The following is a 57,176-nucleotide window of genomic DNA, read 5'->3' as shown; positions in this document are numbered from 1 at the left end:
GCATGAACGCGAAGTCCTCGCCGCCGAGCGTGGCGGGCATGTCGCGCGTGACACGATCAGCGCCTGAGACGGCTTCGGCGGCGAGGGCTGCGAGTTCGGTTTCGTGTTCGTGATTAATGGTTACGGGATAGTTGCGCTGATAGTCGAGCGTTGCCTTGGCTCCGAAAGCATCGGCAATGCCCTGCACCGCACGGGTCAGCTTTTCCTCAATGTGATTACGCACTTCTTCGCGAAGCGTGCGAACCGTGCCGGTCAACCGGATTTTCTGCGGAATGACGTTGAACGCATCGCCGCCCTGAATAGTCGTGATCGAGATCACAGCGGAATCGAGCGGATCGATGGTGCGGGCAGTCAGCGTCTGGATTGCCTGAATGAGCGCTGCCGTTACCGGGATGGGGTCAATGGTCTGATGCGGCGAAGCTGCATGTCCGCCAACGCCTTCTATGGTGATGTCGAGCACATCAACCGAACCCATAATCGGACCGGAATTGATGGTGAAATGTCCCACCTCTAGGTTTGGACGGTTGTGCATGCCATAGACTTCGTTGACCGGCCAGCGCTTGAACAGGCCGTCGTCGATCATCGCCTTGGCGCCAGCGCCGCCTTCTTCGGCAGGCTGGAAGATGACGATGACCGTACCGTCGAAAGCGCGGCTTTGCGCCAATTCGCGGGCCGCCCCGAGAAGCATCGTGGTATGGCCGTCATGACCGCAGGCATGCATCTTGCCCGGCACTTTGGATGACCATGCCGCGCCGGTTTCTTCCAGGATCGGCAGCGCATCCATATCCGCGCGCAAAGCAATGGCACGGCCAGACTTGTTGGTCTGGCCGTGAATAACACCGACAACACCGGTGCGCCCGATGCCGGTTGCAACTTCATCGACACCAGCCGCACGCAGTGCATCGGCAACCTTTTCCGCTGTCCGGTTCACATCGTAAAGCAACTCTGGATTTTCATGCAGATCGCGACGGAATGCGACGAGTTCATCCAGCTGGTTCGCCGTCCAGTTTTCAACCGGCATTTCAGGCTTCCTTTGTCGTTTCTTCAGTGACGTCAAGGCGATAGCGGAAATCGCAGTGGCTTGCGCCCTTCATGATGGTCTGCGTGCGCTCCAGCTTCATTGCGGGATTGTAGCCGATGCAGAAATCGCCATCGCGATTACAGGAAAGCAGGTGCCCGATATGGCCAAGGCCCATTTCGCGATACATTTCCGAATAGCGGCACCGCGTGACATTGAAATCGAAATGGTTTTCGTCTCGCGAAATCACGTCGATTTCGAGTGCGTTTTCCTTTGTCCACAGCGGCTGGATATCGGCAAAGTCTTGCAGAGTGGGCGTGCGGCCCAGTTCTTCGGCAAAGCTCTTGCCTTGTTCGATAGCGGAGCGGCTGACAGCTTCGCCGACGACTGCCTGCGCTTCTTCTTCGCCGGATCGTTCGCGCAACACATCATAGATATTCTTGAGAACCATCGCCTCGATGCGGCGGCGTTCGAGAATGGGCAATTGATTCATGGACCTGACCTTTCACATGAATGAGCTGGTTTAGAGATTGGGTTCGGTGAGATCCTTGCGCCTAAGCCAAGCGAGATAGAATGGGGCGATCTTCCGCGCGACTTTATGAAAAGGCAGCGGTGCGGGTTCTGAGACGGGCAAGGCGAGTTCCTGCAACGGCTCTCCGTCAAGCGCGCGTGCGAATTCGCGGCCAAGCGATGTGCCAAGTGCTACGCCGCGTCCGTTGCAGCCGATCCATGCCCAACCATTGGCGCCAAGCTGATGGACGCGCGGGAAACGGTCCCACGTCATGCCGATATACCCGCTCCAGACATGGGTGATTTCCGGCTCGCCAAGCGCCGGAAAAGCCTCAGCCATATTGCGTGCCGTCTTGCGCTTTACGCGCTCAGCGATGTTGAAATCGCCCATCACCACACCGCCGGTGATAAGCCGGTTGCGGGCATCGTAGCGGAAGAAACGGAGGTCGCCGCGCGTATCGGAAACGGCCTGCCTTCCCGGCAGAATGGTTGTGCGTAGATTGTCACTGACCGGAGCAGTCGCCATCTGCCATGACAAGACCGGCACGATGGTGCGGGCAAGGCGTGGGGCGAGCCTTTCGCGCAGCTCGCCGGTATAGGCATTGGTTGCGAGCAAAAAACCCTTGGCGCGAACGGTGGCGTTGTCGGTGCGCACTTCCCAGTGATCGCCGACGTGCTGATAGAATGTGACCGGGCTTTGCTCGTGAATGATCGCGCCATGGCGCTCTGCTGCAGCGGCCAGGCCGCGCGCGAAGGCCAGTGGATTGATATGGCCGCCGGTCGGGTTGAACATGCCGCCATACCAGAAATCACTGCCGAGCAGCTGCGAAGTCGCTGCACGGTCAAGGAATTCTGCCGGGAAACCGAAGCGTTTCCATGCCTCTACGCGGGTTTGTGATAGCTTCACCCGGCCCGGCGAGTGGGCAGGCTGGAACCAGCCGTTCTGCTCGGCCTCGGCTTCGATATTCTCATCGCGCACGATGGAGAAAAGAATGTCGGCGCTGTTACCAATCAGTTTTGCAAAGCGTTCGCCCGCCGCGCCATAGCGCTTGGCAATGGCGTCCGGCTCGGCAGACGTCATGGTCGGGATGACCTGTCCGTTGTTGCGGCCTGAGGCGCCCCAGCCGACCGCATTGCCTTCTAGCAGGATGACGCGCTTGCCGCGTTTTGCCAGATGAAGTGCTGCCGACAGGCCCGTGAAACCGCCGCCGACGATAACGGCATCGGCTTCTGCATCGCTATTAAGCGGCTTGGCTGGTGTGCGGGGAGGCGCAGTGGCGGCCCAGATGGAGGGTGGAAATTCTACTTTTTGCATGGCTTCACGCGGTTTCAAAACGAGGTGGCGTCCAGTTTTTGCCGGGGATGGAGGCAAGCAGGCGCTGTGTGTATTCGTGGCGAGGATTGGCGAAAACTTCAGCCGTTGGGCCAGTTTCAGCGATCTCGCCCTTGGACATGACGATGATGCGGTCGCAAAGCTGGGCTGCGACGCGCAGATCATGCGTGACGAACAGTAGCGACAGGTTCAGCCGTTCGCGCAAGTCTGCCAGAAGCCGCAGAACCTGCGCCTGTACTGAAACATCGAGTGCTGAGACAGGTTCGTCCGCGACGATGATGCGCGGTTCTAAAGCGAGTGCACGCGCAATGCCGATGCGCTGACGCTGCCCGCCCGAAAACTCATGCGGAAAACGGTCGGCGGCGGCAGGCGAAAGCTCGACCAGTTCCAGCAGTTCCCGTGCCTTCGCGTGCGCCTCAGCCTTCGGTACACCGTGGACGATAGGGCCCTGTGCGATGAGGTCCACGACACGGCGGCGCGGGTTGAGTGAGGCCATCGGGTCCTGAAAGACCATCTGGATATCTTTCCGCATGGCGCGTAATTCACGCGGGCTTGCACTCAGAAAATCTTTGCCGTTCACATCAACCTTGCCACTATCTGCTTCCAGCAGGCGCGTAACGATGCGCGAAACTGTCGTCTTGCCCGAGCCGCTTTCCCCAACGACGCCAAGTGTTTCGCCCTGACGCAGTTCGAATGAAAGATCCTTTACGGCGGATACGGCGCTGCGTTTGCCTGTGAGCAATCCGCCCCGCGCCTTGAATGTCTTGCGTAAAGCGCTTGCCTTGAGAATGATCGGCTGTGCTTCAACTAATGTCTTCGTTTCGGGCGGTGTGAGCGCTGGAACTGAAGCAATCAGCGCCTTCGTGTAAGGATGCTGGGGATGGTTCAACACCTCATTAGCCGGGCCTTGCTCGACCAGTTCGCCGAGGCGCAACACCGCGACGCGATCGGCGATTTCCGCCACCACGCCAAAATCATGCGTGATGAAAAGAATACCCGTGTCATGCTCGCGTTGCAGATCGCGGATCAGTTTCAGGATTTGCGCCTGCGTGGTCACGTCGAGCGCTGTAGTCGGTTCGTCGGCGATGATGAGACGCGGTTTCAGGATCAGCGCCATGGCGATCATCACGCGCTGGCGCTGTCCACCGGAAATCTGATGCGGATAGGCGTTGTAGGCGGATTCCGGATCGGGAATTTTCACTTCTGCCAGCATGTCCAGCACGGCGGCACGGCGTTCCTTGCGGCCAAGTTTGGTATGCAGGCGCAGCACTTCGTCGATCTGCCAGCCAACTGTTTTCTGCGGGTTGAGCGCAGTCATCGGCTCCTGAAAGATCATGCCGATGCGATCACCGCGCAGCTTTTTCATCTCCGCTTCGGAAAGCGAATAAAGATCGGTGCCTTCAAGCCTGATCGTGCCATGGGTCACGCGCACATGCGGTTCCGGTAAAAGGCGCATGATCGCGCCTGCGGAAAGCGACTTGCCGGAGCCGCTTTCACCGACGAGGCAGACGATTTCGCCGGGATTAATGGTCAGTGTCAGGTCCTGCAGGGCATAAGGACGGTCGGCGCCCTTCGGAAGCGCGATTTGGAGATTGCTGATTTCGAGAACAGGTGCGGCGGTCATTATTTCTTCTGCCTCGGATTGAGCGCGTCGTTCAGTCCTTCACCGAGCAGGCTAAAGGAAAGAACGGTGAGCAGAATGGCGATGCCTGGAATGACCGAGCAGAACCAGTCGGTGCGCAGCACAGCGCGGCCTTGGCCGATCATATTGCCCCAGCTTGCATAGTTCGGATCACCGAGGCCGAGAAAGGCGAGCGCGCTTTCCATCAGGATAGAGGTAGCCATCACCACAGATGCGAATACGATCACCGGCGGCAGCGCGTTCGGCAGGATTTCGCGGAAGATGATCGACATATTGCCGACACCCAGATTGCGCGCCGCGTCGATGAATTCGCGCTTGCGCAGCGCTAGAAATTCGGCACGCACCATGCGCGCAGGCGCGGTCCATGACACGATACCGATGCAGATAATGATATTCTCGATGGAAGAGCCGAAGATTGCCACCAGCGTCAGAAGCAGCACGAAGCTTGGCACAGTTTGAAAGGCTTCGGTGACGCGCATAAGAACGTCATCCACCCAGCCGCCATAATAGCCAGCGAGCGCACCAATGACGATGCCGATGATGATAGAGATCAGGGTCGCGACCACGCCAATCAGCAAGGAAATGCGCGCGCCATGGACTATGCCGGCCATGATGTCACGCCCGAGCTGATCCGTCCCGAGTGGCATTGCAGCATTGATGAAGGGCCATACAAGCGGATCGCCAGCGCGGCGCAACGGGTCGCCGGGTGCAATGACATCGGCCAATAGGGCAATTAGAACCACGGCGACGAAAAGGACGAGGCCGAGCACGGCGGCGCGGTTGCGACTGAAACGCTGCCACAGAACTTTTGTGCGGGAGACCTGTGGGCGGATGAAGGAAAGGTCCTGGGACGTCATGACAGTTCGATCCTGGAATCAAGCCGCGCATAGATGAGATCGGTGATGAAATTCACGATCACCACCAGCACCGAGCACAGAAAGATGATGCCCATCAGCGTGTTGAGGTCGCGCTTGATCACCGATGTATAGGCAAGCTGGCCAAGGCCGGGCAGCGAGAAGATTGTCTCGATCACAACCGAGCCGCCGAGCACGGTGGAAAACTGGAGGCCCAGTAGCGTCACGACGGGCAAGAATGCGTTGCGCATGATGTGATGGAACATCAGCCTTGCGCCGCTGGCTCCCTTGGCGCGGGCCGTGCGGACATAATCAAGATCGGCCACTTCGAGCACGCTTGTGCGCATCAGTCGCATGTAGAAGGCGAGATAGATCAGCGAAAGCGCCGTCGTCGGCATGACGAGATGTACCGCAATATCCCAGACATTCTTCCAGCCGGTGTAAAAACCGCCAAGCGTCTTGTAACCGCCCACGGGCAGCCAGCCCAGCTTGACGGAAAAGATGAACATCAGGATGAGGCTGAGGAAGAAGCTTGGCATTGCATAGAAGACAAGGCCGAGCGTGGAGATGACATTGTCGGTCAGCGAATAGGCCTTGCGCGCTGCGAAAGCGCCAAGCGCGATGCCGAAAATGAAGGCGACCGACAGGGAAGAAAGCATAAGCAGAAGCGTCGGCACGAGACGCGCCATCAGCACGTCCAGCACGGGCAGTTCATAGACGTAGGACCAGCCGAAATCAAACCGTGCCAGCTTGGTCATATAAATCCACAGCTGCACCCAGACCGGTTGGTCGAGGCCATATTCGGTGCGCAGATTGGCCACGAATTGCGGGTCAGCACCGCCCATGTCGCCAACGAGCGCGTCAACCGTGTCGCCCGGCGCAAGCTTGATCAGCAGAAACGCCCCGATCATGATGAGAAGGATGACCGGGATTGCCTGCAAAATGCGACGCAACGCAAAGGTCAGGATTGGGGGCAGGGACATTGCGGATTATCCTGCATGATATTCATAGTCATCATTCTAAAACTCGTGAACCGCTGCCGGGTGACCGGCAGCGGTTGGTATCGCTTATTGGTCGATCCAGAGATCGTACCAGCTGGATGAATCCCACCGCGGTGTGTTGTGGTGGTTCTTGAGAACCTTATTCGTCACGCCGACGAACGGATGTTCGATGGCGAAGATGACTGGCAGGTCCTTCATCTCAAGCTGCTGAATCTGATGATAGAGATCGGCGCGCTTAGCCGGGTCGAGCTCGCTCGCAGCCTTGTCAATTAGGCTGTCCATTTCGTCAGACTTATAGTCGAACTGGTTGGACCATGCCGTGCCGACCGGAGCGCCGGAGCGCAGCCAGACGGTGGTGGAAACAGCCGGATCGGAACGGAACTGGTGCCAGCCGCTTGCCGTGTCGAAGTCGTGATCGCGATAGACGCCATTCAGGAAGCCCGGTGCGTCATTGGTCAGGATTTCGACGTCAATGCCGACTTCCTTCATGGCCTGTGCATAATATTCAGCCCAGAGCTGCGTATATTCGCCCCATGGCGCCGGACGATGACGCAGCTTGAAGCGTATGCCGTTTTCTTTGACGGGATACCCAGCTTCGTCGAGCAGCTTCTTGGCCTTTTCGACATCATAAGGATAGGTCTGCACTTGATCGGTGTAATTTGCACCGCCAGCGCTCGGGATCGGGCCACGGCCCGGCTTGGCGTAGCCGCGCATGATCGTCTTGATCGCAAAGTCGATGTCGAGAGCGTGATAGATCGCCTGACGGACCTTCAGATTGGCAAGGATCGGATTGCGCAGGTTGAACTCGATGGTCGAGTGGGCGACGTTGTTTTCGAAACCCTTGGTGCCGGTGTCGAAACGGCCATCCTTTTGGAGGCGCTCGGTATCCGACATGGAAATACCGTTGAAGGCGGTTTCCATCATTTCGCCAGCTTCAAGTGCTGCCGCTGCCGCTGCCTTGTCCGGCATGAAACGCCAGATGATGCGGTCGAGGTAAGGATATTCCTTGCCGCGCCAATAATCATCATTGCGTTCGGCTATGATGTGCTGGCCGCGCTCATATTCGACGAACTTGAACGGGCCCGTGCCGACCGGCGCGGAATTGTACTTGTTCTTCAGAATATCGGTGCCTTCATAGAGATGCTTCGGTACCGGATGACCGAGATCCGGCATCGCAGCGACCAGCAATTCCAGCGGCATCGGCTTGGAATAGCGGAACACGGCGGTATGCGGATCGGTGCAGTCGACTGCTTCAAGATTAGCCTGAAGCGTCGTCGAATAGTTGAGCAGCTTCTTCCAGAGATTCATCGCGCTGAACGAAACGTCATCGCAGGTGAATGGCTGGCCGTCGTGCCAGCGCACGTTTTCGCGCAGCTTAAAGGTAATGGCCTTGCCGTCTTCCGAGGAAGACCAACTTGTTGCCAGAACCGGCACGTAGCCCTCGTAAGTGCGGTCGATCAGCGGCTCCATGATGCGACCGGTGATCTGGTAAACGCCGGTGGAGGCGCGAAGCGCAGGGTTGAGTACGCCCTGCTCGGTATTCATATGGACGATGACTGTGCCGCCGCGCTTTACTTCTTCGGCGTGGGATGACGCCGTAGCAAGCGAAAACGCTGCGAGAAACAGGCCAAGGCCAGCTTTTCTGATATGCATTCTGTGTTCCCCTAAAGGACGTTGAGGGAGGGCTTTCAGGCCTCTTTTCCCGCACGACCCGATATTGTTCAAGCCCCTGAAAACGCTCTTTAAAGCTTCGCCTCAGGGGCATTATTGCACGCAAGCACTGGTATGCTAGAATCCGCAGATTAATTGTCAAGATAAACTAATTTAGGCGGTAAAATTAGTATAATTTCCCGCACTCTATGCGCTAATAAATGTCGATTTTCTACGATGGAGCTTGTTGATGAACCAGATTTCTCCCGACTCGAGCGAAAATGCGGGCAAAATCAAGCCTGGTGCAGTCTGGATTACAGGTGCCGGATCGGGGATTGGCGCTGCGATGGCGCGACGGTTTGGAAGCGAAGGCTGGCCGGTGGCCTTGACGGGCCGGAAGGCGGAAGCGCTGGCCATCATCGCGGATGAAATAACATCCGCCGGTGGTGAAGCCCGGATATTTCCGGCGGATGTGCTCGACCGCAAGGCGATGACGGATACTGCCGAAGCGATTGTCGAATGGGCCGGGAGTCTCGATGTGGTCTGCAACAATGCAGGGCTTAATATTCCGCGCCGCAGCTGGTCGGATATCGATTTCGATTCATGGGACGATGTCATCGACATCAATATCAAGGGCGCGATCAATGTGATCGCAGCCGCGCTGGCGCCGATGCGCGCACAGGGCGGCGGTCTGATGATCCATACATCGTCATGGGCGGGTCGTTTTTCGTCACCGGCTGGCGGCGTGCCCTATGGCGCCTCCAAACACGCGCTCAACGATCTGAGTGCGAGCCTGAACGCGCAAGAAGGACAAAACGGTATTCGGTCCACGGTGCTTTGTCCCGGTGAGGTGGCGACTCCGCTTCTGGCCCGCCGTCCGGGTTTTGATCCGGCACGTATGGATGACGTCATTCAGCCGGAGGATATGGCCGAAACTGCACTCTATGTCGCCAATATGAATCCGAAGGTCACAATTCATGAGATTGTGCTGGCGCCCACAAAGAAATAAGCCTCCATTCCAAGCATCTGATTTTATGAAAAAAGGAAACTCCACATGTCTCACCCGGTAAAAGGCGTCGACCACGTTTTTCTGCTGGTTAACGATCTGGAGAAAAGTGCCGAGCAATACCGTCGCTTCGGATTCACGCTGAGTCCGCGCGGGCTTCACAGCAAGGAAAAAGGCACCGGCAATTACACGATCATGTTTCCGGAAGATTATTTCGAGCTTCTGGGGATCGTTGCCGAAACGCCGGGTAATCTGCACCAGCGCGAGAAACTGGCCGCGCAAGGCGAAGGCCTGCATGCAATTGCCTGCCGGATCGACAATGCCCGTGAGGCAAAGGCGGCGCTTGCAGAACTCGATATAGCGACGGGCGAAGTTGGCGCATTCCAGCGCCCGGTGCAACTGCCGGGTGGCGGCGCGGGCGTCGCAGCGTTCGAAACAGTCTCTTTTGCCGATAGCGAAGTTCCGCAGGGCATGGTTTTCATGTGTCAGCATAAGACCCGCGAAACGGTCTGGCTGCGGGAGCTGATCGAACATGAAAATGGTGCTATCGGTCTCTCGGCTATCGTTATCATCGCGACCGACCCTGAAACATCTGCGAAAGGTTTTGCTCCTCTTTTCAAGGCCGGGAAAGCGGTTGAGCACGATGGCGTATGGAAGGTTCTGACCGGGCCGAACTCCGCCGATCTGCTGGTTCTGGATCGCGAGAAAGCGTTGTCGCTTTACCCGGATGTCGATTTGGACAAAACACCTGCCAGTGCTTTCGCAGCCTTGCGCATTCGGGTGAGTTCACTGGATAAAGCGCGTGCTGCACTGACCGCACATGGCGTTTCCTTTGTGCCGACATCAGCAGGTGTGGCTGTTTTGCCGGAGAAGGCGAGCGGCACAGTATTGGAATTTTCGGAACGATAGGCGTTTTCTGGCCGTAAAGAATTCAAGGCGCGGTTACCATAAACCGCGCCCACACGACTGTTACCGAAGCCATAAAGTCGCGCACTTGAAATGATTACTGTTGTAACTTTAAGCTGACTATTTTTTACTCAATTGCCCGATAATATTGCTTCTTATGATGCTGGATCTTTTTGTGTGGCGTAATTTCAGGCGCATGGTGGTTGGAAAGAGGGTGTCCTCGCTTATTGCGCACAAATAGTGCTTAATGCTTATTCAAATTGATCAAAAATTATTCTAGAGAGTGATCATTGTGAGATTGCATACCGACTCTGGAGATGAAATTTTGGTCAACGTCCATGAAAAGCTCGAGCCCATTCTCGAAGATGTCCTCCATCGCAACGCGGGTGAAATAGAATTTCACCAGGCTGTCCGAGAGGTGCTTGAAAGTGTTGGGCGCGTCATTGCGAAACGACCATATTATGCCGACAATGCCCTGATCGAACGCATTTGCGAGCCGGAACGGCAGATCATTTTCCGTGTGCCGTGGGTCGATGATCAAGGCCGCGTCCAGATCAATCGCGGTTTCCGCGTGCAGTTCAATTCGGCGCTCGGACCATATAAGGGCGGTATTCGCTTCCACCCTTCGGTCAATGTCGGCATCATTAAGTTCCTCGGCTTCGAGCAGACGTTCAAAAACGCACTGACCGGCATGCCGATTGGTGGCGGCAAGGGCGGTTCGGATTTCAACCCGCGCGGCCGTTCCGACGCTGAAATCATGCGCTTCTGCCAGTCCTTCATGACTGAACTTCACCGCCATATCGGTGAATATGTTGACGTTCCGGCCGGCGATATCGGCGTTGGCGGACGCGAGATCGGCTATATGTTCGGCCAATACAAGCGACTGACCAATCGCTATGAAGCGGGCGTGCTGACGGGTAAGGCATTATTCTACGGCGGTTCGCGGGCGCGCAAGGAAGCAACCGGTTATGGTGCAACCTATTTCGTGCAGCGTATGCTTCAGGCCCGTAAGCAGGATTTTGACGGCAAGCGCGTTGTTGTTTCCGGTTCGGGCAACGTTGCCATCTACACGATGGAAAAGGTGATCGAGTTCGGCGGCAAAGTGGTCGCCTGCTCGGATTCCAATGGTTATATCGTTGACGAGAACGGTATAGATCTTGATCTCGTCAAGGAAATCAAGGAAGTGCGTCGCGAACGTATTTCCGAATATGCACGCCAGAAGGGGCAGTCCGTTCATTATATCGAGGGCGGCTCGATCTGGGATGTTCCGTGCGATGTGGCCATGCCTTCGGCAACGCAGAACGAGTTGACCGGCAAGGATGCCAAGACGCTTGTGAAGAATGGCGTTATTGCTGTCGGTGAAGGCGCGAATATGCCATCCACACCGGAAGCAGTGAAGATATTCCAGGATGCGAAAGTACTCTTCGCTCCCGGCAAGGCTGCCAATGCGGGCGGTGTGGCGACCTCGGCACTCGAAATGCAGCAGAACGCATCGCGCGACAGTTGGACCTTCGAACAGACTGAAGCGCGTCTGGCTGAAATCATGCGCAATATCCACGATCTTTGCGCGGAAACCGCTGAGGAATACGGCACCCCGGGCGACTATGTCCTTGGAGCCAATGTCGCCGGTTTCGTTCGAGTGGCAGAAGCCATGGATGCTCTGGGCATCATCTGATCAAACAAGAGGGCGGAGCCAAAAGGCTCCGCCTTCAACTTTTCAGCGCTGCTCATAACGGACGATTTCTTATGTCCGAGTGCGCCCGCCTCCTCCCCCGCGAAAATATCGGTGATCATCAGCCAGCTTCCTTTGCCGGAGGGTGAAGTGTCAGGCACGTCAGCGGTTTCGGCGAACCGTCGGTGAATTCGTCAATTTGCTCAAGTTGCTCCCACATAATTTGCAAAATCCACGGCTTGAACGGTTGATCCATCAATGGAACTCTGCTCATTAGTTCTATGAAAGCGGTGACTTAGGGAGGGGATCGCTGAATGTCTGTAATGCCCGAATTGCGTGCCGATACTATACTTTATAACGGCACGATCTGGTGTGGATATGAAGAGGGCACAGTTGAAGCCCTGGCAATCTGGCAAGGCAAGGTACTGGCCACCGGCACGAAAGATGAGGTCTGGGGCCTCAAGGGCAACAAGACACGGCTGATCGATCTGAAAGGGCGTTTCGCCACACCGGGACTGAACGATGCTCATCTTCATCTGATATCGGTCGGGCTGACGCTCAAATGGCTTGATGCAACAGCCCATGCCGCGCCTACGCTGGAAAGTCTGCTGAATGCAATCCGCGAAAAGGCGGCTTCTGTTCCTCCGGGCACCTGGATCAAGGCGCGCGGCTACGATCAGACCAAGCTGGATATTGGTCGCCATCCCCATAAATCGGAACTCGATGCAGTTGCACCAGACCATCCTGTGATGCTCGTGCGCGCCTGCGGCCACGTTTCGATCTTCAACTCGAAGGCTTTCGAGCTTGCAGGGATTGATGAAAACTCGCCTGTTCCCGATGGCGGTCTGATCGAACAGCAAAATGGTGTGCTGACCGGCATGGTTGCCGAAAATGCGCAAGGCGCAGTTCGCAATGCGATCCCGACTGCGACCACGGAAGAAATGATCGAAGCCATTGAGGCCGCAGGCAATCTGCTGCTTTCCTATGGCATTACCAGCGTCATGGATGCAGCGGTCGGGCAGGTTGCAGGTTTCGACGAAATTCGCGCCTACAACATTGCCAAGCTGCAAAAGCGTTTGCCGGTGCGCACATGGCTGGTTTTGCTGGGCGACCCGGGCCCTTCAATCGTCGAAAAATGCTACGAGGCCGGACTGGTCTCCGGCGTTGGCGATGACATGCTGACGGTTGGCGCGGTCAAGATATTCCTCGATGGTTCCGCAGGTGGCCGCACAGCCTGGATGAGCAAACCATATCTGGGCGACGACAATAATATCGGCGTCCAGATCTTGCCGGATGCGGAGCTGGAAGCACTGGTGCTGGATGCCCATAAGAAGGGATATCAGCTGGCCTGCCATGCCATTGGCGATGCGGCCATCGGCCAGCTCATCACCGCTTATGAGAAGGCACTGGCTGCTTATCCGGACCCGAACCGCCGTCATCGCATTGAGCATTGCGGGTTTTCAACGCCGGAACAGCATGAACGCATGAAGAAGGCGGGCATTTATCCATGTCCGCAGCAAGTCTTCATCTATGATTTCGGGGATGCCTATATTTCAGTTTTGGGCGAGGAGAGGGCGCTTTCGAGCTACCCGCTCAAGACTTGGAAGGATCTTGGCTTCAAGCCAGCGACTGGAAGCGACGCCCCGGTCTGCCACCCAAATCCTTATCCGAACATCTATTCGATGCTGACGCGGGAAACGGCCAAGGGCACGGTCATGGATGCGCGCGAACGCGTGACCATCGAGGAGGCCCTACAGGTCTATACCGAATATGGCGCCTTCTCGCAGAAGCTTGAAAAGGTCAAGGGCAAGCTGGTGCCGGGGCAGGTGGCTGATATTGCGGTTTTCTCGCGCAATATGCTCACGGCAAAACCGGAGGAAATTCTCAACGATACGCATTGCATGCTCACCATTCGTGAAGGCGAACTGGTGTTCGAACGTTCGTAGGGAGAACAGGCAGCGAAGCTTCGGCAGCGCTGCCTGAATACGTTCATTCATCCGATCTACAAAAATCAAAAGGGGAAGATCATGAGGAAATTTGCGTTGCTTGCGGCGGTGTCCGTCGCATTGATGGCTGGAACTGCGGCCTTTGCTTCCGATACGCTGCGCTCGGGGGGCGTCGTCAACTTCGTTGCGCCTTATGGTGACAGTTTTTCGACATTGGATATTCAGGCATCGCCTGCAACGCAGGACGAATTCTACGCCAAGGCCATCCATCGCACGCTCTATGACTGGGATGCGGATCTGAACAAGCCGGTTCTGGCGCTGGCGACAGATGTAAGTGTTTCGGACGACAAGCTCGTCTATACCTATAAGTTGCGTCAGGATGCATTTTTTCACGACGGTAAGCCGCTCACGGCAGACGATATCATCTGGAGCTATACCCGGATGATGGACCCGAAAAAGGCCATGCCTCCAGCGCGTTACATTGCGGAAATCAAGGGCGCAGAAGACTATGCGCAGGGCAAGGCCAAGGAGATTTCCGGGCTGAAGAAGATCGATGATCACACACTGGAGATTACGCTCAAGCAGCCGATCGATCCAGGCTTCCAGTTCATGCGCAACAATACCGCAATCTATCCTGCGGGACAGGGTGACAGCGAAGAATTTCAGCGTCACCCAATCGGGCTTGGGCCTTACAAGTTTGTCGAATATGTGCCTGGCTCGCGCTTGACGGTTGAAAAATGGGATAAGTACTATGACAAGGGCAAGCCCTATGCCGACAAGATCAACATCATGATCATGGGCGATGCCGCTGCACGTGATGTTGCTTTCCGCAACAAGGAAATCGATGTGGCGGTGCTCGGACCAGCCCAGTACAGCACCTATCGCGAAGATCCAGAACTCGGCAAGAATATGCTGGAGGTTGCCGAAGCCTATACGCGTGCAGTCGGCTTCAATCCTGATTTCAAACCGTTTCAGGACAAGCGTGTTCGCCAGGCCATCAATTACGCCATTGATAGCGATCTCATCATCAAGCGTCTCGTCAAGGACAAGGCTTATCGTGCGGTAAGCTGGCTTCCCAGTTCGTCACCTGCATTCGACAAGGATGCCAAGCCATATCCGTATGACCCTGAAAAAGCCAAGGCCCTGCTCGCGGAGGCCGGCTATCCCGATGGTTTTGAGTTCGAGCTGACTGCAACGCAGAATGAAAGCTGGGGGTTAACCATCGTTCAGGCGATCATTCCGATGCTGGCAAAAGTCGGCATCAAAGTGAAGGCAAAGCCAGTTGAGGCATCGGTTCTGGCCGATGTGGTTCCTGCCGGTAACTTCCAGGCCTATATGTGGTCACTGGAAAGTGGCCCGGATGCGCTAACGGCAATGCAGTGCTTCTATTCCACGACACCACAGTCGGCGTGTAATTATCAGAAGTTCTCCAATGCAGAATTCGACAAGATTGTCGATGCCGCCAAAGCTGCCAAAACCGAAGAAGAGAAGAATGAGCTTCTGAAGAAGGCCAACAATCTGTTGCAGGATGAAGCGCCGGTCTGGTTCTTCAACTATAACAAGGCTGTCATGGCGCATCAGCCGTGGCTGCATGGCTTGCAGCCAAATGCGGCAGAGATCGCAATTCAGTCCTATGAAAAACTGTGGGTGGACGACACGGTTCCGTCGGGTCGCTAACCCCGGTTAAGATGGATTGGTCCGCTCGTTCGCGAGCGGACCACATATCCCCTTTGCTCCAGCGCTTCGCCGCTGATCCGAAAGGAGGACTGCGTGCTCTATTTCATTGTCCGGCGCGTCCTGCAGATGATACCGACAGTTCTGGCGGTGTCGTTGCTGGTCTTCGTCATATTCAGCGTTGTTCCAGGCAGTATCGCTTCCGGCCTCGTCGCCAGTGGCAAAGGCATGAGCGATCCGAAACTGGTCGAAAAGATCACGCAGGAATTCGGTCTCGACAAACCAGTTCACGTGCGTTTTGGCAATTATCTCGTGCAATTGGCGCAGTTCGATCTCGGCACGTCCTATCGCTCGCGGCAGCCCGTTGTTTCGCTTATTCAGGAGCGTATGTGGCCGACATTGAAGCTCGCTTTCGCCGCGATGGGGTTTGCGATTTTGATCGGTGTGCCGCTGGGGTTTCTCGCCGCACTCAAGCCCGGAAGCATCCTTGATAGCACGACAATGATTGGCGCGGTGTCGGGCCTTTCCATGCCGCAATTCTGGCTCGGCCTGCTGGCGATGTATCTGTTTGCGCTGACACTCGGCTGGTTGCCCAGTTTTGGTTATGGCGACGGCGGCATACGCAATATCATCCTGCCCGCTCTGACTTTGGGCGTCGCGCCTTTGGCTTTGCTGGCGCGAACCACGCGTGCCGCCGTGCTGGAAGTGATGGGGGCTGATTTTATCCGCACGGCGCGTTCAAAGGGCATGAACAGTTTCAGGCTGGTGAAATGGCACGTCATGCGCAACGCGTTAGTGCTCATCATAACGACGATTGGCTTGCAATTCGGCTCGATGATGGGGCAGGCTGTGGTAGTTGAAAAGCTCTTTTCCTGGCCGGGGCTTGGTTCCTTGCTCATCGACAGCGTTTCGCTGCGCGATATTCCGGTGGTGCAGGGTGCAATTCTCGTGATCGTTTTGTGGTTTCTCGTTATCAATACGATCGTCGACATTCTTTACGCGGTCATCGACCCGCGCATCAGCCACGAGTAAGCCCATGAAGCTGCGTTTCAATCTCATATTCGGCGGGCTGGTATGCATCATCATTTTGACAGCAGCAGTCTTCGCGCCGTTGCTGGCGCACTACAATCCGGTTCTCGATGCCGACTTGATGAATGCGGAACTGCCGCCCGACGCACAGTTTTGGTTTGGCACAGACGCGCAAGGACGTGATGTTTATTCGCGTATCCTCTATGGCGCGCAGGTGTCTTTGACGGTCGGTGTCGTCTCACAATGCATCAACACTGTGATCGGTCTTGGCTTTGGTATATCTGCCGGTTATTTTGGCGGCTGGTGGGATGATTTCGTCAACGGGCTGACCAACCTGATGCTGGCAATCCCGTCACTGATCTTTGCGCTGGCTATCATGGCGGTTCTCGGTCCCGGTCTGCCCAGTCTCTTACTGGCGCTTGGCCTGACGAACTGGTCCTGGACGTGCCGTATTGCCCGCAGCTCAACGCTTTCGCTCAAGAAGCAGGGCTATGTGCAGGCCGCAAAAATGCTTGGCTACAGCGATGTACGCATCATGATCACGCAGATCGTGCCGAATATGATCGGGCCGATCCTCGTTATCGGCACGCTTGGAATGGGCGACGCCATCCTTGCAGAGGCTGCACTGTCCTATCTTGGGCTCGGTATCAGCCCGCCTGATCCAAGCTGGGGCAATATGCTGACCGACGCGCGCGAACTCATTGTCAACGCGCCATGGGCGGCGATCTTTCCGGGTCTGGCGATTTTCTTCACCGTGCTCGGCCTCAATCTGTTTGGCGACGGGCTGCGCGACTGGCTCGACCCGCATATGAGGACACGCAAGGTATGACCGAAGAAGCACTTTTGGAGGTGGAAAACCTTCGCATCGATATTGTTTCCGGCTCTTCCCGGCACAATGTCGTGGAAGACGTATCTTTCACCATAGGTGCTGGAGAAACCTTCGGTCTTGTGGGCGAATCCGGTTGCGGTAAAAGCATAACAGCATTGTCGATGATCGGCTTGCTGCGCAAACCTCTCGCGATTACCGGCGGTGCCATACGCTTTAAGGGGCAGAATCTGGCCACCCTGTCCTCGCGTGAAATGCGCAAGCTGCGTGGCAATCGCATAGCCATGATTTTCCAGGAACCGATGACGGCGCTCAATCCCTTGTCACCTGTTGGACGGCAGATAGCGGAAATGTTTGTGCTGCATCAGGGTGCGACATGGCATGAGGCCGAACGCAAGGCTGTTGAAGCGCTTGCAAACGTGCAGGTTCCGGCTCCCGATCGACGGGTTAGGAATTATCCCCATCAGATGTCAGGCGGTATGCGCCAGCGCGTGATGATTGCGATTGCGCTGGCTTGCGATCCCGATCTTTTGATTGCCGACGAACCGACCACAGCGCTCGACGTGACCGTGCAAGCGGAAATTCTTCGTCTGATGCAGGAGCTTTGCGCTGAGCGGGGCACGTCCGTGTTGATGATCAGCCATGATCTGGGCGTCATTGCCAAAATGTGCCGCAGTGTCGGCGTCATGTATGCGGGGCATCTGGTCGAGGAGCGACTAACGGCGGGGGTATTTCGACATCCGTCGCATCCCTATGCGCACGGTCTTCTGGCGTCTCTGCCACAACTCGGCTCGCGTCAGAAGGAAGGACAACGGCGATTACAGGAAAACGAAGGCGTCGTTCCATCCATCTCCGCCTTTCCGAAAGGCTGCCGGTTTGAGCCGCGTTGCACGCGCGCAACCGAGATATGCCGCGCGGAAAAGCCCGCATGGACGCCGCTTCAGGATACGGGCGTGGTGAGGTGTTTTCATCATGAATGATATGCGTTCAACGAAAACGACCGATGCTCTCGTCACCATTGACGATCTATGCGTCTATTTTCCCGTCAGCGGTGGAATATTCAGCCGTTCCAGACAATTGCTTCGTGCGGTGAATAACCTCAGCCTGACACTGAACAAGGGCGAGTGCCTGTCGATTGTGGGGGAGTCCGGCTGTGGTAAATCAACCCTCGCGCTTTCCATTGTGGGATTACAGAAACCGACAAGCGGTGAGATCTACTTTGAAGGCCGCCCGATCACCGGCAGGAATGAACCATCACGGCTTGAACGTGCGCAGATGGCGCAAATGGTGTTTCAGGATCCTTTCGCTTCGCTCAATCCGCGCCAGACGGTGTATACGTCCCTTGCTGCACCTTTGCGGCTGCATGGGGTGGCATCGCGCAGCGAGGTGGACGCACGGGTAGAAGAGATTTTGCGTCTTGTGGGTCTGAAGCCTGAGCATGCGAAACGTTTTCCGCATGAGTTTTCTGGCGGGCAGCGCCAGCGCATTGGTATTGCGCGGGCGCTCTTGCTCAACCCAAAGGTGATTGTCCTCGACGAACCTGTTTCGGCGCTCGATGTCTCCATTCGCGCGCAGATTATCAACCTGCTGCTGGAGCTGAAGGAAAGGCTCGGCCTATCCTATATCATGATCAGTCATGATCTGAGCGTTGTAGAACATATGAGCGATCGCGTGGCGGTGATGTATTTCGGCCAGATCGTCGAAAGCGGGCCATGGGACCGGATTTTCTCCAACCCGACACACCCCTACACGAGGCGATTGATCTCTGCTATTCCCGATCCGATGATCGAACTCACCGGTGGGCGTCTGCTCGACGACAGGGCAGCGCCGCCGGCGCCGGAAGGCTATGCTTTCTATCCGCAGGGGTTTGGTGGGCATGATGTGCACCAGATACCGCCGCCCACGCAGTTCATCGATATTGGCGGGGGGCAGCGCATTCGCGTTATTGAGACAGCATAAGAAGGCTGCGAATTGATATAATGACTGTCGTAAATTTGCCAGAATGACCGAGCTAAGAGTATACATTCTTTACGGTTGAAGGTTAAATTATTGCGCGTCTTACTTGTTGAAGATGATATTATTTTAGGGCGTTCTCTCTCTCAGGCGCTTGAGAAGCACGCTTATGGCGTTGATTGGGTTCAGGATGGCGAGGCTGCAGTCGAAGCGCTAGCGACGCTCTCCTATAGTATTGTGGTGCTGGATGTAAATTTGCCGAAACTGAGCGGGATCGAGGTGTTGCGCCGAGCCCGGCAATCCGGCAATAGTATACCGATCCTGCTGCTGACGGCACGGGATCTGCCGCAGCAGCGGGTTGAGGGACTGGATAGCGGTGCCGATGATTATCTCACCAAACCTTTTGATCTGGAAGAATTGCTGGCGCGCCTGCGTGCTGTATTGCGGCGGCGTGAGGGGCGTGCCGAAAGTATCTTGAGAAGTGGTCCGATTGAGGTCGATCCGGCAGCCATGGTTGTTCGCGGAAGCGATGGACCAATTCCCGTCACGGCGAAAGAATTTCAGCTGTTGAAGCTGTTGATGGAACGCGCTGGCAAATACGTCACAAAGCGCGATATCGAATATGCACTGTACAGCCCAGAAAGCGCCATTGAAAGCAACACCACCGAGGTGATCATCTACAATCTTCGCAAGAAACTGGGGGCGGATTTCATCACCTCCATGCGCGGGGTCGGTTATATGGTCGAACGATGAAACAGCCCACGCTGACGTGGAGCCTTTTCATTCGTGTTGCTCCAACCATTCTTATCGCATTGGTTATCATCGGCGTTTTCGCGTTTCAAAGCGCGCTGCGTGAAATCAATCATATCTATGATGCCCAGCTCATCAACGACGCCAATGTGCTCTGGAACTTGCTGCAAAAGCCCGTTGAAAAACGCAGTTTTAGTGAAGCGCGACAGTTCAAGGATCTCGACTTTGCCATGGGGAACCAGCTGGCATTGAACGAAGATGTCGACGATTATGCCGATGCTCATATGTTCCGTGTCTGGAAAAACGGCGCGGTGGCTGTCTATTCGACAACTGCCTTTCGTCCCGAACAGCCTATTTCGGAAAATGGGCTGTCCGATGTGATCTATGACGGGGAACGCTGGCGAACCTATACGCTTCAGATACCGGGCAACCGGTTCGCCGTTGAAGTCGGTGAAAAAACCGAACTGCGCAATACGCTGGTTTCCAACATTCTGCTCAATCTGGTCATTCCGCTGCTTATTCTTATTCCCCTGATTGGACTTCTGCTATGGCTTGGGATAGGCCGGGGTCTGCGCACAATTCATGGACTTATCAATCAGATACGCAGTCGTTCATCGGATGATCTTTCGTTTATTCCGACGGATGGTTTGCCGCGAGACCTTGCACCCCTCGGGCGCTCCGTCAATCAGCTGATGAGTAAACTCGACCGTTCGTTGACTGCTGAACGACGATTCGCCGATCATGCCGCACATCAGCTGCGCACACCCCATGCAGGTTTGAAACTCCTGCTGCAAATTTTGCAGCAATCGGACAGCGAAGCTGAGCGCAAGGCGATTGTTGGCAGTCTTGTGCAAAGCAATGAGAAGGCATTGCGGTTGATCGAACAGCTCTTGCAGGCTGGTCGTGTCAGTCATCAAGAAGTCCAGTTCAGTCGGTTCAATCTCTATGATATGGCGGCGTCTGTATTGGCCGAACTGGCTCCGGTCATCCGACGGAAACGGCTGGATATCACTTTGGACGGCGTTGAAGGCGCGTGGGTCGATACCGACGAACCTCTGTTGCGCGTGCTGATTGAAAATCTCATCGAAAATGCGATCAAGTACACGCCGGAAGAAGGCGCTATCCATGTTTCGCTTCACGATGCAGGCAACACGGAATGGCTGTTGATGGTCTGCGATACAGGGCCGGGCATTCCGTCCGAGCAACGCGAGGCTGTCTTCCAGCGGTTCTATCGTGTCGGCTCGCCGCAGGAGGATGGAACGGGGCTGGGCCTTGCCATTGTGGCAGATGTTGCCACACGGCTCTCGGTGAAAGTCTCGCTGGATGTGCCAGAAAATGGCAAGGGTTTGCGCGTCAATGTGGGAGTCCGCAAGGCTGCGGCAATATCAATACGCCGCTAAGATTATTACAAAAAAGACAGAAACCTTATTAAAACGGGCGCGATTTCAGTTTCGCTTCATTTTCCCATCAGCATCGCCTCAGTTACGGCTGCTAGAAACCCGGCCAATGAGCAAGGGCTGATGTGATGCAAATATATTGTGACTTTGACGGAACGATCTCGGTGCAGGACACAACCGATTATGTTTTGTCACGGCTTGCCGATCCATTATGGGAAGACATTGAGGCGCAATGGGTCGCGGGCGATATCGACGCCCGTACCTGCATGCGTCAACAGATTGCCTTGCTCCAAGCGCGCTTCGACGAACTCGATAAGGTGCTGGACGAAATCGAAATCGATCCCGGTTTCGCTTCATTCGTTGCTTTCTGCCGGTCGGAAGGGCTGCCGGTCACTATTGTCAGCGATGGTGTGGATTATTTTATCAGGCGCGTTCTCGCACGGTTTGGCCTCGATACCCTGCCGGTGGTCGCCAATCGCCTGCTCATGACAGAAAATGCCCGGCACGTAACTTACGCGCTCATCTCGCCTTACGCCGACAATGGATGTCGGGTAGCATCAGGCGTCTGCAAATGCAGAGTTCTCGATGTTGCCGTCCCTCGCGTCTATGTTGGCGATGGCCGGTCGGACTTCTGCGTGTCCGATCGGCCAGAACTCATCTTTGCCAAAAAAGCGCTGGCGGAACATTGCCATAACCGGAATATCCCCTTCATGGCCTATGGCAACTTCCACGATGTGACGCGAAACCTGCATGCCCTGCTGCCTGCGTTACGAAACGAGGCGCGTTCTAAGGCCTACGCCGCTGCATGAGTAATCTTCAGTTCCGCTGAACTCCCAAAAAATTCAATTTTCCTGAAATTACGTCTGCTGGTCCGTTGCACCTGCAGGTCATTCCCAGAAGGCATATCCATGAACAAGACTGTGACTTCCAATCCGTCTCAACCCATTTCCGGCATTGCTGAGAGCGAAAGTGATCTGCGTCTGCTAGAAGAGCTTTATTGCTCGTATGGCGACACGGTGCATTATTCAAACCAGCCCGCAATCTTCTCCGGTTGTGAAGGTTCGTTCCTGTTCAATGAACAGGAGACGCCCTTTCTTGATTTGCAGATGTGGTATTCGGCCGTCAATTTCGGCTATCGCAATCCGCGCTTGAATGCAGCAGCTCACCGTCAGCTCGATACGCTGCCACAGGTTGCCTCTCAATATCTACACCGCGAAAAGGTGGAACTTGCAGCCTTGATCGCCCAGGATGCGCAGCGCAAATTCGGCACAAAAGGACGTGTACATTTCAATGTTGGCGGCTCGCAGGCCATCGAGGATTCACTAAAACTGGTACGCAACTTTACCGGGGGCAAGAGCCTGATGTTTGCCTTCGAAGGTGGCTATCACGGTCGAACGCTTGGCGCTTCATCGATTACCTCGAGCTATCGGTATCGCCGCCGCTATGGACATTTTTCCGACCGGGCACAATTCATTGAATTTCCTTATCATTTCCGTGGTCCCAAGGGTATGAGCAAGGAAGAATATGGCCACTATTGCGTGCAGAAATTCGCTCGTTTGTTCGAAAGCGAATATAATGGGGTTTGGGACCCAAAGGCCGGAAAGTCGGAGTTTGCTGCCTTCTATGTGGAGCCAATCCAGGGTACAGGCGGCTATGTCATTCCGCCGATGAATTTCTTCAAGGAACTCAAGAAAGTTCTGGATGAACATGGCATCCTTCTGGTGGTTGATGAAATCCAGATGGGAGTCTATCGCACCGGCAAGCTTTGGTCGATTGAACATTTTGGTGTCAATCCAGACGTGCTGGTGTTCGGCAAGGCGATTACCAATGGGCTCAACCCGTTATCCGGTGTCTGGGCGCGAGAAGACATGATCCATCCAGGCGTCTTTCCTCCCGGATCGACCCATTCCACTTTTGCCAGCAACCCCATGGGTACATCTGTCGCTCTTGAAACATTGAGGATGCTGGAAGAAGACAAGGACTATGGCGCTACCATTATGGATAAAGGTGCTTATTTCCTTGACGGGTTGAGACAGCTACAGGCAAAACACAAGACAATCGGCGAAGTCGATGGTCTCGGACTGGCGCTTCGGATGGAAGTCTGTCAGGAAGATAGTTACACGCCGGACAAGGCAACGCTTGACTGGATGTGCGATGAGGGCATGAAGGGGGATCTTGCTGTCAACGGCAAGAACTATGGCCTCGTGCTCGACGTGGGCGGTTACCACAAGAACGTCATCACCCTTGCCCCCAATCTGCTTATTTCGCGTGAGGAGATCGATCTGGCATTGACGTTGCTCGATCAGCTTTTTGTACGCGCAGCAAAGCGCTGAAGCAATGCAGCTCCATCTTCTCCAGTTCAGCGAGGTGTTGGGGCTGCATTCTCATCTGGTGAAGACGCTTCATGGCATAGGGGCGGTAAAGAGTGATGTGGCACAATGACTGGGACCCTTTCGCTGTCGGTGCTGGCATTGGTGGCGTTCTGTATCCTCACGGAGATGGGACGCGAGGTTTGTTTCAAATTCGCCGCAGATCGCGCCCCCGATATTCTGCGAACCCTGTTGTTGCCGGTTACGTGGTTGGGCGTGGCGTTCTGGGTAGTGGACTTGTTCTGCTGGATGCAGGTGCTGGAACGGGTACCGCTGTCAATCGCGTTTCCTTTGACGGCATTGAGCTACGCAGCGATGGTCTTTGCTGGCGCGATATTCTTTTCTGAAAAGGTCAATCAACGCCACGCATTCGGGGTTTTTCTGATCACGCTTGGCGTTGCTTGTGTGGGACTGACAGGGCTTTGAGAAAGCTTAATCGATGAACCTATCCGATCCATTTTCATTTTTTATGCCGGGCACGAACGGGCAGGCGGTGCTGCTGGTGCATGGCATGACAGGGGCACCCGCAGAGATGCGTCTGGTCGGGCGTCTTCTCAATCGGCGTGGCTTTACGGTTTATGCGCCACTTCTGGCTGGGCACGGTCAAAGCGAGGCGGCATTTCGTGCAAGCCACTGGCGTGATTGGCTGGAAAGTGTCGATGAGGCGGCTGAAAGGCTGAAAGCCTATGCGGATACCACCTATGCAGCGGGTATTTGCGTCGGCGGAAAGCTGGCGCTTTTGTCGGCCCATCGTAGTCGCGGTTCTATTAAGGCTGTCGCGCTCTATTCGCCATGCTTTCATTATGACGGTTGGGGCGTGCCGTTCTTCTATCCGTTCCTATCCCGGCAGATTGGCTGGCTCGCTTATGTGCCGTATCTCAATCGTCTCAACTTTTCCGAAACTTCGGCAATGGGGATCAAGGACGACCGTTTGCGTCGGCTCATGACCGGCATGTCGGCGGAAGGCGTGCTGGAGCATTTTCCGGGCACTGGCATTATCGAAATGTATCGTCTGGGGCGGGCATTTCGAAAAGAGCTTCCAGCTATTAAAACGCCAACGCTTATATTGCACGCGCGCGAAGACGACCTGAGCAATCCGCGTCAGGCAAAATACATCACCCAACATTTGGGCGCGCCCAACCGCCTGCATTGGATTGAGGATAGCTATCACATGATCCATGTGGACCGCCAGCATCGCTGGGTGGCAGACCTCACCGCCAGCTATTTCGAGGAACAGAATGCTTGCGAGCTTGTTTGATGGATTGCCTACAAGCACGCCAGTTCTGATCGGCAAGTCTGCGTTGGCCGAAACGCGGGTCGTTGCTTCCATTGCCCATATCGGCCGCGATGCCTGGAACAGCTGTTTTCCAAATGAAATCGAGGATTACGACTATTTGCTTGCCGTTGAACAGGCGGGAATAGAGGGTTTCAGCTGGCGCTACATGACGATTGTGCAGAACGAGCGTGTGATTGCGGCGATGCCAGTCTTTCTGACCGCGTATCAACTCGATACTACCTTGGATGAAGGGTATATGCGCAGTCTGGTGCGCGGTATCCGGCGGCACTGGCCGGGTTTCCTCACATTGCGTCTTGCCTGCCTCGGTTCGCCTTGCACCGAAAACGGCGTTCCAGGGTTTCATGCCTGTGTAACGCCGGACATGCGGTCGGTTTTGCTCAAGCAGCTACTTGAAGGTTTCAAGCGCATCGCGGATGCGGAAGGTTGCGCTCTGCGCGGTGTCAAGGATCTGCCCGATACGCTTTCCGCTGATTTGCACAGCGTTTTTGCCGCTGGCGGATATGCCGCGATCCCCGGCCTCGCCACAGCCTGGCTGGACCTTGATTTTGCGTCCGTCGACGACTATCTGGCACGGCTTTCATCGGGGACGCGCAAGGATATGCGCCGAAAATTACGCAGTCGCAACGCGGTAACTATCGAGTATCGTTCCGAAATTGCCGATATTCTCCCGCGCGTCATGGAACTTTATGATGACACGCGCGGGCGAAGCGATTTGCAGTTTGAGGCGCTCACAGGTGCTTATTTCGCAGGCGTGCTGCGGCAGATGCAGGGCCGGGCTTTTTGCACGGTCTATAAGGTGGAAGACCGCATTCTTGCCATCAACCTGCTCGTTCACGATGAATGTACACTCATCGACAAGTTCTTCTGTATGGATGCGGAATCAGGGCGAAAATACAATCTTTATTATCTGAGCTGGTTCAACAATCTCGAATACTGTCTGAAGCATGGAATGCGCCGCTATCAAAGCGGACAGGCTAGTTACGAGAGTAAAGTGAAGCTCGGTAGCCGCCTCACGCGCAACACCATGTTCTTCAGGCACCGTAATCCGATAATACAAACCCTGCTGAAATTCGTTTCACCAATGTTTGCCATTGATGAAAAGGCGGAAACGAAGCCGTGATAAGCCGCATGTCTCTCTGGATCGGTATTCCAGTTTTCAACACGCTGGCGCAGATTTTCGTCAAGTTTGCTGCGGAACATGTCGATCAGATCACGACGACGGGGTGGGGCAAGCTGGTTGTTGCAGCAACTTCGCCATGGATGCTGGCCACAATCACGGCTGAAATTACTTGCTTCTTCCTTTGGATGAATGTGCTTACCGATTTCGATCTCAGCAAAGCCTTTCCGATTTCCGCTATCAGCTACGTGGCCGTGCTGGCCGCCAGTTGGCTCTGGTTTCAGGAGCCGACCAATCTTCTGCAGATCGGAGGAAGCATTCTCATCCTGTCGGGTGTCTGGATGATATCTACGGCGGGGCAGGTCGAAGACGAGATATCAGAACCCGAAATGAAATGATCGGCTCAATATGATACCGACAGAATTCTGGTTGGGTGAACCGCCTTCCGTGACAATTGGACTGTCGGCGGCATCGCCGATCAGACGATCAAACTTGTCATAGACCTGAACGCTCATCGTATCGGTCAGCTGATAGGTGGCACTCGCCACGAGTCCGACAGATTTCATGCCTCCACCGGCGTCATAGGCGGGCAATAAAGCACCATTCTCAACGTCAGCGATACCGACGCCGAAATTGTTCTGCATATAGGTGGAGTTGGCGAAGGAGAGGCGAGGTCCAATCGAAAAGATCAGATCCTTGCCTGCGCGCTGAAACCAGTCGGCGCCAAGATCGGCTACAAAGCCATCCCCATGCTGCAATCCTTGCCGAGCCTCGATACGAAAGCGCAGCTTGTCCTGAATTGGCCAATATTGGGCGAAAGCGCCTGCATCGACAGTCCAGTCAATTTCACCTAGCCCTTGCAAACTTGGATCGTCGGAAGATTTTCGGTCCCCGCGAAGGCTGGCGACAGGACCGATTTCAACACCACCGAGTTCAAAAAGCGTGAAATCGATGTTGTCATCAGGGGCACTGAGAGCTGCTTCTTCACCAAAACGGCGGATATCGAACGAGGGCACGAAGCCGAAAGACTTGTCATTTGCGCCCACGTAAGATGGACCGTATTCGGTGCCTACACCGAGCGTAATGATCCAGCCGCGGGGTTCAGGCGGGGCACTGAGTTGATCAGCAGCCATCACATCGGATGTTGCAAAAAGGCAGGCAAGAGCCACCCCTCCACCCACGCAATGACTGATCTGCACCATCGGCCTGAAACTCCTTATGCCAAGTCGTCACAATTTGCATCGGACGTCTGTCGCCCACCCTACCATAAACGGATGAGTATTCCACAAAGAGTGTTTACCGATGAGAACACCTTTCCACACTTGCGGTGAACGCGGTTTCTGATAAGTGCAAATTACCCGCTTCTCCTGCGAGGCGAAGCGGGTAAATCTGGCTCCAATTACTTGGGAGGAGCCACCGCGACATAGACGACGCTATGCCCGTTATATTTTGGCTCAAACCAGTTTCCGCTGCAGTCCTTATAGCTTATTCCATTGACCACAACGTTTGTGCAATCCGGTGGAAGATTAGCAATGACCGAACCGATGGCCACGGCTGCGGCAGTACCGACAATGGCCGCTGCTGCAGGGTCCCATCCGCCATTCCAATAGCCCGGCCAATATGGACCCGGCGGAGGTGGCGGTGGCGGCGGTGGTGGTGGTACAGGATGCGGTCCTGGTCCCGGATGAGGCGCGGGACCCGGTCCGGGATGCGGGGCAGGCCCAGGCCCTGGATGTGGCTTCGGTGCAGGATGTGGAGCCGGGTGCGGCGCAGGGGGATGCGCTGGATGCGGGGTTGGGCCCGTTCTTGTATGCGGAAGATTGCCACCGCGCGCGCGCGGCACGGATGGATTAAAACGTGGTTCGAAATGCGCTGGGCCGTTAAAGCCGCCCATGCGGGGGCCGTAAAAGCCACCCCCGCCACCAAACCCATGCATTCCGCCCCCGCCCAAATTCATGCGCGGCATGCGCCCGCCAAAGCCGCCACGCGCCTCGGCAATTTGCGGTGCGATCATCGCTGTGGCAAACAGAATTCCTATTGTGACACGAAAGAGTTTCATTGCGGGTTCCCCTCTTCAAGGAAGCGGAGCTTTTGCGCATCAGCCGGAGGCGTGAATTCGAATGCACTCGCCTGAATATCGGGCGCTTCATTCCAATTGAGAACGGCGGTCATGCGCGGACGGGTTTGATCGTCACGATCCACAAGTGAAACTTTCAGAGGCAAGGGTGGACCATCCGATGCGATCCAGACTTCAAAGTCCTGATCCCCGGTACGATAAGCCCAATGATCTGTCGGCTTTCCGTTCACCACTGCATTTCCGGCGTGAAACCCTTCCACGATTTCGCCTATGGGCGCGTCTGGCGTGCCCCAGGCGAACAAATCCGCAAGCGGGAAAGTCAGATGATATTTTTGGGCTGCCTCTTCCAGCGTTTCCTTGATTGTCGCGGGGGCGGGAGCCTGAGCATATGTATTGTTGCTGGGAGAGACGTAGGTGAAGGTTGTTCCGTTATAAATGAACTCGCCCTGCACGACATCTGTTTTCAGATCGATGCGGACCTTGTTTGGTCTTTCCACCTCATAGGAAACCTCGCCGCCGATCTCCAGTTTCTGGTCGGTATCCAGAACAGCATCCACGCTGGTTTGTGAGTTTAGAGAGAACTTCTGTAGTGACTGCAGATGTTTACCCATATTCTCTAAGGCTTGAATTGAAGCAGGTTCGATCCTGTCGGATGCGGCCTTGCCATCTTGGGCGGCTGACATGGTAATCATGCCTAGCAAAAATAGCCCGCTTGCTGTACATCGGAGAATGCGCCTGTTGAGCGGCATTGGAGTCCTCCTCGAATGACTATGGATTGCGGATGGTGACATGTGAAACGAGAAACCTATTCGAAAGCATAAACCTTCTTCCAATCATTCTTCATGTCGACGATTACCCAATTTCTCTCCGGAGCTTCGGTCAAAGCTTTGTCCAGTTTTCCGAATGAAGATTGCCGGTCATAGGCATATTCCCGGTCTTTATCGGTATGATGGATGATGATGCCAAGGCTGTTGGGGAAGGCCGTGCCCCACCGCAACATTTCGTAATCACCATCCGAATTACCCGCGACGAAAATCGGTCGTTTGCCGATCACCCGATTGATGCCAACCGGTTTACCGGGACCATCGTCGATAAAATCGATCTCCGGCAGACGTTTCAGCACAGGCTGATCGTTCTCGATTGCGTATTGCGTCTTGATACTGCTGCCGATAACCTGTTGCGAAGGTATGCCGTAAGCCTTCTCCGTCATGGGGCGCATGAATTCCACGCCACCGCCGGATACGATGAATGTCTGGAAGTCATGAGCGCGAAGATAGTCCAGCAGCTCGCGCATAGGCAAAAACGTCATTTCGGCAAAGGGCTTGCCGGTTTTTGGGTGTTTTGCGGTATCATACCAATCCGTGACGATTTTATCGAATTCGTCTGTCGTCATGCCGGCATGGGTAACCATGCCAAGCTCAACAACACCCTTCTCGCCGCTTCTTGCGATACCGGCCAGATCACCGGCCAGGATGGATTTGAACGGTTCCGTTGTCTTCCATTCCGGATGGTCGGGAGCCAGCGCCTTGACGCGGTCAAGCATGAAGGCCAACTGGAAATAATAGGGCTGCTCGGTCCAGAGGGTGCCGTCATTGTCGAAAACCGCGATCCGGTCCGCAGGCGCGACGTAATTCTTGCTGCCTTCCTTCGTTACCTTCTCGACAAAATCGACGATCTGCTGTCTGGATTTGACATCGTTCCAGGATGCAAGGTCATCAGCCCAGGCGGATGTTGAAACTTGAAGCGTGACGATCAGCAAAATCTGCGCAAGCAAACGCATGAACTCTCCCTCAGTTTATTGGTCTTTTCACGCACCGGAATCCGACATGACTGGTGGATGTGTCCTCCGGCTCTGCATGCCGCGCCGCCGGGCGATAGCGGCGGCAGTAGTCCGGTGTGCACAGATGTGACCCACCTTTGAGAACGCGTCTTGCTATACGAATATTGGGTTGCTGCGGGTCAAAACTGGCGAGAGCTTCGCCACCGCGCGGATTGCGCGGGATGCAGCATGGACTTGGAGCAGGTTCGGGATGTCGGGTTGTCCAATAATCATTCGTCCATTCCCAGACATTGCCGATCATGTCATAGACGCCATAACCGTTAGCAGGGAACGACCCCACGGGCGACGTTCTTTCACGGCCTTTTGGCTTTGTGCTTTTTATGGGAAACACACCTTGCCAGGTATTGGCCATGGCAACGCCGCCGGGCATGAGTTCATCACCCCATGCATATTCAAGATCCTCAAGTCCGCCTTTGGCAGCGAACTCGAATTCTGCTTCGGTCGGCAAATCGAGACCGGCCCATTGCGCATAGGCTAACGCATCACAATAGGCCACATGTACGACTGGATGGTCGAGCTTGCCGCGTAAATCGCTGATCCCGCCCAATGGCTTACGCCAGTTTGCTCCGAATTTGAATTTCCACCACTGACCGATATCTCTGCCTTCAACCCGCTTTGGCGGCGTGAACACAAGCGACCCTGCGCGCAGCATTTCTGGGAGGGCGCCTGGATAATCCTTTGGGTCCGGGGCTTTCTCGGCCATCGTGATATAGCCCGTTTCTTCAACGAAGCGGGAAAACTGCCGGTTGGTAACGGGCGTTGTGCTGATCCAGAACCCGTCTACTTTCACCGGATGTCGTGGCGCTTCTTCGGGATAATGGTTGTCGGACCCCATCAGAAATGTGCCACCTGGTATCCAGGCCATTTCGTCTGAAACCTGCTCGGAACAACGTTTGCTCGAAGCGTTCATACCCATCGTCATCCTCCGCGAAATTGTAGAAAGCTTGCCTTTGTGTCAGTCCAGCGGGAAGTACGTTACGGTAAATCGGTGGATAGGTCAGGGGTTCAGCTCTAAAAGCGCGGGCGGTTTTAGAGCGCGTTGATGCGAAAGGCGGTTCTCCACACCGTGGACGAGAACGCGCCGGTCGATTTCTGCGGTGTTACCTCTTCCGTAAAGCTGCCGCTGGAGAATTTCGACTTGTGCGGAAAGTGACCCGTCGTTCGCGGCTGCGGCCCAATCATGAAGGGAAGAATATCCAAGGCGGCGCGACCAGACTTCCAGCGCGGTGTTGATTTGGGCGTAATCGCCTGTCTTGATAATGCGGAGGGTCTGCCGTTTCAAATGATGAAGCGAATTCCGGCGTCGCTCCTTCCATTCGTGCAGCGCTTCGGTAAACCGAACTCTATATCGGATTGCGATGGCTATAACACTTGCGATCAAAAGCGCGGCTATTGCCAACAGCCAAAGTAACTTACGGCCCGGCCAGTTCTTGCTGGCTGGTGCGGCAGGCGATGTAGATTTCGTTGCGCTTGCGACCACCGTTACGGTTGTTTGCGATAAAGTTGCAATCTGAACCTGCTGCGATTGCACGTCAAACCAGCGATAGGAGATCGCTGGCAGGGAAAAAGTGCCGGGTTTGGAGGCGGTATAGACAATGGTTTCAATACGGCGGCTTGCAGTTTGCCGTCCGATGGCGACGTTGTCTGCTACGCTGGCGGGTTTTACATATTGGTCCAAGCCCTGTGATGTTCCAACATTGACGGGCGGAATGGTGATCGCCACCGTATCTGTCGCCGTAATGGTGAGTGTTCTGACCAGCGCATCACCCGTCTGCAACTTATCCGCTGGCCTGTCGAAGCTTTGCGATAGCTCTAAAGATCCAGCGGCAAATTCCGGTTGTCCGTCTTGTTGAGCAGCGCCGACCATGAAAGACAGGGGCGGGCTTGTTACTGTGCCTTGTTTGGGGTTTCCGTCTTCAAGATAGTCAAACGAAATCTGGATTGTCGGGATGTTATAACTTCCACTGACTTGCGGTATGATGGAATAACGTTTTTCAATGCCGCTGAACTGAACGCCATTTATCGTGTCATTGGTGTTTTGAGACCTTTCATCAGGCAGAGTTACCAAGGCGTGGGGAAGTGCGAATAAAGGAAATTGCGGGGGCGAGGTAAAAAAGCCTGGAGCAAGCACGGTCAGCACAAGATGGACTTGCTGCCCCGGCACGATGGTGCCTGTTTCCTCGATTTCTGCGCGTATGATGGGGTCCTGCGCCGCCGCATCGTTGATGAACAGCCTTGTTGAAAAAAAGAGGCTAAAAAAGACAAGCCGAAACAAAATTTTCATTTGGCGCCGCCTCCCGCTTCAATTGAAAAACGACGCGCCAACATGGCCGCGGGGCTTACGGCGATGTTTTTGATCCACATCTGCGATGTCTGTTCAGACATGGCTATTTCGACATCTTTGCCTTGTTTGCCTTTGTCATCAAACTGGATGCTGTCAGGCTTCAGATCTGGGTCTTCCGCCTGATCCTGTTCTTCTTTCTGCTGTGCTTGCAGAAGTCGTTTTGCCGTCGCTAGATTGGCCTGAATATCTTCCGACTTTGGGTCTGCCTGAAGTGCCTTCTCGTAAGCTGAAACGGCCTCGGCAAACTTTCTCAGATGCAGCAGCGCATTGCCTTGATTATACCAGCTTTCGGGGCTGTCCACGATCGCAAACGCATTGATGGCGTCCTGATATTTCCCGGCACGATATTCGGCGACACCGCGCCACATGGGATCGCGAAAAAGCTTAGCGGCTTTCTCAAAGTCGTTGTTTTGAAATGCGATCCGTCCCTGTTGATCGGGAGTAAGCCACATATCTTCGAAGGAACTTGCGCTTGCCGGATCATTCCCAACCAAATGAAAAGCAATGACAACGCTCCCCAATCGCACCACCCAGCCGCGCCTGAATGTAAATGCGAATAGCAGTACGGCGGGAATGAGAAACCACCATCCGTTGTCGCGCCATCGACTTTCCTTATCCGATTGTTGTTGCGCAAAGTTGCCCTGTATCTGTGCGGTAATCCAGCGAACATCGGCATCGTCGTCAGTGACCGTTGTGACCGCGACTTTATTCGATGAGCGCAGTTGTGCCAGGCTTTCAGTATCGAGTTTGGTAACGAGGCGCGCACCGCTGTCTGATGAGAGAAAGCCCCCATTGCCGGACTTGATCGGACCACCGTTTTCGGTCCCTATGACCAGTACCACAACGCCGTTATCCCGCTCGTCACTCAGTGTTTTAACAGCTGAGGCTTCAACGCCATCCGTCAGGAACAGTATCGTGCCGGACGAACCGTCTTCTTTCAGGAGATCGGAGGCGCGGGCAAGTGCCGCCCCCGTATCTTTGCCCGGACGCGGCATGATACCGGTTGAAAGGGCATCGGTATAAGATTCAATCAGGTCAGCGTCATCGGTAAGCGGCAGAACAAGATGTGCCGTGCCTGCGTAAGCGATTACCGCAGTTCTTGCGCCAGCCCTACTCGCCAGAATATCGTGAATTTTGAGCTTGGCTCGTTCAATGCGGCTGGGGCTGATGTCAATCGCATCCATAGTCTGCGAAAGATCGACTGCGATCACCAGTGACGCCGTGTCGTGCACGAAAGGTGGGGTTTCCTTATCCCAACTTGGGCCAGCGATTGCGAGGATCATGACTGTCATGATGAGCGCGAGAAGCGTTGCCGGTTGAAAGCGCCGTTTGCCATCGCCTTCGATGACCAGCCGTTCGAGCAGATGCGGGGCGATCATGTTCTTCCACTTTTGCCTCACGTTAGAAGACCGTGCGGCAAGCCAAACCAGTATGAGCGGCAGTATCAGTAAAATCAGCCAGGCGGGGCGCAGGAAGTGGAAGTCGGAGATCATGCTGCAGCTCTCCGCGCGATGTGTGCCTGTGCGACACTAAGACAAAGGGAGAAGGCGAGGATTATCAGTGATAGCGCAGCCGGATATTGGAACAGTTCGCGGCGTGGTCGCCATGAAAGCTCTTTCTGTTCCTGTGGTGTTATGCGATCCAGCATATCATAGATAGCGGACAGACTTGCCTGATCCTGCCCGAAGGAATAGCGCCCATCAGTCTGCGTAGCGATTGCCTGTAATGTTTGCGTATCGACCTTGTCTTCTCCTGTGGCTTTGGGATCGCCAATGGCGACTGTGTGAATGACGATATGGTCGTCTTTGGCAATTTCAGCCGCTTTCAAAGGCGGCATCTTGCTGGCCGTGTCGTTGCCGTCGGAAAGCAGAATGAGCACCTTTTGCGGCACGTTCGATTTTTCGAACATGCGAATGGCGAGGCCTATGGAATCGCCCATTGCCGTTCGGGGACCGGCCTCGCCCGGCACGAGCGAGCCAATCATTGTCCGGATCAAATCGTGGTCCATGGTGAAGGGCGCCAGCGGATAGGGAGCGTCGCCGAAGGCAATCAAACCCAGCCTGTCGCTTGCGCGTTTCGAAACGAAGTCGCTAACCACCGTTTTGACGGCATCGATGCGCGTAACCATCGTTCCGCCCGGAGTCGCGAAATCGCGTGTATCCATCGATTGTGAGAGATCAAGCGCCAGAAGGATATCGCGCTGCGGTATGGATTTGACGATCGGCGGCTCGATCAGTTGCGGTCTCGCCAACGCCAGCACAAGCAGACACCAGGCGAGCATGTCGAGAACAATCTGCCACCAGCTCCGCTGCGGAATGACCGAGCCTTCCGTCGGTTCCACGCCAGCCGCCCGCGCGACATCCTTGAAGAAAGGGAGCCGGATTGAAGCGGTTGAGACGCGATGAGTCGGCAAGAGCCACCACAAAAGCATGGGTAGAGGCATCAAAAGCAGAAGCCACGGATGATCGAGTTCATACATGATGCCTCTCGATCCACAACCGAGCCTGGGTGACGATGACGGGCATGTCGTTGACTTGCTGGTCGGGTTCATATTCCCGGTTCGTCAGAAGGGCTTTCAGGTCGGTTCCGAGCGGTTCCGGACTGTGGCGTTCGAGAAAAGCGACCCATTGCCGGCCAGATAATGCTGCAACGTCGGTGCGTGGCCAGGCAGATAGAGCGGTACGCTTCAACAGTTCGGCAACTTCTGCCGCCTGTGCGTTGTTCGAAATGGTTCCGAGGATTTGCAGTGCTTCACGCCGATAGGCATTGCGCCGGTAACGGATCAACTGTCGGACGACGAGGACCGCAATACCAAGCAGCAACAAGCCGGCCAGCAATCCCCATCCCCAAGTTTGCGGCAGCCATGATATCGGCGCAGGAACGGCAATGTCGTGGAGTGTTCGCAGCGCAATGTCTGTTGCTTGATCCACTACCGCCTCCTTTGACGCCACATGGACTTTTCAAGGAGATTGCGCAGTTGCGGGGCGGTTTCTTCTGCCGCAGAGATCGGCAACATCGGGAGGCCGAGTTCGCGTTGCCAGGAGCGGAATTCGCGCCCACGATTGCGCGCAAAACTGTCGATAGAATTGCGCATCGACCCTTTGCCAAAGGTCAACTCTGCCTGAGTGGTGCCGCCGCTAATGACCAGTTCACCGCTCTTTGGCAGATCGAGCAGAAAAGGATCGTAAACCAGCAGGCAGATCACGTCGTTGCGGCTTGATATCTGTAGCAGGTAGTCGCGTGTTTTATCGTCGTGGCCGTCGAAGTCGCTGACGACGATCACGAGATAGTCGTGATAGGCAATGGCGCTGACGTGATGCAGAATATCATTCAACATCGATGGTGCTGGGACATGGGCATAGCTTGCATTCAGCGCGGCATTTTTCTCCGCAATCTGGCTGGCCAGTCCGATGACTGCGTTGCGGCTGCGCTGCGGTTTGATCTGTGCCGTATCGGTGTCCCCGAACACAATGCCGCCCACACGATCACCCGAACCCAGAATACGCCACGCACAGAGCATCGCGCATTCTGCTGCCGTGACGGATTTCATCGAGCGCCTGCTACCGAAGAACATATTGATGCGTTGATCAACAATCACGAGCGCAGGGCGCTCTTTCTCCTCGCTATAAACCCGCACCACGGGCTTCATCGTGCGCGCGGTAACCCGCCAGTCGATGGAACGGATATCGTCGCCAGGGAGATATTCCCGCAATTCTTCGAAGGAGAGACCGCGGCCACGGACTGCCGAGCGCATTCGTCCGGCAAGCTGGCGATGGCTGGGAGATTTTTGAACGAAGCTGAGATCACGCGCTTGAGCTTCAAGTGCCACGAGCGCAGAAGTATCTATGTAAACGCCGGTCTCAACGCTTGCGCCAGCCTTCATGACACGGCCACCAATTCGGTGATGCGGTCGATAATCTGGTCGGGAGTGGTGTTGGATGCATGTGCTTCGTAGGACAATAGCAGCCGATGCCGGAATACGTCGTGCACAATCGCTTTCACATCATCCGGAGTGACAAAATCCCGCCCTTTCAGCCAGGCATAAGCGCGCGACATACGATCAAGGCCGATCACACCGCGCGGACTGACGCCAACCTGTAAAAGCTTGGCCAGATCGGCATTGTAGCGATCTGGATATCGTGTCGCGAACACCAGTGCGACCATATATTTCTCGACCGGCTCCGAAACTGTGACCGTGCCGATCTCCTTGCGCGCCTCAAAAATGCTCTGTGCAGATAGGCGCGTTGCCTTTTCTTTTGAGGCCGCCTTGCCATGGGCCTGCTGTTCCTCGTCCCGATTGAGCCGCATGATTGCGGCTTCGGATGTTTCGTCTGGATAATCGACGCGAATATGAAGCAGAAAACGATCCAGCTGTGCTTCGGGCAGAGGATAGGTGCCTTCCTGCTCAATCGGGTTTTGCGTGGCCATGACCATGAATAGGTCCGGCAAAGGATAGCTCTTTCCGCCGACCGTTACCTGCCGTTCCTCCATCGCTTCCAGCAAGGCGGATTGCACCTTGGCCGGCGCACGGTTGATTTCATCGGCGAGAATGAGGTTGGCGAAGATAGGTCCTTGCTGAAACTGGAAGGCGCTCTTTGCGCCGTCTGAAATATAGATTTCTGAGCCGGTGACATCCGCTGGCAGCAGATCAGGCGTGAACTGTATGCGGGAAAGTTCGGATTCAAGGTTTTTTGCGAGGCTTTTGATTGCGCGGGTCTTGGCGAGACCCGGAAGCCCTTCAACCAAAATATGGCCGTTGGAAATGACGCCCAGCAAAAGGCGTTCGACCATTTGCTCTTGCCCGATGACGGATTGCCCAACCCGTTCGCCGAGTTTCAGAATATCATCGCGTGCAGCCATATTGGGTATCCTGAAATGGTGGGAAAAGGCGCGCTCTTTTGGAGCGCGCCCAACTGTTACTTTTCTATACCGCGTTCCTTGAACGACTGATCAATTGCTTTGTCGACCTGCGCCCGTACACCTTCGAGGTTAAAGCTGGCGTTGCGTTGGCTTGGCGGATACTGGACAAAAGTCTCCAACAAAGCCGCGGCCTTCAGCTGGGCCTTCACAAGAAGGAAGTCGTTTCGTACCAGCCAGTCATTGTACTGGTCGGAGACGACGTCAGCGCGTTCATACGGGTCCATACGAAGGTTAAACAGCTTCGGTACACGCCAGGTTACCAGCGGTGTTTGCCACACAGCAAATCCTCCGGGCGCTGGCTGTTCATGGAATACCACTTTCCATTCGTCGAATCGTGTCGCAACCAAGTTGCCGTCGTCATCGAAGTAAAAGAATTCACTCCGTGAACTTTTATCTGCCTTTCCAGTCAGATAATCGAGCTGGTTGTAACCGTCGAGATGATTGCGGAAGGTTGTGGTGCTGCCCTCTGGCTTCCAGCCCTTCAACAATCTGTCCTTTATGTCCGGATCCCCGGCTGCGGCCAACAGTGTTGGAAACCAGTCCAGCCCGGAGAACATCTCATTCGAAACCTGATCAGGCTTGATATGTCCTGGCCAGCGGACCATAGCTGGAACGCGGAAAGCACCTTCCCAATTGGTGTCTTTTTCCGAACGGAAGGGCGTGGTGGCTGCGTCCGGCCATGACCATTGGTTCGGTCCGTTGTCGGTGGTGTAAACGACAATTGTGTTGTCTGTGATGCCAAGATCGTCAAGCTTCTTGAGAAGTTTGCCGACATCGCCGTCATGCTCGATCATACCATCCGCATATTCGTTATAAGCCATGCCGCTTTGGCCGCGCATGGACTCACGAACATGCGTGAAGGCATGCATGCGGGTGGTGTTCATCCAGGTGAAGAACGGTTTGCCGGCCTTGGTCTGGCGGTCAATGAAATCAATCGCGGCGGCTGTGGTTTCGTCATCAATAGTCTCCATCCGCTTCTTGGTAAGCGGACCCGTATCTTCGACTTTGCCGTCAGCAGAGGATTTTACTACGCCTCTTGGAGAATATGCCTTAAGAAATTCCTTGTCGTTCTTCGGCCAAGTGGGCTGCTCCGGCTCCTCTTCGGCATTCAGATGGTAAAGGTTTCCGAAGAACTCGTCAAAACCGTGTTGGGTCGGCAGAAATTCATCCTTGTCACCAAGGTGGTTCTTGCCAAACTGCCCAGTTGCGTATCCGAGTGGCTTCAGAGCCTGGGCGATAGTGATATCGTTTGCCTGAAGACCAACCGGCGCTCCGGGCGCGCCCACTTTGCACAGACCCGTTCGTAAGCAAACCTGACCAGTGATGAAGGTTGAACGCCCGGCTGTGCAAGAGTTTTCCGCATAATAGTCAGTGAACCGCATGCCTTCCTTGGCAATCCGGTCGATATTAGGCGTTCTGTACCCGACGAGCCCATCGCTATAGGCGCTGATGTTGGTTTGACCGACATCGTCGCCGAAAATAACGAGAATATTCGGTTTCGCCGCGGGTTGGGCGGGCGCGGCTTGCTGTGCATATACGGGCGTAACGACCGTCGCAGAAGTCACTGTCATGACCAAGGCAGCAGTCGCTGAAAGTAGTCTACGGATGACAGGCGTCTTCATAGCGGCCTCCTCAAGATGGATTTATTCAACATTCCGCGCTCCTGTTTACGAGGCAAATTGGGATGTCGTCGATGCTCTATCGATGGCAACCCGAGGAGGCTCGAACAAATCCGGGGCCAGTGTAAGTACGTTACAGTAAACATGCCCGGTGATCGTTATTTACGCTAAATCGGGCTGATAGTTTATCGGTCGCAAGTATCGCCTAGTCGGCATGGTGCCGACGATATTTACCGTAACGTACTGCCGTCGCCACAAATTGGTGCCATTCTTTGCAATCAAAATCCGTAGAGGGGAGAACCGTGGCACGTGACCCAGGATGATGCAGTCCGCCGCAGCTTCAGTTCTGCATCGAGAAGCGGACTGAGTAAACTCATGTTAAAGCTGCCATCTGTGCGTTCGGAGCTCAAGCAGCTTTCCGGCGAGCCGTTGATCGGTCTTTTCGAGGCATATGATGAAGCCAGCAATATGCTGGAGAAACTGCGCCGCGCTGAAATCGAAGTCACACCCCTTTCCTTGGAATATGAGATCATATGTAAGGAGATCGAAGAGGACGTATTGCAGTATTGCTTACTTCACAAATAGAGATGTGCCCCAAAATGAAACAAGTTATTTACGGTGGGCGTTATTATTGACAACGGATTTGCGGGGACTATCTTAATCGCAAACAGCTAATTTATTCTCATGTCGGTTCCCGAGGGGTGGTATGACACGGAATAGTAATGCGTTTGATGACCGGGAAGCGTCAGATCAAGAAGTCAAATCCGCACTGGCCGACCTAATTGCGGACAAGCGATTTCGGGCGACTGAACGGGGCAGGGCAATCCTGAGCTACATCGCGGATCTCCATTTTTCCGGCAGCTCCGAAGGGGTGAAGGGCTATTCGATAGCGATCGACGTTCTGGGGCGGCCAGATAGCTTCGACCCTTCCACTGACCCGATTGTACGGATAGAAATCAGCCGGTTGCGCGCCGCTCTGGTGCAGTATTACGAGGCTTTTGGTAAGGAAAAGCCGATTGAGATCGAGCTTCCAAAAGGCAAATATACTCTCGCTTTTAATCGTCGTGCAGCTACTGATATACCGGTTTCTGAAGAGCCTTTTGTGGGCGAGCCTATTCCGCCGCCATTGAAACCTCCGTTAAAGTTAAGGCTACGTCTCAAATATATGGATCTGGCTGTCGCCGGTTTTGTATTGTTTATTTCCTTTACACTGGTCTATTTTATGACAAATCGGTCGGTCGACACCGTAAAGCCAACTGTTGCCATTGATTTTCGCGCCGAGGATCCGGCCTTTGAAGTAGAAGCTGAGAATGTTCGGGATTCGCTACTGATCGCGCTCGGTAATTTCCATACGCTGGCACTTCGTTCCGACGATAGCGGGTCTGTCGATCCCCAAATGCGGTTTCCAGCCTATACAGTTCGAATGCGTTATCGCGTTGAAGGCGACATAAGAAGCATCTGGTGGCAGGTGAATGACGAGGTAAAAAACGTTATCGTCAGCTCTGGCGTCGAAGAGGCTTCGGGGATAGGGCAATCGTCGGTACACGTGCGATCAGCGCTGTCGTCCGCCCTTTCACAAAAGCTGGCCGCCTCAACCGGGGTGATCAATACGCGTCTGGCTGCAGATGTGAAAGGCTCATTCATCGGCAATGTTTGTGTTCTTAAAGCAGAGATATCGTTGGCGAAAGGGCAGGCGCTATCGGACAATGAAACATGTCTTGAGCAGACGTTAAAGAGCGACCCCAGACAAAGCGACGCCATGGCCGCTCTTTCTCGTGTCCTTGTGAATGCCAATGCGGCCTTAGTCAGCAAGGACGTGCTCGACCGCAGCCTGGAGCTTGCGCAAAATGCCGCCTCGATAGCGCCGGGGTCGGATCGTGCCGAATTTGCTTTGATGGAAGCAAATTTTCGTAAAGGCAGGATCGATGAAGCGCTTGAGGCGGGGAAGCGCGCCGTCTCTCTCAATCCCAATAATCTGGAAGCGAAGGCTATGCTGGCCTCGGTCCTCTTCGCCAACGAAAATTGGGATCAGGCCGTCGCTCTCATTGACGAAAACAGCCAAACAGACCGCACTCTCGCTTTGAAAGCGCGAACGGTACTTGCGCTTGACGCCGCCCGGCGCGGTGATTGGCACAACGTGCTGCTGCGCGCAAATCAGCTGCCGCCGCAAAACGTCTTTGCAACCGGTTTCAGACTGGCGGCACTTGTTCAGTTGCGACCAAGTGAAGCCCAAAACGAGCTTCGGGATGCGACGCGATCTAATCCCAATTTACGTGAGATCGTCGGTGAAAAACTGGCAGCCATGAGTGTCCCAAACATTGTCACAAACGTTATTATCGATCAAATCCAGGTTGGGCAGACAAAGACGCAGCCGGATAAACTGACAGTAAAAAACTGACACGGAAGCTGTCTATCCGGTCGTGTTGAGCTGTGGAAGACAATTGGGTATCTACGGCTTACCCGTCATAAAAAATGTGTCGCCCGGCATAGATGCCAAAAGCAAATTTGTTACGGTAACGTACTCCACTTCCGATCTCGCTTGACGTTACTTTGCAGCGTCTCAATCTCGCCAGCAATCGTGGGGTCGTCATGGTGCTCGACTATATAGCCCTCGCGCTGATCGTTTTCATAGTGTTGGTCTTTGTTTATGGAATAATCGCCATTCATGATATTCCTTATGAGATTGCAAAACGCCGGGACCATCCCCATCAGGACGCTATCATGGCAGCTGGATGGGTCAGCCTGTTTACTCTCCACGCAATCTGGCCGTTTCTCTGGATTTGGGCCATGGCCTATCGGCCAGACCGGGGGTGGGGAAGCCAGAATCCAAACCTTGAAAGACGGTTGTCGGCACTGGAAAGCAAGCTTGAGGAGCGGAAGGCATGACGACGCTTCTGTGTCTTCTTTATGCCAGCATTTGTATTGTCGCCTTTCGCTTTCTTCATGTTTCAGCGACGAAGTGGACAATTACGACAGCGGCCGTGGGCGGTATCTTTCTGGTGGGGGCTATCATCATTGTCATGAACTATAATCACCCTTTCTCGACGGACGGGCGAATATACTTCTATGCGACGCCGATCAGTCCTGCCGTTAACGGGCAAGTGGTGGAAGTCCCTGTTCAAGCGAATACAAGTGTGAAGAAGGGCGATATACTTTTTCGTCTCGATCCTCGTCCGTTTGAATATGCGGTTGCCCGACGTAAGGCAGCGTTAGCGGCAGCGGAACAGGCCGTTGCGGAGCAAAAAGCAGCATTACGCTCTGCCGAAGCCTCTGTTCAGTCCGCTCGCGCCAATCGTGATCAGGCCAAGGACGATTATGAACGACACCAGGCTGCGAACAGCAAAAACGTCAAACCGTTCTCCGACGAGGAAGTTGCAGATCTCAGAAATACATTCCGTGCTGCGGAAGCTGCGCTGACCTCCGCCGAGGCTCAGGCCGATCAGGCGCGACTAACTGCCAACAGCCTCATTGATGGGGTCGATACCAATGTCGCGCAGTTGCAAGCAGAGCTCTCGCGTGCGGAGTTCGAACTTGAACAAAGCGTATACCGCGCGCCAACAGACGGATATGCCACACAGGTCTTTTTGCATCCGGGGATGATGGCTGTTTCGCTTCCTTTGAAACCCGTTATGACATTCGTGCATACCGACCGGCGCATTCTGGCAGCGGCCTTCAACCAGATCGGTTTACAGCGGGTGCGCGAAGGCGATGAGGCGGAAGTTTCCTTCGCTGGCGTGCCGGGCCAAGTGTTTCGCGGTAAAGTGAGCAAGGTTTTGCCATTTATGGCTGAAGGCCAGCTGGAACCTGCCGGAACCCTTCAATCCGCAACTCCAGGTGCCGGGGAGGGTCGTGTCTATGTGATTGTCGACATTACAGATGATCTTTCTGATTTTCAGTTGCCGGGAGGTGTTGCCGCTGAGGTCGCTATTTATACACCGCACTGGACCGAATTTGCGCTGATCCGGAAGATTTTGCTGCGCATGCGCGCATGGGAAAACTATCTCGTGTTCGACCGATGAATATCGCAACTAAGGTGTCTATGTTCGGCCCCGGTTCTGAAAGCGTCAGGCAGCCGTGGATTTACAGTAACGTACTAATTAGACATTGCGCGAGGAAAAAAAAGAAACGAATATTATTAAAAATTAATTATTGGTAGATTCGCAGGAATGATGAGCAGCCACGCTCATAGCCGAGGGGATAACATGGGTCGATTTTCGCTTCATACGCTGGCATTGGGGTCATTGACGGGATTGTTGCTTATTCCGTCTGTCGCTATGGGCGCTGAAGGAGGGGCGGGGTTCTACCTATTGGGATCTAAAGGGCCGGCCGCGGCTATAACGCCGCCTTCGGGCCTCTACTTTCAAAACGATTTCTATTATTATCGCGGTGATCTGGGCGGAAACAAGAGCCTCCCAACGGGGGGTAAGCTGGCGGTCGGTGTGGTGGGCACAGCGGCCATCGAAGTTCCGACCGTGATATGGATATTGCCGGAAAGTGTAGCAGGGGGCTCTCTCGGTCTGAGTGCATCGCTGCCGGTCGGCTGGAAAAAGACCGAAGCGGATGTCGTTCTGAACGGTCCCCGTGTCGGGGATATTTCAACAGGTGTCCGCGATACAGTTTTTACCATCGGTGATCCGATCGTCAGTGGTTTTCTTGGTTGGCAGACAGGTAATTTTCATTACCAGGTCGGTACAATGGTCAATGTGCCTATTGGCGATTATCAGGACGGCGAGATATCCAACATCGCTTTTCACCATTGGGGCGCGGATGTATTTGCCGCCGGAACCTGGTTTGACCCCGCCATCGGCTGGGATATTTCCGGCGCGGTTGGGGTAACTTTTAACGCGGAAAATCCGGCGACCGACTATAGAACGGGTAACGAATTCCATTTCGAATGGGCAGCCGTAAAGCACATTAACGCGAAAGTCGATGCCGGGTTAGTTGGCTATTATTATCAGCAGCTTTCCGGTGATAGTGGAGACGGTGCCGCAGCCCCATTCAAGGGACGTGTGGCTGCCGTTGGTGCCACTGTCGGCTGGAATTTTGAGCTCGGTGAAAAGCCACTTTCCGCCCGTGTTAAATATTTCCACGAATTTGCGGCTGAAAATCGCGCTGAAGGTGACGCGGTTTATCTGACATTATCTATGCCTCTGTCTTCGATTACCAAACCGGCCGCGGCAGCAGATTAATTCGAGAGGTGGGATATTACCCCTCTGTGTAAACATTGACTATCTAACAGTCCAGCGTGACACGATGAGGGAGAAGGATATGCATATCAGATCATTCAATACCGCCGGAATGGTCGGCGTGGCAGGAATGATTTTTGCGGTCCTGTCCTATTCATCAGCGCATGCTCAGAATGATAAACTAAGCGGGTTTCCGGCCATGGTTCTTGGTGGTCAGACCGCCAAAGCAACCACTGTTCAATTCAGCGTTCCCTTCGACAACCTTATACGGTTGGCTGATAAAGATGTATCGCTGGGAAAAACGACGCTTGACGAAATTCAAGCTGTAGCCGGAGGGACCGTTCAGGGTCACACCGCGTCATCCGTTAAAACGGCTTGGCTTTGCTACGAGATTACCGGCGATAATTTGCCTCGTCGAATCTGGTTCATATCGGATGGCATGAATAAGAACAAAGGCCAAGGCGCGGTTCTCAATTTGATATCGGCGGAGATTATAACAGATAAGTCTGCCAAATGCGCGCAGCCTCGCATCGATCTGACGAACCTCAAATTGCCCATCCCGGCTTTGAAAGATAACAAACAAGCGCTGGAAGAACGACTTGGCAAGGTAAGTGCCAAGCAATTTGCGCGTTATTCGAACGAACATAAAGTTTCAGGCGCGACGGTAGAGCAGTCGCTCGTTTATCGGTTGGACGGGGAGCGGATTACCGGCGTGGCCTTCTCTCAGGCTACCGCGAAATAGGATTTATTCATCAACGCCTCGCTTCCAAGCAAGCATAGTGAAGAAAGTTGCATAGATGGGATTTCGCTTCGCCTCAGCCATGTTTGTTGCCACGCGAAATGCCATGGGCTTAGTAATTGGCATTGCGGTGCTTTCCATGCCTTCCTTTGCGCAGTCCGCGAATGACGACATCGATGAACTCGCGCGAAAGGTCTCCAACCCCGCTTCGTTCATGATCAGCGTGCCGGTTCACTCGGACCTGGATTTTGGCAGTGGAAGTGGAAAGGTACGCGGCTTCTCTCTCGATATCGAGCCAGTTATCCCAATGCGATTGAATGATCGCTGGAATGTCATTTCCCATACCGATATTCCGTTGGTCTATAGCAACCCCCTTGGCGAGGTTGGTAGCAGCTTCGGGCTTGGGGACATAACGCAGACTTTCTCCTTTACCCCGTCCGCCCATGGTCCCATTATATGGGCGATCGGACCGCAGTTATCGTTTCCAACTGCGACAGACGATTTGCTGGGTTCGGGCAAGTTCTCTCTCGGACCATCGGGTCTGCTACTCTATCAATCGAGTGCAATCACGACGGGTCTGTCGGCGAACCATATCTGGTCTGTCCTTGGGTCTGACAGCAGACCTGATGTGAATCAGACGGAACTCCAGCCCTTCATTGCCTGGCATATCGGCAAGGGAAGAACGATTTCGGCAAATCTCGATGCTGACTATGACTGGACAGCCGATCAGTGGACAGTGCCAGTCTCGGGGTCATTCTCGAAGATTGTAAAGCTTGACGATCAAACGATGAGTCTGTCGCTCGGCGCGAAATATTGGCTGGAAGGGCCTGACGAAGGCCCCAAATGGGGTATCAAGGCGGGTGTTACCTTCCTCTTCCCCCAAACGGTTAAATAGCGCGGTCGCCACACTGGAACGACAGTGTCAAAGGCCAGCGACCTTTTTCAAGTCATCGACAGCTCCGGGGGCCGCTGCAAACACAGGATGGCCTTTTAGGATGTTTTCACCATTCACAGAGAACGGATGGGTATATCCGCCAGCTTCGCGTACGAGGCAAAAGCCAGCCATGCAATCCCAAGCGTGCATATAGGGCTCGTAGTAGCCGACAAGTCTACCAGCCGCTACATAGGCAATCATCAAGGCGCCCGATCCATTGCGTATGAAGGTGCCGCCTGCTTCCAGTAAGTTCTCAACGATTTTTGCTACGGTTTGCGGGGTGACGTAGTTATTTGCACCGATGCCAGTGACCGCATTTTGAATAGTCTTCGTTGGATCGAGCGCGAGTTTTTTGCCATTCAGCGTCGCGCCAAATCCTTTTGCAGAAGCATAGAGCTCATCGAAGCACGGGGCCTTGATAACGCCGATTACAGGCTCGTCGTCTTTCAAAACGGCAATCGACACGCACCAGTTCGGCATACCGTTTACGAAGGGGCTCGTTCCATCGATGGGGTCTACAACCCAGGTATACCCGGATGATCCGTCGTTCAGTCCATATTCCTCGCCGAGAAAGCCGTCTTCTGGAAACTTTTGAGAAACAAGCGTGCGAATGAGCTGTTCGACTTCCCGGTCGGCAATGGAAACCACGTCTTGTGGGTCGCGTTTGATTTCTATGGTCAGCGCTTCGCGATTGTTGAAGTAGTCCAGCGCCTTGGCACCGGCTGCCTGCGCAATGTCTTTGGCAAGTGACAGCCGCGTTTCCAGGTCTTGTTGGAGATGGTTGGTCATTCTGTGCTTTCGGCGAGAATAAAGGGCGATGCCTTGTTGGCAGCCTATTGATTGATAAGGGCAAGCCCGCGAGACTTGAAGTGTATCGAGACATCTGTGAGCGGCGGCAAAGCCTGTTCCGCTTCGGGGTCGACTATGAAGAGCTTGCCATATTCGGTTTCGATCTCATATTCAATGTGATCTCCAAGATAGGCGGCATGGGTTACGCGACCGGGAAAGTCGCCGCCCGCCAGCGGCTTCAGGTTTACAGCGTTCGGTCGGATCGCGAGTTGTGCAGGCCCCGTTCTGGCATTATGCGCAGCAATGCGGTGATTAAGCCCGCCAATGCGTATGACGGCCTCGTTATTCTCGGCGGTGATGACTTCACAAGGCACGACATTGGCCTCGCCCATGAAATCCGCGATAAAAGCTGAGGCCGGGGACTCATAGAGATCACGCGGACTCCCTTTTTGGGCAATATTACCATCTTTCATTACAATGATCGTATCGGATACGGCAAGTGCTTCGTCCTGATCATGGGTTACATAGACCGCCGTAAAGCCGAGGCGTTGCTGCAATTCGCGGATTTCCGTTCGCACGCGTCGACGAAGCCGCGCGTCAAGATTGGAAAGCGGCTCATCGAGAAGCAGAACTTGTGGTTCCAGCACTAGGGCACGTGCTACGGCGACACGCTGCTGTTGTCCCCCAGAAAGTTCGGCGGGAAGACGGTGGCCCATGCCGGCAAGGCCAACCAGCTTCAGTCCTTCTTCTGCGCGGTCCCGGGCTTCACTTTTCTTGGTGCCGGAAGATTCAAGACCATAGGCAACATTGTCGAGCGAGTTCATATGTGGAAACAGCGCGTAGGACTGGAACACCATCGAAACGTCGCGTTCATTGGCGGGAAGATTGGTAACATCTTTTCCGCCGATCAGAATACGACCCGAGTTTGGGTGTTCCAGCCCCGCCAGCAGGCGCAAAGTGGTGGTCTTTCCGCAGCCCGAGGGGCCGAGCAAAGTGACCAGTGTTCCCGGTTCGACAATTAGGGATAGATCGGGCAGGGCTGTGAAGTTTCCAAATTTTTTGGAGACATTCTGGAACGTCACGGATCCGGCGCGGATCATCGTCATGCTGCTTTCTCCTGATTGATGGATTTGATGGGCGTGACTGTAGCGACACGGTTTTCTCGCCTGAGTTTTCTTTCTCCAACAAGCAACTGGAAGCCGGTGATGATGACGATCATCACCACAATCAGCATTGAAGAGTAGGCGATGGCGACACCGAATTGCCCATTCTCGACCAGTCCGACGATGTAGGATGTCGCCATGTTATACTGCGCGGAAACGAGAAAGATGACGGCGCTGATCGACGTGATTGCGCGCACAAAGGAGTACACCAACGCCGCAGTGATGGCGGGCCGGAGGAGTGGCAGAATGACCTTGCGGATGGTACGAAAGCTGTTTGCCCGCAAAGTCAGGGAAGCTTCATCAAGGCTTTTGTCGAGCTGGCTCATGGCGGCAACGCCACCCCGAACGCCAACCGGCATGTTGCGGAAAACAAAGCAGGCGATGAGGATTGCTGCAGTTCCCGTCATTTCTAGCGGCGGCAGATTGAAAGCCATGATGTAGCTGACGCCAATTACCGTACCCGGAATTGCAAAGCTCAGCATCAATGCGAATTCGAACAGATTGCGGCCGACAAAGCGTTGCCGGACAATCAGATAGGCGGTGAGCAAGCCAACAGCAGCTGTGAGTGGCGCTGAGATCAGCGAGATTTCCATTGTGGTCCAGAAGGAGTTCCAAGCGACGCCGGTCCATGCAATGCCAGTCCCGGTCCAGCCGATGGAGAAGGCACGAGTGTAATGCTCCAGCGTCAAGGTATTATCGAGCCCCCACTGGCGTACAAAACCGCCGATAAGGATCATCAGATAAACGATGACGGTGAAGATCATCCACGGAATAACCAGCGCATAGACGCTGACTTTCAATCCGTGCGGCAAGGCGGCGTGCATGCCTGAATCGCCCTTGCCGGTCACGGTCGCGAAGTTTTTTCCAGATAGCCAAAGGCGCTGGATAAGGAAGGCGCTAAGCGTGAAACAAAGCAACACCATGGCCAGAACCGCCGCTCGTGATGGGTCGTTTTGTGCGCCCACCACTGCAAAGAAGATTTCTGTCGACAGCACGCCGTTACTGCCACCCAGCACCATTGGATTGCCAAAATCGGCCATGCTTTCGATGAAAGCGATAAGGAAGGCATTGGCAAGGCCCGGCGCCATCAAGGGCAGCGAGACCCTGCGGAAAGTGCGCCAGCGGTCTGCGCGCAAGGTTTGCGAGGCCTCTTCCATTGAAGGCGACACACCTTCGACAACGCCGATAAGAACCAGAAATGAAATCGGCGTGAAGGAAAGAACCTGCGCTATCCAGATTCCGGTCAGACCGTAGAGCCAACGCCCCGGCTCGACACCGAATATGTTGGAAATCTGCTCTGTGACCACACCGGCGCGTCCGAACAATAATGTCAGGGCGAGACCGACAACGAAAGGCGGCGTGATGATCGGCAGAATGGTTAGAAGCCGAAGTCCCTTCTTGAAAGGGAAGTTTGTGCGCGTGGCGACCAATGCAAAGGCTAGGCCCATCATGGTCGAGCCGGAAGCTGTCATCAGCGCAAGCCACAAGGTGCGCCATGCCACACCACAACGACCTTCACCCACGATGCAGGCAAGGCTCCAGATCGAAGGGTCCTGTATGTTTCCGATGAAGCCTTCCGGCTTGAACGAACCGTCGAAGTCTTGAACGGACCCGACAAACATGCTGAGCACCGGGTAGAAGACAAATACACCCACCAGTGCTACCAGCAAGGTGATGGAGGAGACGACAAAGGCGTCGCCTTTCATCACGCCACGTTCGGCGAGGCCAAATGCGAAAATCAGCAAGAAGCACAGGCAGGTCAGGATTGCGCCTGCACCAAAGGCTGGTTGTCCATCGGTGAGCGTGCCAAAAAGATTCTCACTGATTGTCCAATTCCAGCCGGAAATGCCAATAGCCAGTCCTTGAAGGATGAGGAACAGCAGACCAAGAAGGCTCGCCCAGATCAAAACAATGCTGCGGGTGCCGACTGGCAGGGCGAAGCGGGCAAGCGTGCAAACCATCATAAGGGCCGCTGCCACGCCGAGCCAGGGACGAGAGTAAGGAACAAGTTGCCAAATGCCGGGTGCAGTAGAGCTTTCGCTGAACATATCGCCAAGCCAGCCAAAACCCAGAAAGCCGTCTTCTATGCGATACCATGGTAGTAAGACGAAGGCGACCAGCGCAATTGCGAAAACGATATCCAGTCTGCGATTTTGCTGTACCATAAGTGCGTCCGCTTCACTTCGTGTCTCGGAGTTGTTGCTATGAATGGTTTAGGCGTCGACTGCAAAGCCATTCAGGGCAGACGCGTTGCCGGAAGCGGCAACGCGCTCAAACGATCGAAGGTTCAAAACCTTATCAATTGGCGTGTGCGCCAATTTCCTTGTCCCACCGCTCCAAAAGCTCTTTGCGCTTGGCGGGGTCGCCATAGGTTTTGAAGTCATAATCGATGAGTTTGATGTCTTCGAAACGCGGCGATTCCTTCGGGACTTCGGCGGACTTGTTCGATGGTAGCTGGAAGGACTTGGCATCCTTCATATGAGACTGTACTTCCGCAGTGAGTGCCCAGTCATACCATTTCTTGGCGTTTTCCAGATTCTTTGCGCCTTTGACGATCGACATGGAACCGATTTCGTAACCAGTTCCTTCACACGGCGCAACGGATTTGACCGGGAAACCTTCGGCAGTCATCGACACCGCGTCATGCATGAAAACGATGCCAATGCCGGTTTCGCCACGCGCGGCGGATTTGACCGGCGCAGAGCCTGATTTGGTGTATTGAGAGACGTTTTCATTGAGTTTTTTCAGATACTCATAGGCCTTCTCTTCGCCCATGATCTGCACCAGCGTTGCAAGCGCTGTATAGGCCGTGCCGGAAGAATTGGGGTTGGCCATCTGAATCTCGCCCTTGTAGGCCGCATCCAGCAAGTCAGCCCAGCATTTTGGTTCTTTGAGCTGCTTCTTGGCAAGAATATCGGTATTGTAGCCCCAGCCGAGCGCGCCCGCATAGACACCAACGGTGCGATAGTTCGCGCTTTCGGCCTGCTTCTTGGCCCAATCCTGCAATTGATCCAACATCGGAGATTTATATTCGAGCGTCAGCCCTTCCGAGGCCGCCTGCAAATGTGGATCGCCAGTACCGGCCCACCAGATATCCGTTTTCGGATTGCGCGCCTCTGCACGAACCTTGGCATATGTTTCGCCTGAAGAAAGCCGCACCATATTTACGCTGATGCCGGTATCTTTTTCGAACATGTTTTTCATTTGCTCGCAGATGACGACATCTGCCGAACAAATCAGATTGAGATTGCCAGCGGCATGTGCCGCAAAAGTCATTGACGAAATGCCAGCGGCAAGCGCCGCAATTAAAAATGTCGAACGCATTCTTTCCCTCCCATTTTACGACGCCTCCACGTCGACGTTCTTGCAAACGTGTGCATAGTCTTTGCCTTTTATCGATAGCTGTCAACGGTTTTGCAAAATTCATTCTGAATTTTCCAAAAATAGTTCAATTGTTCTGTTTGATTAGAAATTGTGCACAGCCGTGCAGAATGCGCGCAAACTGCCGTGGCGTTTATATACGAATCATATATGATACGTATATATGATGTAAGTTAGGAGTCATCGATGGGTATCGTGAAGATCACCGACGATCTACATGAAGAGTTGCGCAAGGCGAGCGACGTCATGTGTCGTTCGATCAACGCGCAGGCAGAATATTGGATGAAAATCGGGATGCTGGCGCAATCCAATCCGGATATGTCGTTCAACGAAATTGTGCAGATGCAGCTACGCGGGGCGCAGGTGAAAATCCCGGTCATGGCTGTAAGGCCGTCATGACCAAGACGCCTACCGAAGTGGAGCAGATGGCAATTTCAGGAGCTCTGTTGGCTTCGGTTTTTACACTGCTCGATCGTACGCCACTTGCTGGCATGACAACGATGCAGGTCAATGATCTGGTCGAGGATTACATTACGGGTGAGTTACAGGCGCGACCCGCCAGCAAAGGACAATATGATTATCCCTTTGTGCTAAACTGTTCGAAAGACGATGTGGTTTGCCACGGAATGCCGTCCCACGATGATACTATCGCCAATGGCGAGATCATCAATTTCGACATTACCCTTGAGAAGGGTGGCTATATTGCAGATTCCAGCAAGACGTACATGATCGGGGAGGTTGCTCCGTTCGCGTCCCGTCTCGTGCGCGTGACTTATGAGGCTTTGTGGAAAGGCATTGCAGCGGTTCGACCCGGCGCTACGTTGGGCGACATTGGTTATGCCATCGAACGCCACGCCAAGCGCAACGATTACAGCATTGTGCGCGAATATTGCGGCCACGGCATCGGACGGGAGATGCACGAGGAACCGCAGGTTCTGCATTTCGGCAAACCGGGCACGGGGGTTCGTTTGCGCGAAGGCATGGTTTTTACCATCGAACCCATGCTCAATCAGGGTACGGCCAAGGTGAAAACCGAAAAGGATGGCTGGACCGTCGTTACACGCGACGGTAAATTATCGGCGCAATTTGAGCACACGATCGCTGTCACCAGCAATGGCGTGCGTGTGCTGACCTTGCGTCCGGACGAAAAGAAGATGCTGGCAGCCATAAAGCACGCAATCTGACTGCCGGCTTGGCTATCGATTGTTCTCACGCCGCCATGTCTGGAATTTCTGCTCGAATTCCTCCTTGGTGCAGGGATAAAGCCCTATTATCGCTTCGCCATTCTTGACCTCTTCAAGCACGAAATCTTCGTAAGTTTCCATGCCGATACATTCGTCAGCGATCTCCTCGCAAAGATGCGCCGGAATGACCATAACGCCATCGGCATCGCCGACCAGCACATCGCCGGGGAACACTGCCGCGTCACCGCAGGAAATCGGCACATTGATGTCGATGGCTTCATGCAAGGTCAGATTTGTTGGCGCTGAGGGTTTTGCGCAGTAAGCGGGCATAGGGAGTTCGCCAATTCCGGTCACGTCGCGAAAGCCACCGTCCGAGACAATGCCTGCTGCACCGCGTAATGCGAGCCGGGTCACCAGTATCGACCCTGCTGTTGCCGCACGTCCATCTTTGCGCGCATCCATAACCAGCACCCAGCCTGGTGGGCAGGTTTCGATCGCAACGCGCTGCTTGTGATCTGGATTGCGAAAAACCGTGATGGGATTTCGGTCTTCACGCGCGGGGATATAGCGCAAAGTGAAGGCCTGCCCGACCATGTTTTCTGGCTTACGCGCCACCTGCAGCGCTCCTTGAATGAACTGATTGCGCAGGCCGCGTTTGTAAAGCGCCGTAGCAACTGAGGCCGTGGAGACTTTCTTCAGCTTAGCACGGGTTTCGTCGGAGAGAACATATTCGCTCATCGTCTGCCTCTTAATAGATCACCGGTTCATCAACCGGACGGCCAAAGTCGGTTTTGAGAAAATCGAAGTCGCAACCCTTGTCGGCCTGTTCCACATGTTTAGAAAAGACAAAGCCGTAGCCGCGTTCATATTTGGGCTCGGGTGCTTTCCAGGCGGCGCGGCGCTCAGCCAGTTCATCGTCCGAAACAAGCATGTTCAGGCTGCGGGCGGGGATATCGAGTTCGACCATGTCACCAGTCTTTAGCAAGGCTAACGGTCCCCCAATGAAGCATTCTGGAGCAACATGGAGAACGCAGGCGCCAAAACTTGTCCCCGACATGCGGGCATCGGAAATGCGCACCATATCGCGAAGGCCGAGCTTCAAAAGCGCTTTCGGCATCGGGATCATGCCCCATTCCGGCATGCCCGGACCGCCCTGAGGACCGGCGTTCCGCAGTACAAGCACCGTGTCCGGCGTCAGCGGATAATCGGGATCATCGATGATCTTCTTGAGCTCGGGGTAACTGTCCGCGACCAATGCCGGGCCTTTATGACGATGGAATTTCGGATCACAGGCTGCAGGCTTGATGACCGCTCCGTCCGGGCAGAGGTTTCCCTTCAAGACGGCGAGTGAACCCTCGTGATAGACAGGATTGGATAGCGGACGAATGACATCATCATTCCAGACCTGTACCTTATCTAATCCTTCTACCAGTGCTTCACCCGTAACGGTTATCGCTGTCGGGTCAAGCTTATCGGCGAGTTGCTTCATCAAGGCGCGGATGCCGCCTGCATAATAAAAATCTTCCATCAGATATGTGGTTCCCGATGGTCGAATATTGGCGATCACTGGCGTTGCGCGCCCGATGCGGTCGAGGTCGTCCAGCTCCAATGGAATGCCCGCGCGGCGCGCCATGGCAATCAGATGAATGATGGCATTGGTTGAACAGCCGGTGGCCATGGCCACGATAACGGCATTTTTGACAGCAGCAGGCGTAATGATCTGGTCGGGCGTCAAATCTTCCCAGACCATATCGACAATGCGGCGTCCACATTGGGTCGACATGCGTTGGTGGTTGGCGTCGGCCGCCGGTATGGACGATGCGCCGGGAAGGGAGAGGCCCATGGCTTCGGCGATCACGGTCATCGTCGATGCGGTGCCCATTGTCATGCAATGCCCATAGCTGCGTGCAATACCGCCTTCTATGCCTTGCCATTCTTCCTTGCCGATGGTGCCCGCACGGCGCTCGTCCCAGAACTTGAACATGTCTGTGCCGGACCCGAGCGTTTTCCCGGCATAGTTGCCGCGAAGCATCGGCCCAGCAGGCAGGAAAATGAAGGGTAGACCAGCGCTTGTTGCACCCATGATGAGTGCTGGCGTGGTCTTGTCGCATCCGCCCATCAAAACAGCCCCATCGACCGGATGCGAACGCAACAGTTCCTCGGTCTCCATCGCGAGCATATTGCGATAGAGCATTGTTGTGGGTTTGACATAGCTTTCGGACAAGGACAAAGCGGGCAGTTCAAGAGGGAAGCCACCCGCCTGCAAGATACCGCGCTTGACCCATTCGACCCGGTCCTTGAAATGGGCATGGCATGGCTGCGCATCCGACCATGTATTAATGATCGCGATAATGGGCTTGCCGTCCCAGTCCACAGGATCATAGCCCATCTGCATGGTCCTGGAACGATGACCCGAAGAGCGCTGATCATCCGGCAACATCCAGCGTGCGGAACGCAGATCGGCATATTGCTTCCTGGGCATTTCAATTTCTCCCCGAAAATTTTCGGCCCGGCCTATCATCAGCGAGCCTGTTTTAGTTGTGACTGTGCCCCACGGGTCCGTGCATAAAAGCTAATCGCCACGCGTATAGTCCTGTGCTGTAAAAGCACCACCCTGATAGCGCCGCGTGATCGGGTCGCCAGTTTCGGCGAGATTGCCGAACCGCGAAGCATCGTCCTGCGGTACATAACCGATGCGGCTGGCATCGTCCTTTTCCCACCAGCGCCCCGCATTGGCGGAAATCCCCCAGACGACCGCAAAGCCGGTTTCGCGTGCCTCGACTGCGCCGATCAACAACCGCACAAGATCGTCTTGCGAAAGCCAGGTGGCGAGGTGTCGTGCTTCGGTCGGCTCTGGAAGGCACGAGCCAATCCGCACATGAACGCTTTCAACGCCATGCTTGTCGAACATCATCTGTCCGAGCAGCTCACCATAAGCTTTGGACAGCCCATAATAGCCGTCGGGCTTGAAGGGATCGTCGCTGCTTAGCACCGTGTCGCGTTCATAAAAGCCAATCGTATGATTGGAGCTCGCAAAAATCACCCGTTGTCTTTCCGCGCGCGCTGCCTCGAAAATATGCGTGACGCCCAGAAGGTTGGCCCGGGCGATTAGATTATAGGGCTTTTCAACGCTGATACCGCCGAAATGCAATATCGCATCGGTTCCGCGAACCAGGTTGGCAACGGCTTCGGCATCGCTCAGATCCGCCTGGATGAACTCGGCAGCTTCGGGCAACGCGTCGGGAAAGGGCTCAATGTCGGACAAGCGCAAGCGGTATCCAGCCTGTGCAAGTTTTCGGGCGAGCATACGACCAAGATTGCCGGAAGCGCCGGTCAAAAGAAGGTGTTTCATTCCGTCAAACTCCCTTCATGCGTGCTACTTTTGCCCCGGCAACGGTGCAGGTTGCAAGATGCACCCCGCCAGACTTTGGGGCTGAAGCCAACTTATCGGCGGGCGCCAAGCGATGCGAAGTCAGCGCGATCTGCTTCATATCTGGACCACAGAAACAAGGCATTGTCGGAGCGGGAACGGGGACCGGAAAACGGGCAAGCAGGTTTCCATCGGCATCGAAGCGGTTCAAAACGCCAGCTGACACGCCCGCGCTCCAGTAAGCGCCTTCGGCATCGCATGCGCCGCCGTCAGGTCTGCCGGTTTCTTCGTCGAGATCACGAATGCGGTGGCGGTCGCCTATATGGCCCGTGGCAGCATCGAACACATAGCGGTCGATCCACGGACCTCGAGAATCTGTGTGGAACATTGTGCTACCATCAGGCGTCCAGGCGAGACCATTCGAGATTTCGATATCGCCCGCCATAATCTCGGCATGCCCATCGGCAGTGATACGATAGAGCTTTGCTATAGGCTGGCGTGCCGGACGGCAATCCATACTCCCGATCCATAGCGCGCCATCGGGACCGATCTTACCGTCATTCAGACGTGACGTGTCAGGCTCGTCATAGCCGTTCCAGAGCATTTGCCTGTCACCGCTATCCGGGTCGAACAGAATGATTTCGCGTGCTAGCGCGACGACCAGCTTGCCGCTTTCGGCAAGCCCGACGCACGGCACCTCGGCTTCAAAGGTCCAGTCGCGGACCGGGCCATGTTCAAGGTCGATTTCGTAAAGCTTGCGCCCATTGATATCGCAGGCAAAAAGCCTTGCCCGGCGCTCGTCCCAGACGGGGCTTTCCATCAATTCGCCGCGCAGATCGGCGATACAGTGAAACGGTCCAATCATAACGCGTTTGTCTTTCTGCGGATAACGTCAGGGTGTTCGAGCACAAAGTCGGAGAGTTCGAGACCAAGCCCGGCGCCTTCAAAAGGATAGATCATCCCGTTTTCAATACGCGGCATCACCGTCACCAGATCGCGATACCACGAGGTGTAATAGGCCCGGACCGACTCCTGATAGATGGCATTGGGCGCATTGAGCGACAGATGAATGGAAGCTGCGAAAACCACTGGTCCCGTGCAGTCATGCGGCGCGATAGGGCGCTGAAAGGCCTCGGCCATGGTTGCAATTTTCTTTGCTTCGGAAAGGCCGCCGCACCATGAAATATCCAGCATCACATAATCGGAAGCATCAGCGCGCAGAACATCTAGAAATTGCGCACGGGTTGCCATTGTCTCGCTGGCGCAAACCGCAATGCCGGATTTCTGCGCATAGACGGCAAGTGCTTGCGGGTTCATCATCTTGATCGGGTCTTCGGACCAGAAGGGACGGAACGCTTTTAGCTCCCGGGCAATGGTCAGCGCGGAAGTCAGGTCCCACATGGAATGGAACTCGACCATGATCTCCATCCTGTCGCCGACAGCATCGCGTATTTGTCGAAATGGCAAGAGCGCCTTGTCCAAGTCCTGCGCGTGGATGAAGTTTCCCCCCGATGCCACAGCAAATGGATCGAATGGCCAGATTTTCATGGCCGTTATGCCTTCGGAAAGAAGACTTTCGGCAAGCGCTCCCGCGTCGCGGTGAAAGGCAAGCTGGTCCTCGTAAGGTCCTTCCTTGCCTTCCTCCGTATCGCCGATATAGCGACGCGCACCACTCTTATT

The 57,176-nt window shown here is 54.8% G+C and carries 54 protein-coding genes (2 of these 54 cut by a window edge); 27 read left to right on the top strand and 27 right to left on the bottom strand.

Features of this window, described 5'->3' with window-relative positions; all coding sequences use genetic code 11:
• From JAU75_RS17000 to JAU75_RS16970, 7 genes are all read right to left on the bottom strand, one after another.
• Positions 1–1,021 carry the 5' portion of a M20 aminoacylase family protein gene (locus JAU75_RS17000; protein WP_199057664.1) on the bottom strand. 146 nt of this gene lie to the left of the window's left edge, so the window shows 1,021 of its 1,167 coding nt (coding positions 1–1,021); its start codon is at positions 1,019–1,021; its stop codon lies beyond the left edge, outside the window.
• 1 nt (position 1,022) lies between these two features.
• Positions 1,023–1,511 carry an L-2-amino-thiazoline-4-carboxylic acid hydrolase gene (locus JAU75_RS16995; protein WP_199057663.1) on the bottom strand — a complete coding sequence of 163 codons (489 nt, stop codon included), beginning with the start codon at positions 1,509–1,511 and terminating at the stop codon, positions 1,023–1,025.
• 30 nt (positions 1,512–1,541) lie between these two features.
• Positions 1,542–2,843, bottom strand: coding sequence for an FAD-binding oxidoreductase (locus tag JAU75_RS16990; protein WP_199057662.1), 1,302 nt, complete (start codon positions 2,841–2,843; stop codon positions 1,542–1,544).
• Positions 2,844–2,847: 4 nt separating this feature from the next.
• Complete coding sequence (locus JAU75_RS16985; protein WP_210339331.1) at positions 2,848–4,485, bottom strand: ABC transporter ATP-binding protein; 1,638 nt, start codon at positions 4,483–4,485, stop codon at positions 2,848–2,850.
• Entirely contained in the window at positions 4,485–5,360 is an 876-nt protein-coding gene (locus JAU75_RS16980) for an ABC transporter permease (RefSeq protein WP_199057661.1), read from the bottom strand. Before JAU75_RS16980 ends, JAU75_RS16985 begins: the two co-directional genes overlap by 1 nt.
• Entirely contained in the window at positions 5,357–6,340 is a 984-nt protein-coding gene (locus JAU75_RS16975) for an ABC transporter permease (RefSeq protein WP_199057660.1), read from the bottom strand. Before JAU75_RS16975 ends, JAU75_RS16980 begins: the two co-directional genes overlap by 4 nt.
• Positions 6,341–6,424: 84 nt before the next feature.
• Positions 6,425–8,011 carry an ABC transporter substrate-binding protein gene (locus JAU75_RS16970; protein ID WP_199057659.1) on the bottom strand — a complete coding sequence of 529 codons (1,587 nt, stop codon included), beginning with the start codon at positions 8,009–8,011 and terminating at the stop codon, positions 6,425–6,427.
• Positions 8,012–8,258: 247 nt separating this feature from the next.
• Here JAU75_RS16970 and JAU75_RS16965 point away from each other — a divergent pair, with 247 nt between their 5' ends.
• The 17 genes from JAU75_RS16965 (at position 8,259) to JAU75_RS16885 (ending at position 26,348) form a co-directional block, all read left to right on the top strand.
• On the top strand, positions 8,259–9,017 hold the full coding sequence (locus JAU75_RS16965) for an SDR family oxidoreductase (RefSeq protein WP_199057658.1): 759 nt from the start codon (positions 8,259–8,261) through the stop codon (positions 9,015–9,017).
• 45 nt (positions 9,018–9,062) lie between these two features.
• Complete coding sequence (locus tag JAU75_RS16960; RefSeq protein ID WP_199057657.1) at positions 9,063–9,923, top strand: VOC family protein; 861 nt, start codon at positions 9,063–9,065, stop codon at positions 9,921–9,923.
• Between the two features lie 322 nt (positions 9,924–10,245).
• Positions 10,246–11,595: an NADP-specific glutamate dehydrogenase gene (gene gdhA / locus JAU75_RS16955; RefSeq protein WP_167836069.1), complete on the top strand. Its 1,350-nt coding sequence runs from the start codon at positions 10,246–10,248 to the stop codon at positions 11,593–11,595.
• Positions 11,596–11,915: 320 nt separating this feature from the next.
• Positions 11,916–13,538: an amidohydrolase gene (locus JAU75_RS16950; RefSeq protein WP_371836197.1), complete on the top strand. Its 1,623-nt coding sequence runs from the start codon at positions 11,916–11,918 to the stop codon at positions 13,536–13,538.
• Between the two features lie 81 nt (positions 13,539–13,619).
• The gene (locus JAU75_RS16945) at positions 13,620–15,215 is read left to right on the top strand and encodes an ABC transporter substrate-binding protein (protein WP_199057655.1); all 1,596 of its coding nucleotides are present in this window, start codon (positions 13,620–13,622) and stop codon (positions 15,213–15,215) included.
• A gap of 93 nt (positions 15,216–15,308) precedes the next feature.
• Positions 15,309–16,244, top strand: a complete 936-nt coding sequence (locus JAU75_RS16940; RefSeq protein ID WP_124915492.1) for an ABC transporter permease — start codon at positions 15,309–15,311, stop codon at positions 16,242–16,244.
• 4 nt (positions 16,245–16,248) lie between these two features.
• Positions 16,249–17,070, top strand: a complete 822-nt coding sequence (locus JAU75_RS16935; RefSeq protein ID WP_199057654.1) for an ABC transporter permease — start codon at positions 16,249–16,251, stop codon at positions 17,068–17,070.
• On the top strand, positions 17,067–18,047 hold the full coding sequence (locus tag JAU75_RS16930) for an ABC transporter ATP-binding protein (protein WP_199057653.1): 981 nt from the start codon (positions 17,067–17,069) through the stop codon (positions 18,045–18,047). Before JAU75_RS16935 ends, JAU75_RS16930 begins: the two co-directional genes overlap by 4 nt.
• Complete coding sequence (locus tag JAU75_RS16925; RefSeq protein WP_199057652.1) at positions 18,040–19,026, top strand: ATP-binding cassette domain-containing protein; 987 nt, start codon at positions 18,040–18,042, stop codon at positions 19,024–19,026. The genes JAU75_RS16930 and JAU75_RS16925 overlap by 8 nt, the downstream gene beginning before the upstream one ends.
• Positions 19,027–19,116: 90 nt before the next feature.
• Positions 19,117–19,773, top strand: a complete 657-nt coding sequence (locus JAU75_RS16920; RefSeq protein WP_199057676.1) for a response regulator transcription factor — start codon at positions 19,117–19,119, stop codon at positions 19,771–19,773.
• Positions 19,770–21,170 (top strand): HAMP domain-containing sensor histidine kinase, encoded by a 1,401-nt coding sequence (locus JAU75_RS16915; RefSeq protein ID WP_199057651.1) that lies wholly within the window; start codon positions 19,770–19,772, stop codon positions 21,168–21,170. The genes JAU75_RS16920 and JAU75_RS16915 overlap by 4 nt, the downstream gene beginning before the upstream one ends.
• Before the next feature lie 125 nt (positions 21,171–21,295).
• A complete protein-coding gene (locus JAU75_RS16910; RefSeq protein WP_199057650.1) occupies positions 21,296–21,976 on the top strand; it encodes an MtnX-like HAD-IB family phosphatase in 681 nt (226 codons plus the stop codon).
• Positions 21,977–22,075: 99 nt separating this feature from the next.
• Positions 22,076–23,500, top strand: coding sequence for an aminotransferase class III-fold pyridoxal phosphate-dependent enzyme (locus tag JAU75_RS16905; protein ID WP_199057649.1), 1,425 nt, complete (start codon positions 22,076–22,078; stop codon positions 23,498–23,500).
• Between the two features lie 105 nt (positions 23,501–23,605).
• Entirely contained in the window at positions 23,606–23,962 is a 357-nt protein-coding gene (locus JAU75_RS16900) for an EamA family transporter (protein ID WP_199057648.1), read from the top strand.
• 13 nt (positions 23,963–23,975) lie between these two features.
• Positions 23,976–24,794 (top strand): alpha/beta fold hydrolase, encoded by an 819-nt coding sequence (locus JAU75_RS16895; RefSeq protein ID WP_199057647.1) that lies wholly within the window; start codon positions 23,976–23,978, stop codon positions 24,792–24,794.
• A complete protein-coding gene (locus JAU75_RS16890; RefSeq protein WP_199057646.1) occupies positions 24,775–25,953 on the top strand; it encodes a peptidogalycan biosysnthesis protein in 1,179 nt (392 codons plus the stop codon). Before JAU75_RS16895 ends, JAU75_RS16890 begins: the two co-directional genes overlap by 20 nt.
• Before the next feature lie 8 nt (positions 25,954–25,961).
• Entirely contained in the window at positions 25,962–26,348 is a 387-nt protein-coding gene (locus tag JAU75_RS16885) for an EamA family transporter (protein WP_199057645.1), read from the top strand.
• On the opposite strand, the gene JAU75_RS16880 is transcribed toward JAU75_RS16885, so the two are convergent.
• Entirely contained in the window at positions 26,328–27,152 is an 825-nt protein-coding gene (locus JAU75_RS16880) for a MipA/OmpV family protein (RefSeq protein WP_247880523.1), read from the bottom strand. The genes JAU75_RS16885 and JAU75_RS16880 overlap by 21 nt on opposite strands.
• A 439-nt stretch (positions 27,153–27,591) precedes the next feature.
• Between JAU75_RS16880 and JAU75_RS16875 the strand changes: the two genes are divergently transcribed.
• Complete coding sequence (locus JAU75_RS16875) at positions 27,592–27,804, top strand: hypothetical protein (protein ID WP_199057644.1); 213 nt, start codon at positions 27,592–27,594, stop codon at positions 27,802–27,804.
• Between the two features lie 201 nt (positions 27,805–28,005).
• On the opposite strand, the gene JAU75_RS16870 is transcribed toward JAU75_RS16875, so the two are convergent.
• The 10 genes from JAU75_RS16870 to JAU75_RS16825 all read right to left on the bottom strand — a co-directional run bounded on the left by JAU75_RS16870 (position 28,006) and on the right by JAU75_RS16825 (position 38,753).
• Positions 28,006–28,776 (bottom strand): DUF2092 domain-containing protein, encoded by a 771-nt coding sequence (locus JAU75_RS16870; RefSeq protein WP_247880522.1) that lies wholly within the window; start codon positions 28,774–28,776, stop codon positions 28,006–28,008.
• A gap of 56 nt (positions 28,777–28,832) precedes the next feature.
• Positions 28,833–29,807, bottom strand: a complete 975-nt coding sequence (locus JAU75_RS16865) for an HAD family hydrolase (RefSeq protein WP_199057643.1) — start codon at positions 29,805–29,807, stop codon at positions 28,833–28,835.
• Positions 29,808–29,817: 10 nt separating this feature from the next.
• Entirely contained in the window at positions 29,818–30,783 is a 966-nt protein-coding gene (locus JAU75_RS16860; protein WP_199057642.1) for a formylglycine-generating enzyme family protein, read from the bottom strand.
• An 81-nt stretch (positions 30,784–30,864) separates the two neighbouring features.
• The gene (locus JAU75_RS16855) at positions 30,865–32,151 is read right to left on the bottom strand and encodes a BatD family protein (protein ID WP_199057641.1); all 1,287 of its coding nucleotides are present in this window, start codon (positions 32,149–32,151) and stop codon (positions 30,865–30,867) included.
• Positions 32,148–33,503, bottom strand: a complete 1,356-nt coding sequence (locus JAU75_RS16850) for a VWA domain-containing protein (RefSeq protein WP_371836196.1) — start codon at positions 33,501–33,503, stop codon at positions 32,148–32,150. Before JAU75_RS16850 ends, JAU75_RS16855 begins: the two co-directional genes overlap by 4 nt.
• Before the next feature lie 197 nt (positions 33,504–33,700).
• Positions 33,701–34,690, bottom strand: coding sequence for a VWA domain-containing protein (locus JAU75_RS16845; protein ID WP_199057639.1), 990 nt, complete (start codon positions 34,688–34,690; stop codon positions 33,701–33,703).
• Complete coding sequence (locus JAU75_RS16840) at positions 34,683–35,141, bottom strand: DUF4381 domain-containing protein (RefSeq protein WP_371836195.1); 459 nt, start codon at positions 35,139–35,141, stop codon at positions 34,683–34,685. The genes JAU75_RS16845 and JAU75_RS16840 overlap by 8 nt, the downstream gene beginning before the upstream one ends.
• Positions 35,141–36,094, bottom strand: coding sequence for a DUF58 domain-containing protein (locus JAU75_RS16835; protein ID WP_199057637.1), 954 nt, complete (start codon positions 36,092–36,094; stop codon positions 35,141–35,143). Before JAU75_RS16835 ends, JAU75_RS16840 begins: the two co-directional genes overlap by 1 nt.
• Positions 36,091–37,071: a MoxR family ATPase gene (locus JAU75_RS16830; protein WP_199057636.1), complete on the bottom strand. Its 981-nt coding sequence runs from the start codon at positions 37,069–37,071 to the stop codon at positions 36,091–36,093. The genes JAU75_RS16835 and JAU75_RS16830 overlap by 4 nt, the downstream gene beginning before the upstream one ends.
• A 56-nt stretch (positions 37,072–37,127) precedes the next feature.
• Positions 37,128–38,753 (bottom strand): arylsulfatase, encoded by a 1,626-nt coding sequence (locus JAU75_RS16825; protein WP_199057635.1) that lies wholly within the window; start codon positions 38,751–38,753, stop codon positions 37,128–37,130.
• Positions 38,754–39,059: 306 nt separating this feature from the next.
• On the opposite strand from JAU75_RS16825, the gene JAU75_RS16820 reads away from it, so the two are divergent.
• The 7 genes from JAU75_RS16820 to JAU75_RS16790 all read left to right on the top strand — a co-directional run bounded on the left by JAU75_RS16820 (position 39,060) and on the right by JAU75_RS16790 (position 45,570).
• A complete protein-coding gene (locus tag JAU75_RS16820) occupies positions 39,060–39,335 on the top strand; it encodes a hypothetical protein (protein ID WP_199057634.1) in 276 nt (91 codons plus the stop codon).
• Positions 39,336–39,456: 121 nt separating this feature from the next.
• A complete protein-coding gene (locus JAU75_RS16815) occupies positions 39,457–41,148 on the top strand; it encodes a tetratricopeptide repeat protein (RefSeq protein ID WP_199057633.1) in 1,692 nt (563 codons plus the stop codon).
• Positions 41,149–41,339: 191 nt separating this feature from the next.
• A complete protein-coding gene (locus JAU75_RS16810) occupies positions 41,340–41,636 on the top strand; it encodes a DUF3302 domain-containing protein (protein ID WP_199057632.1) in 297 nt (98 codons plus the stop codon).
• Positions 41,633–42,769 (top strand): HlyD family secretion protein, encoded by a 1,137-nt coding sequence (locus JAU75_RS16805; RefSeq protein ID WP_199057631.1) that lies wholly within the window; start codon positions 41,633–41,635, stop codon positions 42,767–42,769. Before JAU75_RS16810 ends, JAU75_RS16805 begins: the two co-directional genes overlap by 4 nt.
• Before the next feature lie 183 nt (positions 42,770–42,952).
• Positions 42,953–43,939 carry a transporter gene (locus tag JAU75_RS16800; RefSeq protein WP_199057630.1) on the top strand — a complete coding sequence of 329 codons (987 nt, stop codon included), beginning with the start codon at positions 42,953–42,955 and terminating at the stop codon, positions 43,937–43,939.
• Between the two features lie 79 nt (positions 43,940–44,018).
• On the top strand, positions 44,019–44,678 hold the full coding sequence (locus JAU75_RS16795; RefSeq protein ID WP_199057629.1) for a hypothetical protein: 660 nt from the start codon (positions 44,019–44,021) through the stop codon (positions 44,676–44,678).
• A gap of 103 nt (positions 44,679–44,781) precedes the next feature.
• A complete protein-coding gene (locus JAU75_RS16790) occupies positions 44,782–45,570 on the top strand; it encodes a transporter (protein WP_199057628.1) in 789 nt (262 codons plus the stop codon).
• A 27-nt stretch (positions 45,571–45,597) separates the two neighbouring features.
• Here the strand turns inward: JAU75_RS16790 and JAU75_RS16785 are convergent, their stop codons facing one another.
• The 4 genes from JAU75_RS16785 to JAU75_RS16770 all read right to left on the bottom strand — a co-directional run bounded on the left by JAU75_RS16785 (position 45,598) and on the right by JAU75_RS16770 (position 50,885).
• A complete protein-coding gene (locus tag JAU75_RS16785; protein WP_199057627.1) occupies positions 45,598–46,398 on the bottom strand; it encodes an inositol monophosphatase family protein in 801 nt (266 codons plus the stop codon).
• Between the two features lie 44 nt (positions 46,399–46,442).
• Positions 46,443–47,504, bottom strand: coding sequence for an ABC transporter ATP-binding protein (locus tag JAU75_RS16780; RefSeq protein WP_199057626.1), 1,062 nt, complete (start codon positions 47,502–47,504; stop codon positions 46,443–46,445).
• Positions 47,501–49,726, bottom strand: a complete 2,226-nt coding sequence (locus tag JAU75_RS16775; RefSeq protein ID WP_199057625.1) for an iron ABC transporter permease — start codon at positions 49,724–49,726, stop codon at positions 47,501–47,503. The genes JAU75_RS16780 and JAU75_RS16775 overlap by 4 nt, the downstream gene beginning before the upstream one ends.
• 133 nt (positions 49,727–49,859) lie before the next feature.
• Complete coding sequence (locus JAU75_RS16770; RefSeq protein WP_199057624.1) at positions 49,860–50,885, bottom strand: ABC transporter substrate-binding protein; 1,026 nt, start codon at positions 50,883–50,885, stop codon at positions 49,860–49,862.
• A 243-nt stretch (positions 50,886–51,128) separates the two neighbouring features.
• On the opposite strand from JAU75_RS16770, the gene JAU75_RS16765 reads away from it, so the two are divergent.
• Both JAU75_RS16765 and map read left to right on the top strand, forming a co-directional pair.
• Positions 51,129–51,341: a ParD-like family protein gene (locus JAU75_RS16765; RefSeq protein ID WP_199057623.1), complete on the top strand. Its 213-nt coding sequence runs from the start codon at positions 51,129–51,131 to the stop codon at positions 51,339–51,341.
• Positions 51,338–52,126: a type I methionyl aminopeptidase gene (map, locus tag JAU75_RS16760; protein WP_199057622.1), complete on the top strand. Its 789-nt coding sequence runs from the start codon at positions 51,338–51,340 to the stop codon at positions 52,124–52,126. The genes JAU75_RS16765 and map overlap by 4 nt, the downstream gene beginning before the upstream one ends.
• Positions 52,127–52,138: 12 nt before the next feature.
• On the opposite strand, the gene JAU75_RS16755 is transcribed toward map, so the two are convergent.
• The 5 genes from JAU75_RS16755 to JAU75_RS16735 all read right to left on the bottom strand — a co-directional run.
• Positions 52,139–52,864: a ribonuclease activity regulator RraA gene (locus tag JAU75_RS16755; protein WP_199057621.1), complete on the bottom strand. Its 726-nt coding sequence runs from the start codon at positions 52,862–52,864 to the stop codon at positions 52,139–52,141.
• A gap of 10 nt (positions 52,865–52,874) precedes the next feature.
• A complete protein-coding gene (gene araD / locus JAU75_RS16750; RefSeq protein ID WP_199057620.1) occupies positions 52,875–54,608 on the bottom strand; it encodes an L-arabinonate dehydratase in 1,734 nt (577 codons plus the stop codon).
• 90 nt (positions 54,609–54,698) lie between these two features.
• On the bottom strand, positions 54,699–55,478 hold the full coding sequence (locus JAU75_RS16745) for an NAD(P)-dependent oxidoreductase (RefSeq protein WP_199057619.1): 780 nt from the start codon (positions 55,476–55,478) through the stop codon (positions 54,699–54,701).
• A 4-nt stretch (positions 55,479–55,482) separates the two neighbouring features.
• The gene (locus tag JAU75_RS16740; protein ID WP_199057618.1) at positions 55,483–56,361 is read right to left on the bottom strand and encodes an SMP-30/gluconolactonase/LRE family protein; all 879 of its coding nucleotides are present in this window, start codon (positions 56,359–56,361) and stop codon (positions 55,483–55,485) included.
• Positions 56,358–57,176: the 3' portion of a mandelate racemase/muconate lactonizing enzyme family protein gene (locus JAU75_RS16735; RefSeq protein ID WP_199057617.1), read on the bottom strand. The gene runs 381 nt beyond the window's last position; only the last 819 of its 1,200 coding nucleotides appear in the window; its start codon lies off the right edge, out of view; it ends in the stop codon at positions 56,358–56,360. Before JAU75_RS16735 ends, JAU75_RS16740 begins: the two co-directional genes overlap by 4 nt.

Source organism: Ochrobactrum sp. Q0168 (assembly GCF_016427605.1).
Lineage (GTDB): Bacteria > Pseudomonadota > Alphaproteobacteria > Rhizobiales > Rhizobiaceae > Brucella.
This window is presented reverse-complemented; position numbering and strand designations above follow the sequence as displayed.

What these genes read in the sequence shown, in the direction of transcription:
- JAU75_RS16995 (WP_199057663.1), bottom strand. Translation starts at nt 1,511, where the DNA reads ATGAATCAATTGCCCATTCTCGAACGCCGCCGCATCGAGGCGATGGTT.
- JAU75_RS16990 (WP_199057662.1), bottom strand. Translation starts at nt 2,843, where the DNA reads ATGCAAAAAGTAGAATTTCCACCCTCCATCTGGGCCGCCACTGCGCCT.
- JAU75_RS16985 (WP_210339331.1), bottom strand. Translation starts at nt 4,485, where the DNA reads ATGACCGCCGCACCTGTTCTCGAAATCAGCAATCTCCAAATCGCGCTT.
- JAU75_RS16980 (WP_199057661.1), bottom strand. Translation starts at nt 5,360, where the DNA reads ATGACGTCCCAGGACCTTTCCTTCATCCGCCCACAGGTCTCCCGCACA.
- JAU75_RS16975 (WP_199057660.1), bottom strand. Translation starts at nt 6,340, where the DNA reads ATGTCCCTGCCCCCAATCCTGACCTTTGCGTTGCGTCGCATTTTGCAG.
- JAU75_RS16970 (WP_199057659.1), bottom strand. Translation starts at nt 8,011, where the DNA reads ATGCATATCAGAAAAGCTGGCCTTGGCCTGTTTCTCGCAGCGTTTTCG.
- JAU75_RS16965 (WP_199057658.1), top strand. Translation starts at nt 8,259, where the DNA reads ATGAACCAGATTTCTCCCGACTCGAGCGAAAATGCGGGCAAAATCAAG.
- JAU75_RS16960 (WP_199057657.1), top strand. Translation starts at nt 9,063, where the DNA reads ATGTCTCACCCGGTAAAAGGCGTCGACCACGTTTTTCTGCTGGTTAAC.
- JAU75_RS16950 (WP_371836197.1), top strand. Translation starts at nt 11,916, where the DNA reads ATGCCCGAATTGCGTGCCGATACTATACTTTATAACGGCACGATCTGG.
- JAU75_RS16945 (WP_199057655.1), top strand. Translation starts at nt 13,620, where the DNA reads ATGAGGAAATTTGCGTTGCTTGCGGCGGTGTCCGTCGCATTGATGGCT.
- JAU75_RS16935 (WP_199057654.1), top strand. Translation starts at nt 16,249, where the DNA reads ATGAAGCTGCGTTTCAATCTCATATTCGGCGGGCTGGTATGCATCATC.
- JAU75_RS16930 (WP_199057653.1), top strand. Translation starts at nt 17,067, where the DNA reads ATGACCGAAGAAGCACTTTTGGAGGTGGAAAACCTTCGCATCGATATT.
- JAU75_RS16925 (WP_199057652.1), top strand. Translation starts at nt 18,040, where the DNA reads ATGAATGATATGCGTTCAACGAAAACGACCGATGCTCTCGTCACCATT.
- JAU75_RS16915 (WP_199057651.1), top strand. Translation starts at nt 19,770, where the DNA reads ATGAAACAGCCCACGCTGACGTGGAGCCTTTTCATTCGTGTTGCTCCA.
- JAU75_RS16910 (WP_199057650.1), top strand. Translation starts at nt 21,296, where the DNA reads ATGCAAATATATTGTGACTTTGACGGAACGATCTCGGTGCAGGACACA.
- JAU75_RS16905 (WP_199057649.1), top strand. Translation starts at nt 22,076, where the DNA reads ATGAACAAGACTGTGACTTCCAATCCGTCTCAACCCATTTCCGGCATT.
- JAU75_RS16900 (WP_199057648.1), top strand. Translation starts at nt 23,606, where the DNA reads ATGACTGGGACCCTTTCGCTGTCGGTGCTGGCATTGGTGGCGTTCTGT.
- JAU75_RS16895 (WP_199057647.1), top strand. Translation starts at nt 23,976, where the DNA reads ATGAACCTATCCGATCCATTTTCATTTTTTATGCCGGGCACGAACGGG.
- JAU75_RS16890 (WP_199057646.1), top strand. Translation starts at nt 24,775, where the DNA reads ATGCTTGCGAGCTTGTTTGATGGATTGCCTACAAGCACGCCAGTTCTG.
- JAU75_RS16885 (WP_199057645.1), top strand. Translation starts at nt 25,962, where the DNA reads ATGTCTCTCTGGATCGGTATTCCAGTTTTCAACACGCTGGCGCAGATT.
- JAU75_RS16880 (WP_247880523.1), bottom strand. Translation starts at nt 27,152, where the DNA reads ATGGTGCAGATCAGTCATTGCGTGGGTGGAGGGGTGGCTCTTGCCTGC.
- JAU75_RS16870 (WP_247880522.1), bottom strand. Translation starts at nt 28,776, where the DNA reads ATGCCGCTCAACAGGCGCATTCTCCGATGTACAGCAAGCGGGCTATTT.
- JAU75_RS16865 (WP_199057643.1), bottom strand. Translation starts at nt 29,807, where the DNA reads ATGCGTTTGCTTGCGCAGATTTTGCTGATCGTCACGCTTCAAGTTTCA.
- JAU75_RS16860 (WP_199057642.1), bottom strand. Translation starts at nt 30,783, where the DNA reads ATGGGTATGAACGCTTCGAGCAAACGTTGTTCCGAGCAGGTTTCAGAC.
- JAU75_RS16855 (WP_199057641.1), bottom strand. Translation starts at nt 32,151, where the DNA reads ATGAAAATTTTGTTTCGGCTTGTCTTTTTTAGCCTCTTTTTTTCAACA.
- JAU75_RS16850 (WP_371836196.1), bottom strand. Translation starts at nt 33,503, where the DNA reads ATGACAGTCATGATCCTCGCAATCGCTGGCCCAAGTTGGGATAAGGAA.
- JAU75_RS16845 (WP_199057639.1), bottom strand. Translation starts at nt 34,690, where the DNA reads ATGTATGAACTCGATCATCCGTGGCTTCTGCTTTTGATGCCTCTACCC.
- JAU75_RS16835 (WP_199057637.1), bottom strand. Translation starts at nt 36,094, where the DNA reads ATGAAGGCTGGCGCAAGCGTTGAGACCGGCGTTTACATAGATACTTCT.
- JAU75_RS16830 (WP_199057636.1), bottom strand. Translation starts at nt 37,071, where the DNA reads ATGGCTGCACGCGATGATATTCTGAAACTCGGCGAACGGGTTGGGCAA.
- JAU75_RS16825 (WP_199057635.1), bottom strand. Translation starts at nt 38,753, where the DNA reads ATGAAGACGCCTGTCATCCGTAGACTACTTTCAGCGACTGCTGCCTTG.
- JAU75_RS16815 (WP_199057633.1), top strand. Translation starts at nt 39,457, where the DNA reads ATGACACGGAATAGTAATGCGTTTGATGACCGGGAAGCGTCAGATCAA.
- JAU75_RS16810 (WP_199057632.1), top strand. Translation starts at nt 41,340, where the DNA reads ATGGTGCTCGACTATATAGCCCTCGCGCTGATCGTTTTCATAGTGTTG.
- JAU75_RS16805 (WP_199057631.1), top strand. Translation starts at nt 41,633, where the DNA reads ATGACGACGCTTCTGTGTCTTCTTTATGCCAGCATTTGTATTGTCGCC.
- JAU75_RS16800 (WP_199057630.1), top strand. Translation starts at nt 42,953, where the DNA reads ATGGGTCGATTTTCGCTTCATACGCTGGCATTGGGGTCATTGACGGGA.
- JAU75_RS16795 (WP_199057629.1), top strand. Translation starts at nt 44,019, where the DNA reads ATGCATATCAGATCATTCAATACCGCCGGAATGGTCGGCGTGGCAGGA.
- JAU75_RS16790 (WP_199057628.1), top strand. Translation starts at nt 44,782, where the DNA reads ATGGGCTTAGTAATTGGCATTGCGGTGCTTTCCATGCCTTCCTTTGCG.
- JAU75_RS16785 (WP_199057627.1), bottom strand. Translation starts at nt 46,398, where the DNA reads ATGACCAACCATCTCCAACAAGACCTGGAAACGCGGCTGTCACTTGCC.
- JAU75_RS16780 (WP_199057626.1), bottom strand. Translation starts at nt 47,504, where the DNA reads ATGACGATGATCCGCGCCGGATCCGTGACGTTCCAGAATGTCTCCAAA.
- JAU75_RS16775 (WP_199057625.1), bottom strand. Translation starts at nt 49,726, where the DNA reads ATGGTACAGCAAAATCGCAGACTGGATATCGTTTTCGCAATTGCGCTG.
- JAU75_RS16770 (WP_199057624.1), bottom strand. Translation starts at nt 50,885, where the DNA reads ATGCGTTCGACATTTTTAATTGCGGCGCTTGCCGCTGGCATTTCGTCA.
- JAU75_RS16765 (WP_199057623.1), top strand. Translation starts at nt 51,129, where the DNA reads ATGGGTATCGTGAAGATCACCGACGATCTACATGAAGAGTTGCGCAAG.
- map (WP_199057622.1), top strand. Translation starts at nt 51,338, where the DNA reads ATGACCAAGACGCCTACCGAAGTGGAGCAGATGGCAATTTCAGGAGCT.
- JAU75_RS16755 (WP_199057621.1), bottom strand. Translation starts at nt 52,864, where the DNA reads ATGAGCGAATATGTTCTCTCCGACGAAACCCGTGCTAAGCTGAAGAAA.
- araD (WP_199057620.1), bottom strand. Translation starts at nt 54,608, where the DNA reads ATGCCCAGGAAGCAATATGCCGATCTGCGTTCCGCACGCTGGATGTTG.
- JAU75_RS16745 (WP_199057619.1), bottom strand. Translation starts at nt 55,478, where the DNA reads ATGAAACACCTTCTTTTGACCGGCGCTTCCGGCAATCTTGGTCGTATG.
- JAU75_RS16740 (WP_199057618.1), bottom strand. Translation starts at nt 56,361, where the DNA reads ATGATTGGACCGTTTCACTGTATCGCCGATCTGCGCGGCGAATTGATG.